A 56,651-nucleotide genomic window follows, 5' to 3' on the forward strand; every position below is an offset into this window, starting at 1 on the left:
CATGGATCACGGCGGCGGCCATATGTAACGGCCGCCATAAGGCAAACAAAAAGCCCGCCCGGAGCGATCCGGGCGGGCTTTCGCATTTTCGGGCCGCTTCGAACGGCTCAGACCGTGAAGACCTCGCGGCGCAGCGTCTCCCAGCTCTCCTTGTCTGTCGCCAGCAGCAGGCCGCCATTGAGATGGGACGGCAGGTAGGGCGAGCCGTCGAAGCGGGCGGCATAGGCGCCGGCTTCCTGCGAAATCAACGTGCCGGCCAGGTGGTCCCAGGGCATCAGCTTCTGGTACATCAGAAAGTGGATGTGGCCGCCGGCAAGCATGCGATATTCATGTGCGGCGCAGCGGTAGCTGGTGGCGATGCGCACCTTCGCCATGTTGGCCATGACTTCGCGGCGTGCTTCCTGCTGGTAGAAACCGGTCGAAGCGCCGCCGACCATGGCCTCGAGCGGCACGCCTGCGGTCACCGACAGGCGCTCCTGCGATCCGTTGGCGCGGCACATCCAGGCGCCCGAGCCCTTCTCGGCGATCACCCAATCGTTGCCGAGCGGATCGTAGATGATGCCGGCAACCGTCTCGCCCTTGGCGACGACACTTGCCATGACGCCGAAGAGCGGCACGCCGGCAGCGAAGTTGAAGGTGCCGTCGATCGGGTCGACGACGACAGCGAGGTCGGCATCGGCGAGCTTTTCGAGCAGCGCCGGGTCGGCGGCAACGGATTCTTCACCGATGAAAAGCGCGCCCGGCGCGACGTCCTCGATGCGCGCCTTGATCAGCCGCTCGGCCGCTTCATCGCCTTCGGTCACGAGGTCGATCGCTTCCGATTTCACCCTGACGTCGCCGGCTTCAAGATTGCGGAACCGCGGCAGGATCTCTTTGACCGCCGCTTCCTGCAGCAGATTGGCAAGGCCGGCAATGTCGACGGGATGGCTCATTCTTTGGGCTCCGGTGTGAGGGACTGGAAATCAAACAGCTTGGGATCGAGTAGGTGCGACGGGTTCACGTGACCGAGCGCGCGCAGCATCGTGTCCTTGCGGCCCGGCATGCGTCGCTCGATATCGGCAAGCATCGCCTTCATCGCATTGCGCTCCAGGCCGTCCTGCGAGCCGCAGAGGTCGCAGGGGATGATCGGAAACTCCATGGCCGCGGCGAACTTGGCGAGATCGTCCTCGGCCGCATAGGCGAGCGGCCGAAGCAGCATCAGGTCGCCTTCGTCGTTCAGGAGCTTTGCCGGCATCGAGGCCAGCCGGCCGCCATGGAAGAAGTTCATGAAAAAGGTTTCGAGGATGTCCTCGCGGTGGTGGCCGAGCACCAGCGCGTCGCAGCCCTCTTCACGCGCGATGCGATAGAGGTTGCCGCGGCGCAGCCGCGAACAGAGCGAACAGTAGGTCGCCCCCGTCGGCACCTTTTCCTTCACGATCGAATAGGTGTCGCGATACTCGATGCGATGCTTGACGCCGATCGATTCCAGGTATTCCGGCAGGATGTGCTTGGGGAAGTTCGGTTGGCCCTGGTCGAGGTTGCAGGCAATGAGCTCCACCGGCAAGAGCCCGCGCCATTGCAGGTCCATGAGCAGCGCCAGCAGGCTGTAGCTGTCCTTGCCGCCGGAAAGGCCGATCAGCCAGCGCTTCGATCCCTTCAGCATGCCGAAATCGTCGAGCGCCTGTCGCGTCTGGCGAAGCAGACGCTTGCGCAGCTTGTTGAACGAGACCGAGGACGGCATGCGCTCGAAAAGCGGGTGTGCGCCGGCGTCGATAGCGGCGTCATCGAACGCGGCTTCAACCGGATCTTGGGGCTGGCTCAATGAAAGGTCCATGGCGGGGATCCTGTGCGGCAGGCGGGCGCAACCGGCGCCCGGCTCATCTTGGCCAGCACTTGCCCGCTCCGGCCGTCAAGATCAAGGGAAATCGGCCTCAAGGCGCAGATCGCCCGCGTCGGAGCGGTTCAAGGGCCGAAGACCGACCAGCCGGTGCGCGCCGCCAGCATTTCGAGCGCCAGAGATCCGAGCAGCGAATTGCCGTTTTCGTTGAGGCCCGGCGACCAGACGGCAACCGAGGCCTTGCCGGGCGCCACCGCCAGAATGCCGCCGCCGACGCCGCTCTTTCCCGGCAAGCCGACACGATAGGCGAAGTCGCCCGAACCGTCATAGTGGCCGCAGGTCAGCATCAGCGCGTTGATGCGCCGCGCCCGCTGGCGCGAGACGACGTTGTGACCGGTCAGCGGGTTGCTGCCGCCGGCGGCCAGGAACAGCCCGGACTTGGCGAGCTGGCTGCAGGTCATCGAAAGCGCGCAGTGGTGGAAATAGACGCCGAGCACGTGGTCGACGGGATGGTCGAGCTTGCCGAAGGAGCGCATGAAATTGGCAAGCGCGAAGTTCCTGTAGCCGGTAGCCGTCTCCGACCGCGCGACCTCATGGTCGATAACGATCTGGTCGTCGTCGGCGAGGTAGCGGACGAACTGCACGATTTCGCCGATCAGTTCCCGCGGCGTGTGGCCGGCGAGGATCAGGTCGCTGATGGTGATCGCGCCGGCATTGATGAAGGGGTTGCGCGGCTTGCCGCCCTCTTGCTCGAGCTGGACGATCGAGTTGAAGGCCGATCCCGACGGCTCGCGGCCGACACGGTGCCAGATGTTCTCGCCGTGCTTGCCGAGCGCCAGCGTCAACGTGAAGACCTTGGAAACGCTCTGGATCGAGAACGGTACCTCGGCATCGCCGACGCGGTAGATCTCGCCGCCTGTGGTCACGACCGCCATGCCGAAATGCTTGGCGTCGATACGCGCGAGCTGCGGAATATAGTCGGCGACCTTGCCTTGGCCGAACCGCGGGCTTAGCTCCCGATGAATGTCGTCGATGATCGCCTGCAGATCCTGCGGCTTCTGCTCTTCGGGCATCGGGCTTCCCTCTTGGTCATCGCCTTTTGATCGAGGCGACGATAAGGCGCTTGTTCGCTGGGGTCCGCGGTTGCGCGGATGCTGATCGGCACTGACAAAAAAGCCGCCCGTTTCCGGGCGGCTTTCGAAACGTCACAAGGCGTGAGCCTCGGATTAACGCGAGTAGAATTCGACGACCAGGTGCGGTTCCATGACGACGGCGTAAGGCACGTCGGAGAGAACCGGAACGCGGACGAAGGTCGCGACCATCTTGTTGTGATCGGCTTCGATGTAGTCCGGAACGTCGCGTTCAGCGAGCGAAACCGATTCGAGAACGGTTACGAGCTGCTTCGACTTTTCCTTCACTTCGATGACGTCGCCCGGCTTGCAACGGTAGGAACCGATGTTGACGCGGACGCCGTTGACCTTGACGTGGCCGTGGTTGACGAACTGACGGGCAGCAAAGACCGTCGGAACGAACTTGGCGCGGTAGACGATCGCGTCGAGGCGCGATTCGAGCAGACCGATCAGGTTTTCCGGGGTGTCACCCTTGCGGCGGTCAGCTTCAGCGAAAATCGCGCGGAACTGCTTCTCGCGGATGTCGCCGTAGTAGCCCTTGAGCTTCTGCTTGGCGCGCAGCTGTACACCGAAGTCCGAAAGCTTGGACTTGCGGCGCTGGCCGTGCTGGCCCGGGCCGTATTCGCGGCGGTTTACCGGGGACTTCGGACGGCCCCAGATGTTTTCGCCCATACGGCGGTCAATTTTGTACTTGGACGATTCGCGCTTGCTCATCGCATTTCCTTTCAAATGGTTACACCGGCCTGTTTCCAAACCGGATCAAGGAAACACGCCCTCCTCTGAACCCATTTTCGGGGTTCTGACAGGTTTCTCACGATCAAGCTGACGGAGAAGCCACGGGACATGTCAAATGAAACACCGGACATTTCTGCCCGGCGTTGGGGCGGCTTTAGTGGGTCCGGCCCCTGTTGTCAAACGAAATCGTGACAAACAGCCGTTGATCACGCCGGATCACCCGACGGCGCTTGCTCCAACGAAATCAGCAGCTTCCTGAGGAGCGCCGCCAGCGCTACGCGGTCTTCCTTGCTCAGCGCGTCGAGGTAGCGCGCTTCGCTCGCCATGTCGGCACGAAAGGCGTTTTCCGCAAGCGCTATTCCCTTTTCCGTCAGCCCGACGACGCTGCTGCGGCCATCGGAGGCCGAGCGTTCGCGCAGGATCAATCCCGCTTTCTGCAGCCGGTCGAGCCGGTGCGTCAGTCCGCCCGACGAAATCATCAGCAGCGTATAGAGATCCGTCGGCGTCAGCCGGTAAGGCGGCCCGGATCGCCGAAGCGTCGAGATCACGTCGAACTCGCCGCGATCGATGCCGAAGGATGCGAATGTCTCTTCGATCGAGGGGCGCACCAGATTGGAAAGCCGGTAGGCGCGACCGAGGATGGTCATCGGCTCCGTGTCGAGGTCCGGCAGTTCGCGGTCCCATTGCGCCCGCAACCGGTCGACGTGATCGCTCTCGGTCTTTTCGTTTTGCATCGCTTGCTCCAGGTCTTCGAAATTATCTTGACGAGAAGATAGCTTCGAATAATATCTTCTCGTGAAGATAGTTCATTGCAACCGACAAGCCAACCCGATGGAGGCCAGCATGTTTCATGTCATTCCGCGCTCAGAGCAAAAACCGAGCCCCAAGCGGACCATCCTGTTTGAAGGTGGGCAATATGGCACGCCGATTTCGCTCTTCCTGATGGATGCTGAGCCAGGCCAAGGGCCGGCGCTGCATGTGCATCCCTATCCCGAGACCTGGCTCATTCATTCCGGCGAGGCGGAGTTCACGGTTGGAGATGAGACGCTGATCGGTAAGACCGGTGACATCATCGTCGTCGAAGCCGGCACGCCCCACCGTTTCGTCAACAATGGTACGGCGCGGCTCGAGATGACCTGCATCCACGCGTCCGACCGCGTCATACAGGAATTTATCTGAGCCATGCCGACACGGTCGGCTACTCGCGCCTTGAGTTCCCGCGAGAAACGAAGGCTTGATCTGTAACCGGACTCACTCCGCCGCAGCGGCGGCCGCGCCCGTCACATCCGGCCCGTTGGCGTCGCCTGGAGCGGTCTCGCTGCCGAGGTCCGGGAAGGCAACGATGCGCTTTCCGGCGAAATCCGCATGGATGACGATCAGCCCATGCTCTTCGAAGTAGCCGAGCAGACGACGAGCCCGCCTTGCGGAATGGGTGCCGTAGGCGCGCGCGATCATCGCGTCGGAGGGGCATGGCAGACCCCGGACGGCCGCCTGCGCCATCATCAGGAACACGGCCTGCAGATCCTCGGTGACGCGATCGGCAAGCTGCAGGGCCTGGGCCCAGGTCTCGCTCGCAGCAGTCTCCGGATCGACGCCTGAGCGCGCGACCGCCATCTTGCGGCGGAACGCGCCAAGTGACAGGGCCGTACCGGACGGCATGCGGCGAATGCGGCAGCGGACCAGGAAGTCCTGAAACAGTTCCGCGTCCGGCCGGAAGGTTGCCTCCGGATTGGCGAGGATTTCCGCAAAGACGCTGTCGAGCAGGGTCTCTTTCTCGTCAGCGGTCATCTCCGGCTGCGTCGGCCTTGCCTCGATCGGCGCGACCGGCTCGGGCCGTGGGCGCGAAAGCTCGGCAAGAATGTCGGTCGTCGGGCGCGGCGGCGCAACGGCGCGGCGCATGATCGGCCGGGTCAACTCGTCCGGATCCGGCGTGAAAATCAGGTCCTCGACGTCCTGTGGCGCCTCCGGCAGCGGCATCAGCTTCGGGCTCGTCGAGCGGGCCGAGGTCTCCACCGTGCCGATCGTTACCTTGAGCGGGCGGCGCGACAGGGCCGGACCGAGTGCGACGAACGAACCGCGCTTCAGGTCGCGGAACATTTCCGCCGTGCGTCGGTCCATGCCGAGCAAATCGGCTGCGCGCAGCATGTCGATGTCGAGGAAGGTGCGCCCCATCAGGAAGTTCGAGGCTTCCGCCGCCACGTTCTTGGCGAGCTTCGCCAGGCGCTGCGTCGCGATGACACCGGCAAGCCCGCGCTTACGGCCGCGGCACATGAGGTTGGTCATGGCGCCGAGCGAAATCTTGCGCACCTCTTCGGTGACGTCGCCTGCAACCGACGGCGCAAACATCTGCGCCTCGTCGACGACGACCAGCACCGGATACCAGAACTCGCGATCCGCATCGAACATGGCGTTCAGGAACACGCCGGCATTGCGCATCTGCTGCTCGATATCGAGCCCTTCGAGCGAGAGCACGCAGGAAACGCGATGCTGGCGAATGCGGTTGGCAATGCCGATCAGTTCGGCGTCGGTACGCTCACCCTCGACGACCACGTGGCCGAACTTGTCGGCGAGCGTGACGAAATCGCCCTCGGGGTCGATGATGCACTGCTGCACCCAGGGCGCGGACTGTTCCAGCAGCCGGCGCAGGAGATGCGACTTGCCCGAGCCGGAATTGCCCTGGACCAGAAGACGGGTGGCCAGAAGCTCCTCGATATCGAGCGAGGCCGATGTCCCTTCGGACGTCGCTCCCATGTCGATGCCGACCTTCATGTCCACCTCTCGCGCGAGAGCGTTCCGCTTGTCGAACCGCTCAATGTGTTGGTTTCATGCAATTCCGCGCGCAGACGGCGGCGCATATTTCCGGAATGCTTTAGATGATTCGCGATCATGCGGAGACCGCCAATCGGGCGACACCTAACACGGATTTTCCGGAAAGCCTGCCATCGCCGAAGAAAACCCACAGGGAATACGCGCCGCAACAGCGACGAACGCTTAAGTCGCACGCAGCCTGTCGCAAGATAAAGTTGAGATTTTTCGGCATGCGGACTTTTGCGAGCGATCGCGCACCCCCATATCGATCGGACACATCAGGCTTTTGCGGGAGCAGCGATGACGCAGAACGAGACGAAAAGCCACTTCGAGATGAACGACCTCGATCAGCGGATGCGTGACGCCTATAAAGACGGTCAACCCGTCATATCAAAGGCGCAGGCGGCCTCCGCCCGCCACAAGACCTTCCTGATTGCCTGCGCGCTGGTCTCCTTGATCGCCATACTGCTGGCGATCCTCACGAGTTGATCGCGTCAGCCTTCTCTGCCCGTTCGTCGGCGTTGGTGTTTGCCGCGACCGTCAAGCCAAACCCCTGCATCAGCCGGCGTGTCGCAAAATCCGGCTTTCCCGACGTGAAGATCGCCGGGTCCTGGCCGTTCAGCGGCTCGAAACCGTTCGGCTGCGGCACCAGCGAGCGTGCCCGCCGGGCGATCGCTTCGGCCGGATCCAGCCAGTCGACCGGCCAGGGCGCGAGCCTGCGAAAGACATTGGCCATGAAGGGATAGTGCGTGCAGGCAAGCACCACGATATCGGTCTTCCGGCCGTCCATTTCGACGAAGCACGGCGCGATCTCGGCCAGAACTTCCGCATCGTCAAGCTTTTCGCCGCGGATATAGGCCTCGGCCATTTTGGCAAGGTTCTCCGAGCCGACGAGGCGCACGTGACACTGCGTGGCGAAGGATTGAATGAGATCGCGCGTATAGGCGCGCTTCACCGTGCCCGGCGTCGCCAGAACCGAAACGAGACCGGAGCGGGTGCGCTCGGCTGCCGGCTTGATGGCCGGCACCGTGCCGACGAAGGTCATCTGAGGAAAGGCCGCGCGAAGATCGGCGCCGACAAGCGTGAAGGCGGTGTTGCAGGCGATGACGCAGATTTCCGGATCATGCTCGGAAAGCAGCCTGCCGAAGAGCGCGATCACCCGCTCTTTCAGCGCCGCTTCTTCCCAGCCGCCATAGGGAAAGCCGGCATCGTCGGCGACATAGATGAAATGCCGCTCGGGCATCAGCACCCTCGCCTCGCGCAGCACGGTCAAACCGCCGATGCCGCTGTCGAAGACGAGAATGGGTTTCAGTTCACTCGCTGTCACCTTTGTCTCGCGCTTTCCTGCTGTGTTCGCCCGGAGCGCCGGAGCCGCGCGGATTTTCCCGCGTGAACCGGTCGAGCGAAGAAATGACGCCGCGCAGCACCTGGATTTCGGATTCGGTAAAGGACGGCCTGGTCAGAACCGCGCGCAGGTTCTCGACCAATTTCGGCTTTTTGTCGGCCGAACGGAAATAGTTCCGCGCCTCGAGCGCTTCCTCGACATGCTCGAACAGACCCTGCAGGTGTTCCTTGGTCGCTGGCCGCTGCTCGATCGCCTGGAACGAGGTCTGGTCCTCAGACTCCATGCCGGTCTTCAGCCACTCATAGGACATCAAAAGCACGGCCTGGGCGAGATTGAGTGAGGCAAAGGCCGGGTTGACCGGAAAGGTCACGATCTCGTCGGCGAGCGCCACTTCCTCGTTGGTAAGGCCGGTGCGCTCACGCCCGAACAGGATGCCCGTCTTCTCACCGCCCTGGAAGCGCTGGCGCAGCGTGCGCGCCGCGACGATCGGCGAGCGAACCGGCTTGTAGCCGTCGCGGTCGCGGGCGGTCGTCGCATAGACGAAGTTGAGATCGGCAATCGCCTCTTCGACCGAACCATAGAGCTTGGCGGCGTCGATCACGTGGTCAGCACGGCTTGCGGCCGATCGTGCCTTTTCGCTCGGCCAGCCGTCGCGCGGATTGACGAGCCGAAGCTCCGCCAGCCCGAAATTGGCCATCGCGCGGGCAACCATGCCGATGTTTTCGCCGAGCTGCGGATAGGCGAGAATGATCGCCGGTCCTTCTGCCAGAAGTTCGCGCTCGCTGTTCGTACCTGCCATTTCCGTCGCCTTTGCCTGTCGTTCGGCGCTTCCCTCGCACAAATGCCGCGAAAATTAAAGTCCGCTACAAATGAAGCCGGTTGAGAGAGACCCCGATCATCTCCAGACCCAGTGCGGCATCGTCCTTCGAGATCGGCAGGTGCCGGTCGACCGGCGCTCCGATCCGGCCGACCTCGTAGAAATAGGCCGATGCCTTCTCCCGCACCGACTGCACGAGCGCGAGATTGGCGTCGATATCCGCTTTGAAATCGCTTCCTTCCAGCTCCGCATCCGTGCCGACACGCCGGGCGAAGACCCGTGCCCAATAGGTGCAGGCCATGAAGATCGCCAGTGCCTGACGCACATGACCGGGACGCGTCACCAGCTGCCAGGGAAGCCCGAGCGGCTTTGCCGCCGCCGCCAGGTCACGATAGGCGCGGTCGAGCGCCTGCGACCGGGCGATCAGCACCAGCCCCGAGGCCCCGTCGCGCGCCGCCTGCAGCAGGCCCTTGAGCTCGTCGCACCAGCTTGCGACGGCGGCATCGAGCGTCGTGCGGGTGCGCGTCGGAAAGACGACGAAGGCAACCGCAGCACCGGCGATCGAACCGATCAGGGTTTCCTCCAGGCGCAGTTGAAGCAGATGCGGGCTCAGCACGCCCATCAGGCTGTAGACCAGCGACAGCACGACGGAGATGAAGAAGGTCATCGTCGCATAGGAAACGGCGAGGAAATAGAACGCCAGAAAGACGCAAAGGGCGCTGAGCGGCAACACCAGGTAGATATTGCCGGCGACCAGCGTGCCGACGACGATGCCGACCACGATGCCAAAGAGCGTACCGGCCGAGCGCTGCAGCGCCTTGACCGCCGTGTCGCCGCGCGAGCGCGTGTTGGTGAAGACGAGAAACGCCGCAAGCACGGCCCAGAACCAGCGCTCGCGCGACAGCATCAGCCCGAAGACCATGGCGATACCCGAAGCGAGCGTGATTTGGATCGCCGCCTTCAAGGCGGGATCGTCCAGCGACGGCTTCCAGCGGGTGGAAACGCCACTCAAGTGCAGCGGCGGTTCTTCCAGATCGGCCGGCGTCAGCTTTGCAAGGCTTCGGGCGAGCCTTTGCCGGACGTTGCGCAGCCACAGCAGCGCCTTGACAGTTTCTTCGCGGCGCGGAGCCGCATCGCCGAGCCGCGCGATCTCCGCGTCGATGCGCCCGCCGTCGCGCGCCACCATCGCCTCGACGAGTGCCGGCGGCGGCATCGACTGGAAGCTGACGACCATCACGCTTTCGGCCGCAAGATGCAGGTCGAAGAGGTTGATGACGAGGTCGGAGGTCGTAAGGCCGGGTTGCGGTTCCGGGCGCCGGTTTTCGGTCGGAATGAAGCTCTCGGCCATCAGCACCGCTTCCTTCAGCCGCTCCTCGGCCGCATGCAGCTGACGACGGTCGGTCGGCGACAGGACGGGCTTGCGGGCGATCTCCGCCAACTGCAGCAACATCTGGTCGACGCGCCGCTGCACGCTTGCCGTTGCGCGCAGGAGGTCGCGATAGCGATCATCCGGCAGCAGCCGCGTGCGGACGAGGTGCGCGACCGTGGCCGAAACGGCCGCCCCGAAGAACAGCGCCGGCAACTGGTCGAGCGTTGGCCTCAGATAGGCACCGGTGAAATAGGACATGAAGGCGAACATGCCGACGGCAAAACCGCGCGGGCCGAAGGAACGGCCATAGACCGCGAGGAAGATGATCAGCAGGAAGACGACGTCGGAAACGTAGCGGTGATTCTCGAGCACCGACGCAAGCCCGACCATCGAAACGCCGACGAGGACGGCGATGATGCGGGTGAGCCGCTGGCCGGCGATGGTGCGATCGCGCACCGCCAGCCCCCCTTCGATCGACAGCGACGCCGCAAGCCCGAAAGCGGCCGGCGGCAACGGTGCGACCAGGTAATGAAACGCCATCAGTAAAAGGATGGAAACGACGATCGTCGCGGTGATGCGCGAGGCCTGCCGCAGGCGGGAGAAGGCCGGATCATTGGCAAGAAGCCAATCGCGCATACGGGAACGAAGTGCCATCGGTCGCCTTTGCCTGTCCCGCGGCCGCCTGTGGACGCGCGCCGCTGTCGCCGGTTCTTCCTGCATAGCGGCAGACGCGATCTTTGCAAGGCCGGCGCGACGAAAGCGGGCGTCGAAAAGCGGTGGCGAAGTGCCGTCCGAGGTCCGTCTCCACCTCCATCCAAAGTTTCAGCCAAGCATGCTTTGCCTTGTCGGTTCTGAGTGCTATAGGGCACAGGATTTTTCAGAGAGGAAGGGACATCGCTCCCGCTGTCCCGCATAAGCTACGAGGCATATTCATGGCAAAGATTAAGGTCGCCAATCCGGTCGTCGAACTCGACGGCGATGAGATGACCCGCATCATCTGGCAGTTCATCAAGGACAAGCTGATCCATCCCTACCTCGACGTCGATCTGGAATATTACGACCTCAGCGTCGAAAACCGCGATGCGACCGAAGACCAGGTAACGATCGACGCCGCCAACGCGATCAAGAAGCACGGCGTCGGCGTCAAGTGCGCCACGATCACGCCGGATGAAGCCCGCGTCGAGGAATTCAAGCTGAAGAAGATGTGGAAGTCGCCGAACGGCACGATCCGCAACATCCTCGGCGGCGTCATCTTCCGCGAGCCGATCATCTGCAAGAACGTTCCGCGCCTGGTTCCGGGCTGGACCAAGCCGATCATCGTCGGCCGTCACGCTTTCGGCGACCAGTACCGCGCCACCGACTTCAAGTTCCCGGGCAAGGGCAAGCTGACGATGAAGTTCGTCGGCGAAGACGGCAAGGAAATCGAATACGACGTGTTCGACGCACCGTCGGCCGGCGTTGCCATGGGCATGTACAACCTCGACGATTCGATCACCGAATTCGCGCGCGCGTCGTTCAACTACGGTATCCAGCGCAAGGTTCCGGTCTACCTGTCGACCAAGAACACCATCCTCAAGGTCTATGACGGCCGCTTCAAGGACATCTTCCAACAGGTCTTCGACGCTGAATTCGCCGACAAGTTCAAGGAACTGAAGATCTGGTACGAACACCGCCTGATCGACGACATGGTCGCTTCGGCTTTGAAGTGGTCCGGCGGCTACGTCTGGGCGTGCAAGAACTATGACGGCGACGTTCAGTCCGACATCGTTGCCCAGGGCTTCGGCTCGCTCGGCCTGATGACCTCGGTTCTGATGACGCCGGATGGCAAGACGGTTGAAGCCGAAGCCGCTCACGGCACGGTGACCCGCCACTACCGCCAGCACCAGAAGGGCGAGGAAACCTCGACCAACTCGATCGCCTCGATCTTCGCCTGGACCCGTGGCCTTGCCCACCGCGCCAAGCTCGACGGCAATGCCGAACTCGCAAAGTTCTCCGAAACCCTCGAGAAGGTTTGCGTCGACACCGTCGAAGCCGGCTTCATGACCAAGGACCTGGCGCTCCTCATCGGTCCCGACCAGCCGTGGCTCTCGACCACCGGCTTCCTCGACAAGATCGACGAGAACCTGCAGAAGGCCATGGCTGCCTGATAGGCTCGACCGAGCTTGAAAACATGATCGCGCCGATTTCCCCGCGCAACGCCCTGACGATCGCTCGCATCGTCAGGGTCAATCACGCCGGGGAATTCGGCGCGATCCGCATTTATGGAGCCCAGATCGCGGTCGCCCGCAGGCTCTATCCGGATTGCCTGCCGATGCTCTCGGAAATGCTTGGTCACGAGATCGAGCACTGCGCGCTGTTTCGCGCGGCGATGCCTGCACGAAAATCCCGACCCTGCCGTATCATGCAGTTCTGGAGCCTGGGCGGGTGGTTGCTTGGGTTCGTGACCGCGCTCTTCGGGCGTCGCGGCATATGGGCCTGCACGGCTGCCGTGGAAGCCGCCGTGCATCACCATCTCGACGATCAACTGCATTTCCTCGCCGACAAGGATCCGGAGCTTCATGCCCTCATCCTGTCGATCCGCGAGGAGGAGCTGGCGCATCTCGATCACGCGGAGGCGCAGCTTTCGAGCGAAGACCGGCTCGCTGACGCCCTGCGCGCCGTCATCTCCCTTGCCACCACCGTCCTGATCTGGCTTTCGACCTGGGGCGATTCCACGCGCATGGCGGCAGCCCTGCGGAAGGCCTCGCCGCAGGCTGCTTCACTTTAGGCGCGATCGCTTCGGCCGAGGTGCTGTCTACGCCTAGAACATATCGCGGCTGCTGCTGCGCGGGTCGTCGCTGACGATATGCTGGTCGTAGATCCCGCCTCTTGCCTGCCGGCGCCAGGGTCGGGCCGGATCGTTGGGGTCGTTGCCGATATCGGCGATCGCCATTGACGCCCCATCTCCCACACATCGCGTTACCCATTGTCCGTCAGGTGCCACGATCCCTGAGGGCGCTGTGAGGCCAGGTTGTGCGAGAACGGCAAAACTTGCCCAATAGCGGTTGCTCGACGCATGCCCCTGTACTTCGGCGGCAAAGGCAAGGTCGTTTGCCAGAGCGCCGCCGGAGGTGGAAAACAGGACGCAATCGACATTCAGCCGCTCGTATTCGAGGAAAATCTCGGGAAAATGGCACTCGATGCCGAGTGCGCAGCCGAAGCGGATGCCATCGACCTCGAATGTCAGCGGGATCGTTCCGGGCGTATACATGAAAGAGATCTTGGTGTTGGACAGCATGCGCTCGTCATAGCGTGTCGCAATCGTTCCCTTGTCCGAGATCACGTAGAGGCTGTTGTGCGGACGATGCGGTTCAGTGAGCTTGTGCACGGAGCCGAGCACCGTCCATAGGCTGAGTTCACGCGCCAGCCTTCGGATGATGCGCCTGCCTCATGAGCTGGCGGATCCCTTCACCGGCACGGCGAAGGGCTGTCGGGTCGCGGGGATCATCCAAATAGGCCGATTGCACCACGGCCAGACACAGCGATTTGGCTTGCCGCAGCGCGCCGGTCGCCTCCGCGTCGCGAATGTGCATGCGTGCGGTCGTGTAGGATTCGCCGGTCTTGGCGGCACGGGCGCGCACGCGGCGTTTGAAATTCCGGTTTTCAGTCATGACGGGCCTTTCGCGTCTCGGGCAAGTTCCCCAGCAACCGGATCCGAAACGGTGGGACCAGGATTGCGACCCGAGACTGAAGTCCCTTTGCCTCCATGAAAGGACCGTGCTGGGGACGATCTTTGGAGGTTCGGCGCAGGCCACGCCGAACCAAAAGGTGACGCCCGGCCGCTGATTCGTCAATTGCGGCGCAGTGCTCAGGTGTCCTTCACTTCAAAGGCAGGTAGATCTCGCTCAGAAGCTCGGTGGGTGCGACCTCCCGCGGATTGTTGAGATATTTCTCGAACATCAGGCTGTCGCGGATCTCGCGGCCGGACTGCGGCAGCCAGGTTCCGTAGAGCCATTGATAGGCTTTCGGCATGTCCGCATAGGGGCCCTTGTGGCGAAGCACCGCATAGTGGCCGCCGTCGAGATGCTGTGGCGTCAAAGGCGCCTCCACCGGCATTGCCTCGCGCGCGCTGACGCAGGCGAAAGATCGCAGCTTTTCGGTCGGCACCAGCTCCGGGTCGTCGAGATAAATGCCGATCATCTCCATGTCCGGCCGGAACAGTTGCCGCGAAAAGAGTGTGCCGTAGAGCGTCTCGAATGCCTTGCCGATCTCCATATAGGAGCCGGTGTGGGCGACGCCGACGACGTCGAAGGCTTCGACCTCCTTAAGGGTGACTTCGTACATGTCTGGAATTCCTTCCGTTGAAGCGGTTTCAAAGGCCACATGGCTTCCCTCCTTGCGGTATCGCGCCGGCGGCAGCCCGTAGGACGCCTTGAACGTGCGGTTGAAGGATTGCAGGTTGGGATAGCCAGAGCGCTGCGCGATCGTTTCGATAGGAAGATCGGTCTGGGCGAGATCGGCGGCGGCCCGCTGCAACCTCAGCCGCTTCACCGTTCCGGCCAGCGTCTCGCCATGGACCGCACGGTAGATGCGGTGCCAATGGTGCGGCGACAGGCAAGCAATCTCCGAGAGACGATCGAGGTCGAGATCGCCGTCGAGATGACCGTAAATATAGTCGCTGACCCGGTGCAGACGCCGTTCGTAGGTCGCCCACGTTACCCGCTCTTCCATGTCCACCCTTTCGCGCTTTGCTCACGGATCGGTAGACCATAGATCAATTTGACAAATCCTGCGGAGTTATCCGGCTGCTTTCGCAGAGGATTTGTGCGCCTCGGCGGGCTCGATAAGACCTGACGCAGCAAACAAAAAAGGGTGCCGCAACGGGCACCCTTTTCCTATTCTGTCGCTGGCAATCAGCCGGCGAGCGCGACGGCCACCGCTTCGATCGCTTCGGCTGCCTTGTCTCCATCCGGGCCGCCGGCTTGGGCCATGTCGGGACGGCCGCCGCCGCCCTTGCCGCCGAGAGCGGCAGACGCGATGCGGACGAGGTCGACGGCGCTGTGCTTCGACGTCAGGTCGTCGGTTACGGCAACGACGGCGCTGGCCTTGCCGTCACCGGAAACGCCGACGAAAGCAACGATGCCGGAGCCGAGGCTCTTCTTGCCGTCGTCGGCAAGGCTCTTCAGGTCCTTGGGCTCGACGCCCGAGACGACCTTGCCGAGGAAGCGGATGCCGGCAATGTCGCGGGCCGCGTCGGCAGAACCGGCCTCGCCGCCGCCACCAAGCGCCAGCTTCTTCTTGGCTTCGGTCAGCTCGCGTTCCAGCTTGCGGCGTTCGTCGAGCAGCGCTTCGACGCGACCGAGCACGTCGCCCGGCTGAACCTTCAGCGTGTTGGCAAGCGTCTTCACGCGCTCGTCCTGCTCGTTGAGGTAGGCGCGGGCCGCTTCGCCGGTCAGCGCTTCGATGCGGCGAACGCCGGCGCCGACGGCGCTTTCCGAGACGACGCGGACGAGGCCGATGTCACCGGTGGCAGACACATGCGTGCCGCCGCAGAGTTCGACCGAATAGGCGCGGTTGGCTTTGGAGCCGTGGATGCCGCGGCCCATCGAGACAACGCGAACCTCATCGCCGTACTTCTCGCCGAAGAGCGCCATCGCACCTTCGGCAATCGCATCATCGACGCTCATCAGGCGCGTGGTCACCGGCGAGTTCTGCACGATGATCTCGTTGGCCATCTCTTCGACGATCTTCAGTTCCTCGGCCGTCATCGGCTTCGGGTGCGAGACGTCAAAGCGCAGGCGCTCGGGCGCCACCAGCGAGCCCTTCTGGGCCACATGGGTGCCGAGCACTTCGCGCAGCGCCTCGTGCAGGAGGTGCGTTGCCGAATGGTTGGCGCGCAGGCGCGAGCGGCGCGCATGATCGACGTCGAGCTGGGCGGCGTCGCCGGTCTTGACCGTGCCTTCGGCGACGGTCGCGAAGTGGACGAAGAGCCCCTCGCCGCGCTTCTGCGTGTCAGTGACGGTGAGCTTGCCGCCTTCGACGGTGATCGTACCGGTATCGCCCATCTGGCCACCCGATTCGCCGTAGAACGGCGTCTGGTTCAGGATGACCTGGACAGTGTCGCCCTTGGCAGCCGAGGCGACGACGGCGCCGTCACGCACGATCGCCTGGATCACGCCTTCGGCGGTCTCGGTGTCGTAGCCGAGGAAGTCGGTTGCGCCGTGCTTTTCCTTAAGCTCGAACCAGATGGTTTCAGTCGCAGCTTCGCCGGAACCGGCCCAGTTGGCGCGGGCTTCAGCCTTCTGGCGTTCCATAGCGGCCGAGAAAGCGTCGGTATCGACGGTGATGCCCTTGGCGCGCAGTGCGTCCTGGGTCAGGTCGAGCGGGAAGCCGTAGGTATCGTAGAGTTTGAAGGCGGTTTCGCCGTTGAACTGGTCGCCTTCCGACAGATCGGCAGAGGCGTCGGACAAGAGGTTGAGGCCGCGCTCCAGCGTCTTGCGGAAGCGGGTTTCCTCGAGCTTCAGCGTCTCGGAGATCAGCGCTTCGGCGCGCACCAGCTCCGGATAGGCGCGGCCCATCTGGCCGACGAGCGCCGGCAGGAGCTTCCACATCAACGGATCCTGGGCGCCGAGCAGCTGCGCATGGCGCATGGCGCGGCGCATGATACGGCGAAGCACGTAGCCGCGGCCTTCGTTCGACGGCAGCACGCCGTCGGCGATCAGGAAGGCGGACGAACGCAGGTGGTCGGCAATGACGCGGTGGCTGGCGCGACGGTCGCCTTCGGCCTTGACGCCGGTTGCTTCTTCAGAAGCGGCGATCAGCGCGCGGAAGAGGTCGATGTCGTAGTTGTCGTGCTCGCCCTGGAGCACGGCGGCGAGACGCTCGAGGCCCATGCCGGTATCGATCGACGGACGCGGCAGGTTGACCCGCTCTTCCTTGGTGATCTGCTCGTACTGCATGAAGACGAGGTTCCAGATCTCGATGAAGCGGTCGCCGTCTTCATCGGCCGAACCCGGAGGTCCGCCCCAGATGTGGTCGCCGTGGTCGTAGAAGATTTCCGAGCACGGGCCGCAAGGGCCAGTATCGCCCATCGCCCAGAAATTGTCGCTGGTCGGAATGCGGATGATGCGGTCGTCGGAGAAGCCGGCGATCTTCTTCCAGAGATCGAAGGCCTCATCGTCGGTGTGGTAGACCGTGACCAGCAGGCGCTTGGCGTCGAGGCCGTATTCCTTGGTGATCAGGTTCCACGCAAGCTCGATGGCGTTTTCCTTGAAGTAATCGCCGAAGGAGAAGTTGCCGAGCATCTCGAAGAAAGTGTGGTGGCGTGCGGTGTAGCCGACATTGTCGAGGTCGTTGTGCTTGCCGCCGGCGCGAACGCACTTCTGCGCCGTCACGGCCGTCGAATAGGGACGCTGCTCCAGGCCGGTGAAGACGTTCTTGAACTGCACCATGCCGGCATTGGTGAACATCAATGTCGGGTCATTGCGCGGCACCAACGGGCTCGACGACACGACCTCGTGACCGTTCCTGCGGAAATAGTCGAGAAAGGTCGACCGGATTTCATTCACGCCGCTCATCTTGCGTCCTATTCTTAAGCACCGATTCCGGCCCGGGTCCGGCCCACGCCGCGCCACTAAGCCATTGTCCCTAAACCCTGCAGCCGCCCATGGTGACCACACCCTCCAACGCGCTGGGTCGCCGGAACCAAAGGCTTTTATCGCTCACATATCCGGCTGTCCAGACGCCAGCAAAAAACCGGCCGCCCATGGGGCGACCGGTTTTCTTGTAACCTCAGTGGACCGAGCGGCTTATGCTTCCGGCGGCTCGTCACCGTCGTCCGCTTCCGGACCGCCATTCTCAAGGAACCGGTCGGCGATCAGGCCGGCGTTCTGGCGCAGCGCCGTTTCGATTTCGCGTGCGAGATCCGGATTGTCGCGCAGGAACGTCTTGGCGTTCTCGCGGCCCTGGCCGAGACGCTGGCTGTTGTAGGAGAACCAGGCGCCCGACTTCTCGACGATGCCGGCCTTGACGCCGAGATCGACCAGTTCACCGGTCTTCGATACGCCTTCGCCATACATGATGTCGAATTCGACCTGCTTGAAGGGAGGCGCCATCTTGTTCTTGACGACCTTGACGCGGGTCTGGTTGCCGACCACCTCTTCGCGTTCCTTGACCGAGCCGATGCGGCGGATGTCGAGGCGAACCGAGGCGTAGAACTTCAGCGCGTTGCCGCCGGTGGTGGTTTCCGGCGAACCGAACATGACGCCGATCTTCATGCGGATCTGGTTGATGAAGATGACCATGCAGTTCGACTTGGAGATCGAAGCGGTCAGCTTGCGCAGCGCCTGGCTCATCAGGCGGGCTTGCATGCCCGGCAGGCTGTCGCCCATTTCGCCTTCGATTTCGGCGCGCGGCACGAGTGCGGCAACCGAGTCGACGACGAGAACGTCGATCGCGCCGGAACGCACGAGCGTGTCGGTGATTTCGAGCGCCTGTTCGCCGGTGTCGGGCTGCGAGATCAGGAGGTTTTCGAGATCGACGCCGAGCTTGCGGGCATAGACCGGATCGAGCGCGTGTTCGGCGTCGACGAAGGCGCAGATGCCGCCCTTCTTCTGAGCTTCCGCAACGGTCTGCAGCGCCAGCGTCGTCTTACCCGAGCTTTCCGGGCCGTAAATTTCAACGATGCGGCCCTTCGGCAGGCCGCCAATGCCGAGCGCGATGTCGAGGCTGAGAGAGCCGGTCGAAACCGTCTCGATCTCAATGATGCTGTCCTTCCCACCGAGCTTCATGATCGATCCCTTGCCGAACGAACGTTCGATCTGGGAAAGTGCCGCTTCAAGTGCCTTGCTTTTATCCACCGATTTGTCCTCTACGAGCCGCAAAGAGTTTTGTGCCATTTGGTCCACCTTTAGGTTATTGAAGCTACCGAGGCAATGAAGCCGCCGCAGGAGTTTTTGTACATGTTTTGTTCCGTATTTGCAAGAGCGCGACAACACATTGAAAAACAACAGCTATCCACCATGCGTTCGATTCTTGTTCACGGAACGAAACCGAAGTTTTCGAATGTTGGTGGCAGCGCTTCGAACATGCCCGGTTAGCCCCTGCCGATTCGTTGGTGCATGACACTTCGGACGGGTCGGGCGCGTGGCGCTTCGCGATGCGGCATTGCAGGATGCCAACAGATATTCGGCCGATCGGCCAAGCAGAGGAACATTCATGACGCAAGCTGAGATCGCCGTTTTCGGTGGTGCGCATATCGACAGGCGCGGCCGCATATCGGGAACGACAGCGCCAGGATCGAGCAATCCGGGAAGCTGGTTCGAAGAAGCGGGCGGCGGTGGTTTCAATGCCGCGCGCAACATGGCGCGCCTCGGCCACAGCGTGCGCATGATCAGCACCCGCGGCGGCGATGCGGCCGGCGAAATGGTGACCGCAGCCGCGGCTGCCGCCGGCGTCATCGACAGCCCCCTCACCTTTCTCGACCGCCAGACGCCGAGCTATACGGCGATCCTTGAAAACGACGGCAATCTGGTGATTGCGCTTGCCGACATGGAGCTCTACCGGCTGTTCTCGCCCCGGCAGTTGCAACGACGGGCGCTGCGCGAGGTCATTGCCACGAGCCAGCTCGTTCTGACCGACGCCAACCTGCCGGAAGAAACCATCGCCGCACTTGCCCAGTCCGCTGCCGGCAACGGCCGCCTTGTCGCCGGCATCGCCGTTTCGCCGGCCAAGGTCATCCGCTACCGGCATTGCCTCTCGCATCTCTCGTTACTGTTCATGAACGAATCCGAGGCCCGGGCACTGACCGGCAAGGATGCAGCCGAGGCGGATGAGTGGCCGTCGTTGCTGAGAAACGTCGGCCTTACGGGTGGCGTCGTCACACGCGGCGGCCGTGCCGTCGTCGCATTCGACGGCGAAAACACCTGCGTTGCCGTTCCGCCAGCCCTTCCCGCCCTTGCCGACGTCACCGGCGCCGGCGACGCGCTCGCCTCCGGATTCCTCTCGGCGCGCCTTGGCGGCCACGCCATCAACGCGTGCCTGCGGCACGGCATCGCAGCCGCCCAAATCACCTTGCGCTCTCCCTTGGCCGCATCCGAAGAGATGTCCGCGGCCAATCTCGAACAGGCGCTGGCCCTTGTGCCCGTGCCCCAAATGCTGTCATGACATTTGCCAGCAGAACTCCCAAGGAAAGACCATGACCAAACCCGCTTCCCCCTTCCTGCCGATGGAATATTCCGACGAGGTCGCAGCCGCCAAGGCGCGTGGCGCGCCGATCGTGGCACTGGAGTCGACCATCATCACCCATGGCATGCCCTATCCGGGCAACCTGAACATGGCCCGCAGCGTTGAAGCGATCATCCGCGAGCAGGGTGCCGTGCCGGCGACCATCGCGGTCATCCATGGCGTACTGCATATCGGCCTTGACGACGCCAAGCTCGAAGAACTGGCGAAGACCCAGGGCGCGATGAAGGTCTCGCGCGCCGACCTCGCCTTCGCGATCGCCGAGCGCCGCACCGGCGCGACGACCGTTGCCGCGACGATGATTGCCGCCGCCCGCGCCGGCATCCGGGTCTTTGCGACCGGCGGCATCGGCGGTGTGCACCGTGGCGCCGAGCTCTCCTTCGACATCTCGGCCGACCTCGACGAACTCGCCCGCACCGGCGTCATCGTCGTCTGCGCCGGCGCCAAGGCGATCCTCGACATCCCTAAGACGCTCGAAGTGCTCGAAACCCGCGGCGTTCCTGTCGTCACCTATGACAGCGAAATCTTCCCGGCCTTCTGGTCGCGCGACAGCGGCCTGAAGAGCCCGCTGATGCTGAACAGCCCGGCGGCCATCGCCAACTTCCAGACCATGCGCGAGCAGCTCGGCGTCGAAGGCGGCATGCTGGTCGCCAATCCGGTTCCGGAAGCTGCCGAGATCCCGCGCGAAGAGATGGAAATCTACATCGCCCGCGCGCTCGACAATGCCGAAAACGACGAGATCACCGGCAAGGCGGTCACGCCTTATCTGCTGAGCAACCTCTTCGAAATGACCGAGGGCCGCAGCCTCGAGACCAACATTGCGCTGGTCGAGAACAATGCCCGGCTTGCCGGCGAGATCGCCGTGGCGCTCAACGCGAAGTAATCTCGGACAGTCTTGGACGAAAAAAAAGCCCGGCGATCATTTCGCCGGGCTTTTTCGTATCCGGAGTTCACCGGGATCGCTCAAAAGAGGTTTAGACCGACCAAGCTTAGGAATCGAGCATTTCGCGCACGGCGACGGCCAGCTGCTTCAGCGAGAACGGCTTCGGCAGGAAGCCGAACTTGGCGTCCGCCGGCAGGTTGCGGGCAAAGGCGTCCTCGGCATAGCCCGAGACGAAGATGAACTTCAGGTCCGGATACTTTTTGCGCAGTTCGGTCAGAAGCGTCGGTCCGTCCATTTCCGGCATCACCACGTCGGAGACGACGATATCGACGGCGCCGTTGAGCTCGTCCATGATGTCGAGCGCCTCGACGCCGGAGCCGGCCTCATAGACGGTGTAGCCGCGCGTTTCCAGCATGCGCTTGCCGCCGCGGCGCACGGCCTCCTCGTCTTCCACCAACAACACCACGGCCGAATCCCCGGTGAGATCGGTCGGCTCTTCCTGCTTTGCAGCGGGTGCTGCAACTGCCTGAGCGGCTGGCGCGGCAACAGCCATCGTATTGGTCGCGGGCGTCGTCCCGGCCTGCGCGGCCTCTTCCGCAGCGACCGGCACCTCGATATGGCGGGGCAGAAGGATACGGAAGGTCGTGCCCTTGCCGACTTCCGATTCTGGATAGATGTAGCCGCCCGACTGCTTGACGATGCCATAAACCATCGACAGGCCGAGACCGGTGCCCTTGCCCACTTCCTTGGTCGTGAAGAACGGCTCGAAGATCTTGTCGAGGATCTCGGGCGCAATACCGGTACCCTGGTCGGAAACTTCGACCATCACGAAGTCTTCGTCCGGCAGTTCGCGCCGTCCGAAGGCCGAGACCTCCTCCGCCGGCAGATTGCGGGTGCGAAGCGTAATGATGCCGCCTTGGGGCATGGCGTCACGCGCATTGACGGCGAGGTTTAGCAGCACCTGTTCGAACTGGCCGAGATCGGTCCGGACCGGCCAGAGATCGCGGCCATAATCGACCTCGACCTTGACGTTGGTTCCGGTCATGCGGTCGACCAGCATGCGCAGGTCGCCGATGACGTCGGTCATGTTGAGCACCGTCGGCCGCATCGTCTGCTTGCGCGAGAAGGCAAGCAGCTGCCGCACGAGAACCGCGGCGCGGTTGGCGTTGCGCTTGATCTCCATCAGGTCGGCAAAGCTCGGGTCGGCCGGCCGGGCGGACAGGAGCAGGTGGTCGGACGACAGCAGGATCGCCGTCAGCACGTTGTTGAAGTCGTGCGCGATGCCGCCGGCAAGCGTGCCCACGGCGTTCATCTTCTGCGTCTGCGCCATCTGGTTTTCGAGCGCTTTCTGCTCGGTAATCTCCAGCGCATAGATGATCGCCGCTTCCTCCGGCGCCTGATCGGTCTGGTCGATCACGGCGTTAACGTAGAAGCGGAAATGGCGCTCGCCATCGGTGGGGTGCAGCGCGTCGATCGGTGCGATGTCGCCCTGCCGGTCCTTGGCGGCCGCAAGCGCATCGTGCAGACGAAGCTTCTCGGTTTCGTGCACCACGGCATCAATCAGCGCGCCGCGCTCGACGTCGTCCTGCGAGACGAGGCCGGAGAACAGCTTCAGGAACGGCGCATTGGTGCGCAGGATCCGGCCGTTGCCGTCGACCGAGGCGATCGCCATCGGCGTGTTGTTGAAGAAGCGGGTGAAGCGCATCGCCGCGCTCGACGCCGACTGGTCGCTATCCTCGCCGCCCTCTCGCGACATGACGATGGTGCGGCTTTCGCCGGGCGCGCCGTCTCGGGTCGAGGAAACGCGGTGGATCATGCGCACGGGCAGGCTCTGGCCATTCATCTTGCGCAGGTCGAGGTCCAGCATCTTGGTCTTCTTCAGACCCGGCTCCGCCTGAACCGCCTGGACGAGCGTCAGCCCCTCGCCGGCCACCAGATCGCCGATGCTGATCGAGCCCGGCTGGAACTTGGTGAGATCGATGCCGAGCCAGTCGGCGAGTGTGGCGTTGATGTAGAAGATCTCGCCCTTGCGGCCGGCGGAGAAGAAGCCGGCGGGCGCGTGGTCGAGATAGTCGATCGCGTTCTGCAATTCCTTGAAGAAGCGTTCCTGGTCGTCGCGCTCGGCGGTGATGTCGGCGATCTGCCAGAGATAGAGCGGGTTGCGCTCGCTGTCTTCGAGCGGCAGCACCCGCGCCTTCAGTCGGAACCAATGGGCGCCGGAGCCGGTGGCCGCACCGGTCGCGAGCGGCTTCAGCAGACGGAATTCCTCATGCCCCTGCTTGCCCTCGTGCAGGCCGTTGGTCAGTCGGTAGATCGCTTCCGTCGCCTCGCGATTGCGCGACAGGATGGTTTCGAGCGACTGGATGCCGGCAGCGTTTCTGGCACCCGTCAACGCGCCATAGGCGGCGTTGGCATAGATGATCCGGCCCTTGCGGTCGGTCACGATCGTGCCGTCCTCATGCGCATCGAGGAAGGCGCGCGCCAGTTCGTCCGGGCGCGACTGCGGCATCACCTCGATGAAGCCGATGACCGAGGATACCAGAAAGAAGATGCCGACCATGGCGAGAACGCCGAGGATGCCGAGCACGATCTCGTTTTCCATCTGGTTCCGGAAGATCACGAAGGCGATGGCGGACACGGTGAGGACGATCGCGAGCAGCACGATCCGCAGCACGGTTCCGGGCCTGACGCCACGGTCAACAACCGGCATCTGGTAGTCGCCTGACTGCCGCAATTTCGTCATCGGGTCCTCTTACGCGGCCGGCGCCGCGCGCGGGCGCGGCCCAGCCCTTCCGGCCGGCATCCGCTCAAACCGCCGGGCAAAATCGGCCATTGCCGACACGCCCTCGATCATTCGGACAAGAATCATCTTTAACAATCAGAGATAACAGCAAAAAGCACCTGTGCGGAAGCATTCGAGCCAATTCACAGGGAATGTCGGCGAAGTGCTTGTCCGAGCCCGAAAAAAGCCGTCAAATACTGCCACTCGAAAGGCAGAAGGAGTTCAGCCTATGATGGAAACGATCATCGCCGACAACGGCAGCCGGTTCGTTGTTGCCGCTGCAGCGGTCGCGATCGGACTTTTGTGCCTCGTGGCCGTACTCTGGATCATGCGCAACCGCCCTTCGTCGCCTTTCATCCGTGGCGGCAAGAACCGCCAGCCGCGACTGGCCGTGCTCGACGCCGCCGCCGTGGATACCCGGCGCCGCCTCGTGCTGGTGCGCCGTGACGATGTCGAGCACCTGATCATGATCGGCGGGCCGACGGATATCGTCATCGAAAGCCGGATCGTCACCGGCGGCGACGAGCGTCCGGCCGAACGCCCCGCTGTCATCGAACGCAAGGCCGCCGAACCGATGGCCGAAAGCCGTCCGGCCGTCAGGGAAACCGTTCAGCAGCCCGCGCCGTCGATGCAGGCCGAACCCGTCGTCGCAACGCCGGTTCGCCCCATCACCCGGTCCGAGGAACAGCCGGTCGCCCGCGTCGAGCCTGTGGCGGCGATGCGCGTTACGGCCGAACAGCGCCCGGTGCCTGCACCTGCCCTTGCGGCAGAGCAGCGCCCTCTTGCCCGCTCCGTCGCTCAGGCGGCACCCGAGATCCCGTCCGTTGCCGCCGTCGTTCCCCCTTCGGTGAACGTCGATGCGCCGATGAACCGTCCGGTCGCCATGGCCCAGACCGTGCAGCCGCAGCCCATTCAGGCGCAGCCACCCCAGCAGCTTCAGCGCCCCGCACCGATCATCCAGTCGCAGCCTCAGCCGCAGCCGGCTCCGGCAGCCGCCCTTTCCGACTTCGAGCGCCTCCTCGACGCTGAGATCACCGGCGACCTGCAGCGCCTCGGCCCGGCGACATCGGTCACTCCGGAAAACCGTGCATCGCTTCAAGCCGGCCGTCAGGAGCCAACCCTCGGCGCGCCTGGCGCCGATGGCGGTCACAAGGAGCCGACGATCGAAGAAGAGATGAACCGCATGCTGGCCGACATCTCCGCCGGGCGTAAGCCCTGATCGCGCATTGGCCCGACGGCGACGTCGGGCATCGCGACAAAGCGGGATACTGTCTGAGGCCAGGTATTGAAGCGAAAATCTGCTTCGTTTCTTTAGAAATTCGGCACAACGGAAAAAGGCGCGGTTTGACCCGCGCCTTTTTTCAGACTGCTACGAAAGCCCGAAAGCTTATTCGTCCCGGTAGACCTTTTCCCGCCGCTCGTGGCGCTCCTGCGCCTCGATCGAGAGGGTTGCGATCGGACGGGCGTCCAGTCGCTTCAGGCCGATCGGCTCGCCTGTTTCTTCACAGTAGCCGTAGGTGCCTTCGTCGAGCCGCTGCAACGCCGCATCGATCTTGGAGATCAGCTTGCGCTGGCGGTCCCTGGCTCTGAGCTCGATTGCCCGGTCAGTTTCGGAAGAAGCCCTGTCTGCGAGATCCGGATGATTGGCGCTCTCCTCTGCCAAGTGATCCAGTGTCTCGCGTGCCTCGCGAAGGATGTCATTTTTCCAAGCGTTCAACTTGGCCCGGAAATACGCCCGGTGGTTGGCATTCATGAATTCTTCGTCCTCGGAAAGGACGAAGGTACTAAGATCGATCTTCTCACTCAACGCGATTCTCCTGAAGAACATCTCATTGCGGCGGTGTATAGACCTATGGAAGCCGTGATTCAAGCCTCGGAACAGACACTCAACCGTATTTTAATATTGCTCGCGGTTCAGGCTAACTGACGAATATTTCATCAAAATTACACGTCGGATCTTGATTTCCGACTTGCGCCCACCGACGACACCGCCTCTGCTCGCTGAAAAGTGACAATGATGTGTTTGCGTCATCTGATCGTCCATTCACGACCGCGGCAAAGCGCAGCACCCGGCAGTCCCCGAAAAAATCACGGCGCCAGCTTGATCTTTACGGTCCGGGCGGGGAAAGGTGACGGTCTGCCGGCCGACACGAAAGCCGACAAAATTCTACCCTGTCGCTGCAACCGGCAGGCAACGCCGGAACCATTTTATGCAAGACAGCGCCCCCAAGGCTCTCCGCCTCTACCTTCTGCGGCACGCCCGTTCCGGCTGGGCGCTTCCGGGCCAGCGCGATTTCGATCGATCGCTCGACGAGGTCGGCTACATCGATGCGGAGCGGCTTGCCCAGACGGCCGCCGACCAGGGCATCCACCCCGACCGCATCCTCTGTTCGACGGCCGTGCGTTGCCGCGAAACGGCTGAGCCGTTCTTCCGCACGGTCAGCGAAGACCTCGATATCCGCTACATCGATGCGCTCTATTCCGGTCCGACGAGCGTCTATCTCGATCTCATCGACGCCCACCGCCATGTAAACGCGCTGATGCTCGTTGGCCACAACCCGATGATCGAACAACTGCTGTGCAGTCTGGTCGGAGACGATGCCGCCCGGGAGGCGCTTCCCGACGGCTATCCGCCGGCTGGGCTGGCCATCCTGGATCTGCCTGCTGTCGGCGACGCCGCCTCCGCCCGCCTGGTGTCGCTGCTGCTGCCGACACCATAACGGCGTAAGAAGAAATGCCGCGTGCGCGTTGCGGCGCCGCAATTAGTGCCTATATCGCGGAGGCAGCCTGCAGCCGATCGCCGTTTCGCAGGCTGGCCGATCCGAACGATCCCGGGAAACACGCCGCAAGAAAGACCAAGACTTGGCGCCTAACCTGACCAGCTTCAAAGACGACGCGCTGATCGCGCTCGACAATCTCACCGACCGCGCCTCCGGCCTCGTCAACCCTTCGATCCGGCTCGGCGTCACGGGCCTTTCCCGTGCGGGAAAGACCGTCTTCATCTCGTCGCTCGTGCACAACCTGCTAAACGGCGGGCGCCTGCCGGTGTTCGAGCCGGTGCGTTCGGGTCGCGTTTCCAAGGTCAGGCTCGAGCCGCAGCCCGACGATGCCGTGCCGCGCTTCCAGTATGAAGACCATATCGCCGCCCTCGTGCGCGATCGCATCTGGCCGGACTCCACGCGCGCCATCTCGCAGCTGCGCATCACGCTTGAATATGAGAGCGCCAGCGGCTGGAACCGGCTGTTCTCGCCGGGTCGGCTGTCGCTCGACATCGTCGACTATCCCGGCGAATGGCTGCTCGACCTGCCCCTGCTCGCGCAGGACTTCCGCGCGTTCAGCAACAATTCCGTGGCGCGCGCCCGTGCACCTGGCCGCGCCAAGTTGTCGGCCGAGTGGTTGACGCTCGCCGCGTCGGCCGGATTTACGGCGACCGCCGACGAGGCCAGCGCCCGTCGGCTTGCCGAGAGCTTCACCGGCTATCTCAGAGCCTGCAAGGCGGACGAACGCTCGCCCTCGACCCTGCCGCCCGGACGTTTCCTGATGCCGGGCGACCTCGAAGGTTCGCCGGCGCTGACTTTTTCGCCGCTTCCGGACCTGCCTGAGGGCCGCGCGCCGAAAGGTTCGCTCTGGGCGATGATGGAGCGGCGCTACGAAGCCTATAAGAAACATGTCGTCAGCCCGTTCTTTCGCGAGCATTTCGCACGCCTCGACCGGCAGATCGTGCTGATCGATGCCCTGCAGGCGATCAACAACGGCCCCGAGGCGCTGCTCGATCTCGAGCAGGCCCTGGCGGACGTGCTTGCCTGCTTCCGTCCGGGGACCAACAGCTGGCTCTCGTCCCTGCTGACGCGTCGGATCGACAAGGTGCTGATCGCCGCAACCAAGGCGGATCACCTGCATCACGAAAGCCACGACCGACTGGAGCGCATCGCTGCGCGCCTGGTCGACCGCGCTGCCGAAAGCATCGGGTTGAGCGGTGCCAGCCTCGAGGTCATGGCGCTCGCATCGGTCAGGGCCACCCGAGAAGCGACCGTCAACCACGATGGCCATGCCCTGCCGGTCATCGTCGGCACGCCGATCGCTGGCGAGAAGATCAACGGCGAAATATTCGATGGCGAAAAGAAAACTGCTATATTTCCCGGTGACTTGCCGGCAGATCCTGAAGTTCTCTTCAAGACGATGGAGACCCGGTCCGGCGCGACCATCTATATCGAGGGCGCTCATCCGCTGCCGGACCTCAGCTTCGTTCGCTTCCGTCCGCCACATCTTGAGGAAACCGGAGGCGGCTTGAAACTGTCGGTGCCGCATATCCGCCTCGACCGGGCCATGCAATTCCTGTTCGGAGACCGGCTCGCATGAGTGACGACAGCAACGGTCGCAGCCGCCGTCCCGGTGCCTTTTCCGTTGGCGAAGACAAGCCCGCCGAGGCAGCGCCGCAGATGCGCGCGCGGCGCGCGCCTGCGAGCTTCGACGACAACGTGGTGCTGACCCCCGATGCGGAAGACCCGTTCCGCGAGACCACGCTTGCGGTCGACGCCCTCGCCTTGCCCGAAGCAAGTCCTCGCAAACGCCGCCTGTCGGTCGGCAAGATCGCAACCGGGGCGCTCGGCATCATCCTCTCGCTTGCGGCAGGCCTCTGGGTCGATCGCCTGCTGCGCGATCTCTTCGCGCGCGCCGATTGGCTCGGCTACACCGCGCTTGCCGTCGTCGCGATCGGGCTGCTGGCGCTGCTGATCGTTGTCGGCCGCGAGCTTTCAGGGCTGATGCAGCTCACGGCGATCCAGAAGCTGAAAGCGGAAACGGAGGCGGCCGCCGCTTCGGCCATTGCGAAACCGGCGCGCGCAGCGCAGGCGAAGCTCGTGCACCTGCTGGCCGGCAATCCGCGAACGGCGCGCGGGCGCACACGATTGAAGGAGAGCGAAGGCGAGATCATCGACGGTCCGCACGTGATCGAACTCACCGAGCGCGAATTGCTGAGCCCACTCGACCGCGAGGCGCGGCGCCTTATTCTCGCGGCCTCCAAGCGCGTGTCGATCGTCACGGCGGTCAGTCCGCGGGCGCTCGTCGACCTCGGTTATGTCCTTTACGAGTCCGCCCGCCTGATCCGCGCCATGGCCGAACTCTACGGCGGCCGTCCCGGCACGCTCGGCCTGTTGCGGCTGATGCGCGATGTCATCGCCCATCTGGCCGTCACCGGTTCGATCGCGGCTGGCGACAGTCTCATCCAGCAGGTGCTCGGCCACGGGCTGGCCTCGAAGCTCTCGGCGCGCCTTGGCGAAGGCGTCATCAACGGCCTGATGACGGCCCGCATCGGCATCGCCGCCATGGATCTCTGCCGTCCCATGCCGTTTCGGGCGTTGAAACGTCCGGGTATCGGTGACTTTCTCTCCGACCTCAGCCCCGGCGCCGGACGCGTCCTCGGCGACAAGTAAGCTTGCTCTGACAATAGCCTGAACGCTTGCAAGCGAATCGCAACCGGGCTCTCCCGGTCGCAATCCTCCTTCGTGCAGCGCCGACAGCTGTTCGATTGCAAGCGCATGCTAAGGCAGGCAATGACCAGGCCGCGAAAGCCTGTGAACAACTGGTTTTCCGGCCGCGATCAGCCCCGATATCCGCCAGACAGAAACCGTCCATTAACCATTTGCGCGCAAATGTGGCATCCAGTTTCGGACGTTGACTCATCAAGGATCGTTTATGTTCTCGCGCCCTTCTTTGATCGCTCGCGGCGCTGCCGCTTTTGCGCTGGCAGCCACCGTCGGCCTTGCGACACCGGCTTTCTCCGGCGCCAAGGACAAGGTCTTCTTCGAGAAGGTCGCCGGCCAGTGGAAAGGCCCGGGCGAGATTGTCGCCGGCAAGTACAAGGGCACCAAGTTCACTTGCGACCTCTCCGGCGAACCGGTCGCGGGCGATGAGACCGGCATCAAGCTCGACGGCTTCTGCCGCGTCGGCGTGTTCAAGCAGCCGATGTCGGCGCTGATCACCCAGAAGGGAAACACCTACACCGGCAAGTTCCTCGATGGCGCCGAGGGCAAAGGCCTGGATATCATTTCCGGCAATGTCGCCAAGGACAAGGTCGTCGTCGGCATCAACCGCAAGAAGCTGAATGGCGCCATGATCGCTCGCCTGCAGGACGACCAGACGATGAACATCACCATTTCGGTCAAGGTCGAAGAGACGATGGTGCCGGTCATCGGCGTCAGCCTCAATCGCCAGATCGACGCAATCGCCGTCGGCTCGATCAAGTAACGTCAAACACCCGACCAAACGACAAAGCCCCGGCATCGACCGGGGCTTTGTCGTTTGTGGTTTGTGTTGCGGTCCTGTTCAGGCGCCGGCGCGCCACCAGCTCATGTGATCATCGGCAACCTCGATGCCGGCGACGTCAGCCTGCTGCAGCCAGTCGCCGACCGACCGGCCGCCAACGGCCATGTCGGCGGCAAAGTCGGCAAGCGGCATCAGCACGAAGCCGCGCTCGGTCATCCTCGGATGCGGCAGCTCCAGCCGCCCGCCCGATTGCGCCACGTCTTCGAAGGTCAGTACATCGATGTCGAGCGTGCGCGGCCCCCAGCGCTCGTCGCGCACCCGCTTCATCGACCGTTCGATATCAAGGCAGGCGTCGAGCAAGGCTTCGGGCGCGAGCGTCGTCTCGACCTTGGCGCAGGCATTGTAGAACCAGGCCTGGTCCGTCTTGCCCCAGGGTGGCGTGCGGTAAAGTCGCGAGACCGCCTCGACCACGCAGTCGTCGCGGGCATCGAGCAACCGAAGCGCTTCGGCCATCGCCTTGGGCGGCTCGCCGAGATTGCCGCCAAGCCCGAGCGTTGCAGCCCGCCACGTCACCTCAGACGACATGCTCGACCGTCACTTCGACATAGTCGAGCACGCCTGGAACCGGCGCATTCGGCTTACGGATCGAAACCTTGGCGCGCTTGATCTGCGGGAAACGCACGCAGAGCGTCTTGGCCACTTCCAGCGCCAGCGCCTCGATCAGGTAGCGGCGGCGGCCGGTGACGATGCGCTCGATTTCCTGGAAGGCGATGCCGTAATGCACGGTGTCTTCGATCGAGTCGTCGACCAGCGCCGTTCCCTGCTCGACTTCAAGCTCGGCGTCGACGAAGAAGCGCTGACCGAGAAGCTCCTCCTCGTCGAAGACGCCGTGGCGCGCGAAGAAGGCGCAGTTCTTGAGGGTGATGATATAGGTCGCGCTCATGCTTCTCAGTCCCATCGGCTTTCTTGGATCGCGATGATTGCGCGGTCGAGCCGTTCCGCAGTCATGCGCGTGATTGGCAGTCACAGGTTCAGGCGGAATGCGGGCGAGTAAGCCTCACCTCGCTCTGGCGTGCAGCATAGCATCCGCCATTGCCAGTGCATCCTTGCTGTTTGCGACATCGTGTACGCGGAAAATCGCGGCGCCGGCAACGCGCAAGAGCGCCGTCGTTGCAGCCGTCGCCATGTCGCGATCGGCCGCGTCGCGGCCGCTGACCGCACCGACGAAGCGCTTGCGCGAAGTTCCGACCAGGAACGGCAGTTCAAAACGGTGCAACTCTGCAAAGCGCGCCATCAGTTCCAGGTTCTCGTCCGTGTCCTTGGCGAAGCCGAAGCCCGGATCGAGGATAATGCGATCCCGCTCCACGCCGGCCGCAGCCGCGATATCGAGCGACCGGTCGAGAAACTCAAACTGGTCGGCGATCACGTCAGCGAGTTTTTCACGGCCGCGGCCGGTATGCATGATGCAGATGCCGGCGCCGGTCCTGGCGGCGACCGTGGCAATGTCGGGTTCGCGCTGAAGGCCGTGCACGTCGTTGACGATATGCGCGCCCGCGTCGACCGCAAGCTGGGCGGTCGAGGCTCTGTAAGTGTCGACGGAAATCAGCGCATCGGTATCGCGGGCAAGAGCAGCGATCACCGGCAGGATCCGCGCCTGTTCCTCCTCGGCGCTGACGGCCGCCGCATCGGGCCGCGTGGATTCACCGCCGATATCGAGGATCAAGGCGCCCTCCTCCAGGCAGCGCACCCCTTGTGCCACCGCCGCAACGGCATCGATGAAACGGCCGCCATCGGAAAAAGAATCCGGGGTAACATTCACGATCGCCATCAAAACGCCACGCGGCCCCAGTTCGAGGCTGCGTCCGTGCGCCAGCTTCCAGCTAAATTTCTGAAATGGATTGTAAGTCATTTTCCCTCACCATCCGCATACGGCCGGAAGCCATCGTTTTGCTGTTGCGCCGGCGCTGGCTATGCCCCAAGCTTGATTGAAGTTCAACCGAAGAGAACCACGCATTGATGTCCCGAGTACGCGTCCCGTTCAAAGTCGCCCTTCTTGCTCTCCTGGTTGCCGCCCCGTTTGGCACGGCCTCGGGCGAAACCGTGGTGAACAAGAGCTTCTCCTATTTTTCGATCGGCGGCCGGACTGCGGAAGAACTGGACAAGGCACTCTCGGCGAGCGGCCCGATGATGAAGTCGACCGGCGCCCGGCATCCCGGCGCCACCCGCATCAAGTTCGGTGGCTCGATCACCTATGTCAGCCGCAACGGACGTTGCGCCGTCGGCTCGGCCCGCGTCACGCTCAACACGCGCATCATTCTGCCCAAATGGAAATACCGCCGCCAGGCAGGACGTGACCTCGCCCTCGTGTGGGACACGCTGTCGAGCGACATCAAGCGCCACGAGGAGCGCCACGCGGAAATCGCCCGCAATCATGCGCGGCGGATGGAAAAGATGTTCCTGGCGCTGAAGCCGCAGGACACGTGTGAAGAGATGCAGGAAAGCGTTGCCCGCGCCAGCGCGACCGCGATCGAGGCGCATGACAAGGATCAGGCCCGCTTCGACCGCACCGAAGCCGCCAACTTCGACAAGCGCATGATCCGTCTCCTGCAATACAGGCTGGAAACGCTGAAGAAAGCGCAACAGTAGATAGCAAAGCCGGAACCCCGAAGAAGAGCCTGACTATAGTCGCGGCTCGGGCCATTTCAGCGGCAATACCCACAGTATTTTATTGGTGAAATATAACGATGGCTGCCGGCCGGCGACTCATCTATATTCAAACCATGGAGAGAGGGGCCGGGACAAAGACTAGCCCCACAAATTGAATAGGTTATGCGCGACGCACTTGCGGCGCGAAAAGCTTAGATGTTGCCTTTACTTTGACTTGCGCAACGTTGTTCACTTGAAAAGAAAAAGAAGAAATCGAACAGCGGAGCCGGAACGGGTTCTCCTGGCGTGTCTTGGTGCAGCAGATGTTCCCTCCCTCATCTGTATGCGATGCGCCCTCCTCGCCTCGCTTGTCCAACGACCGGCGAGGCGCTTTTTTTGTGCGGAGGTCTGAAAGACGGGGCGTGAAACGCAGGCCTTAGGCCTGGCGCTCCGGCACGTGCACGACGAGACCGTCAAGCGCATCGCTCATCTTGATCTGACAGGAAAGCCGCGAGGTCGGGCGGACGTCGTAGGCGAAGTCCAGCATGTCTTCTTCCATCGCTTCCGGAGCGCCGACGACCTGGGCCCAGGCATCGTCGACATAGACATGACAGGTCGCACAGGCGCAGGCTCCGCCGCATTCGGCCTCGATGCCGGGAACCGAATTGCGAACGGCGTTTTCCATGACCGTCGAGCCGTTTTCGACATCAAGTTCATGGCGCGCGCCATCAAAGGCAACGATGTTAAGTTTTGTCATGTCTCTTTCCGGAATGAACTGTTGGATTGGCCGGGCGCAGGCCTGTTGAGAAGGAACGCCGCGGGCGCAAATTCAGGGGAAGTTCTTCCAACAAATCGGCCGGCCAGTCAACAACGGCCGTCATTGCGTGCATCGCCGCAGATCGCGCCGGTGGCAATTGCCGCCGGCGCGAGGCCTCGAAGCGAGGCGCGGCCATCGTGCGGCAGACAGGGGCCGGGTGGCCCAAGTCCGCCCGGGAGCCGCTAACGGCAGAGCTTCAGAATGAAGAGTTCGGCTTCGAGCACGGCCGCTGCAAGCTGGTCGCAGAGCGGGGCTTCGGCCGGATTGTGCTCGATCGCGCCGGCAACGCTTGCAACGTCGACGGCACCAACAGCCAAGGCTGCGCCCTTCAGCCGGTGGGCTGCCTGGGCGCGGGGCGTGCCCTCGCCCTCTACAATTTCCTTCAAGACCTGGCGCGCCTGGCGCGCAAAGAGTTGCAGCACTTCGATTTCGAGCGCCTTGTCACCCATCGTCTGCACGGCGAGGTGCGCAAAGTCGATCGGCTTTTTGCCTGACGCAGAAGAGTTTCCCGGACTATCCGGGGCTTCAAAGGCAATCCTGAGGGCCGCCATGAGCCAATTTCCCTATTGTTTGTTTGATGTTGGCATGTTTCCGGCATCGCTTCATCGCGAGCGGTGTCGCTGCCCGCACGATCGAGACTTCCATCTTCGGCGGGCTCCGGCACCTATTGGCTCAAATCCGGGCGCAATATAGGCAGTATTTTGGGAAAATGGTTAATGTCCGTTAAACTCTCTGATTTCCTTATCTTTTCCGGCTTTTAAGTCCGCATCGCATTAAGATTTCATTAGGATTTTAATCAACCCCAAGCGCTCTTAATTGTAAGAACCCAGCTAATGTGTCACTACGATACGCTTAGGAACGGACCCGCGTACGAAAATGGCAACCGTTCCGGTGGATAAGCTCGACGCGTGGTCCCATTCGGCCACAAATGCGACTATCCGTCGAGGCAATGCAGTGGGTGATCAGTAGGGTATTGCGTAGATCTGATGCGCGTATCTTGCCGTCACCGCCCATGAGGAAGAGACCCTGCCCGACAACGGGCCAGAGGCGCTTTCCGTTCTGGGCAAAAGGTAATGAGGCGTATCCCTATGGCGACGAAAAAGAGCAATGAGTCGATCGACGAAAAGGCGTTCCAGGCTCTGGAAGCTGCCCTGAAGATTGATTTCGACGAGCTTGCATCGAGCCCGAATGACAAGACTTCCTTGGATGATCCGGAGGAAAATGTGTCTCAGCCCACCAATCAGGCGGCAACGCCCGATCAGAATAAGAAAGCACGGCCTCAGCCGGAACAGTCCCGCGGGGCACGTGCTGCAGAAGCGGCCAAGACGCTCGCTCCCGAACCTGCGCCCAAGTCCCCGTCCCTTTCCGCCGCCAACGACGATGGTCGCCGTTCGCCGGCAGCGATGCTGCGTGCGCTCGACGTTCGCTCCAATCGCGCCGCGATCCGCGTTGCCGCGCTGGTGTCCGTCATCTGGGCGGTTGCCGGCCTTGGTGTCGCCAACCTTCTTTACGGGCCGCAGATCTGGCAGATCCGTTCGCTGAGCGACCTCTCGGCCACGCCTGGCGCCGTCGGCGTTGCGATCGGCATCGTGCTGCCGATCATGCTCTTCTTCTCCTTTGCCATCATGATCGCCCGCGCGCAGGAACTGCGCAACGCCGCGCGCTCGATGGCCGAAGTCGCCCTTCGTCTTGCCGAGCCGGAAACGGCGGCCGCCGATCGCGTCATGACCGTCGGCCAGGCCGTCCGCCGCGAAGTCTCGGCGATGAACGAGGGCATCGAACGTACGATTGCCCGTGCCACCGAGCTCGAAACGCTTGTTCATTCCGAGGTCAACGCGCTCGAACGCAGCTACAGCGAAAACGAACTGCGCGTGCGCACCCTGGTGCAGGAACTCGGCCTTGAACGCGAAGCCATCATCGGCCATTCCGAGCGTATCCGTTCGGCGATCTCCGGTGCCCATGGCAAGCTGAAGGACGACCTGGAACAGGCGAGCGAAGACATTGCTTCGCGCATCGCGATCTCTGGCGAAGCCTTTGCCTCGCTGATCGATACCCGTGCGGCCGCCCTCAGCGAGAAGTCCGACACCGCCCTGCAGTCGATCGGCAGCATGCTGACGACCCGTACCGATGCGCTGCTTTCGGGCCTCACGGCTGCCGGCCTCGGCCTCAGCACCGAATTCGACACCCGGCTTGACCAGCTCAGCGACACGCTGACGAAGCGCGGCGAAGATCTGCTCAGCCAGTTCGAAACGCGCGCCTCCTCGCTTGACGCCAGCACCGAGAAGCTGAATGCGGCGCTCAACGAACGCGCCCGCCAGCTCAACGAAACGCTGATCGCCCGCACCCGCGACCTCAACGAAAGCCTGAGCGTCGGCCAGCACGCCATCACCGGCGGCCTCGACCACGTACTCGCCTCGCTCAACGCCACGCTCGACGAAAAGGGCGCGAGCTTCCGTCAGAGCCTGCGCTCCAGCACCGACGACGCGATCATGGACCTCGACCTGCGCGGCGGCTTCTTCGAAGAAAAGCTGCAGACGACCGTCGGCCAGCTTGCCACCGCCTTCGACGAGCGCTTCCACGAGTTTGCCTCCGCCTTCGACAAGCGCGCGAGCCTGCTCGACACCAAGCTCATGGAAAGCCTGCACCGCATCAACGAGACCGTTTCCGGCGGTTCGGAAGCGATCGGCGGCGCGCTCGACAGCAGCATCGAGAAGATCGGTTCGGCCCTTTCCGACCAGTCGCTGACGCTTGCAACCACGCTCGGCGCGACCCAGGACTTCATCGAAGAGACGATTGCCAGCCGCACCACGGAACTCGGCAACATGATCGGCGATGCGCACACCCGCATCGACAGCGTGCTCTCCGAAAAGACCAGTGGCCTGATGGGCGCCCTCACCCAGGCCCAGGACCGCATCGAAAACGGCTTCGGCCAGCGTGCGGACGCACTTTCGAGCGCACTGACGACGAGCGAGCAGCGCCTGACCGAAGGTCTGGACAGCCGCACGGCCGCCTTCGTCGACGGCCTGCACGCCGCGCACGCCCGCATCGAGCAGACCCTGCACGGCTCGACCGACGAGATCACCAGCGCGATCGCTGCCAGCCAGCACCGCCTCGACAACACCCTGTCGGAACGCACCCTCGCCCTTTCGACGATCCTCTCCATGGGCGCGGATTCGATCGATACCGCCGTAAGCGGCACGGCCGACCGGCTGGAGCGCGTTCTTTCCGAACGCGGCGAAGCGATCTCCGACGCTCTCACCAACCAGACGACGGCGCTCGACGGCGTCCTCGCCGAGCGCGCCGCCGCGATCACGTCGACGATGTCGTCGCGCGCCAACGAGATGGCCAACACCCTGAGCCGTCACGCCGAAGACGTGGCCGACAGCCTGACCTTCCGGGCAACGGCTGTCGCCGAAACCATGACCGACCGCGTCGGCGACATCGAGCAGAAGCTCTCCGAGAGCGTCAACACGATCGCCGAAAACCTCGGCGGCCGCGTCAGCCTGATCTCCGATACGCTCACCCAGACGAGCGCCCGCATTGCCGAGGATCTGAGCGGACGTGTCAGCAAGATCTCCGACACGCTGACCGAGACCAGCGCGCACATCGCCGACGCCCTCACGGCACGCACCACCGAAGCGACCGCCTCGCTCGCCGGCAAGGCAGCGGAAATCGAGGAGACGCTGAGCGGCCGCGCCGAGCACCTGCGCGATACGCTCTCGTCCACGCACGAGCAGATCCGCGCAACGCTCGACGACCGCATCAACGCCATCAACCTCGCCGTCGGCCAGGGCCGCGACCAGCTCGAAGGCATGCTTGCCGATCAGTCGACCTCGATCGCCACGACGCTTGCCACCAGCGCCAGCATGCTGGAAATGTCGCTCGAAGAGCGCCAGGCGGCACTCGCCGGAGCCATCGACCGCAGCGGCGAAGCACTCGACAGCCGCATGCGCTCGACCACCGGCCATATTGCCGAGCGCCTGGCCGAAACCGCCAACCAGATCAGCCTCGCGGCCGACAGCCTCACCAACCGCGTCGACCTGTCGATCAACGGCCTCAACGACCGCCTCGACGACACCGGCATGCGCGTCGAAACCAGCCTCGGCGCCCTCGAAGAGCGCATGCGCGAGAGCGCCGGCAACATCAGCTCGATCGTCGACGAAACCGGCATGCATCTCGAGACCCGCGTCGGCGTGCTCGAAGACCGCATTCGTGGCACCGTCGGCAATGTCGGCGCCGTGGTCGACGACACCGGCGCGCGGATCGAGAGCAATCTCGGCGCGCTGGAAAACCGCATTCGCGGCAGCGTCACCAATGTCGGCTCGGTCGTCGATGATGCGGCGGCCCGCGTCGAAGGTGGCCTCAGCGCGCTTGAAGACCGTATCCGCGGCAGCGTCAGCGGCGTCAACGCCGTCGTCGGCGAGACCGGTGTACTGATCGAAAACAGCCTCGGCGCCCTTCAGGACCGCATTCGCGGCAGTGTCAACGACGTCAACACCCTGGTCGACGATACCGGCCTGCGCCTGGAAGTCAGCCTCAGCTCGCTCGAAGACCGGGTTCGCGACAGCGTCGGCAGCGTCAACCAGATCGTCGACGGCGCCGGACAGCGTATCGCCGACAGTCTCGGTGACCGCGCTGGCGACATCGACCGCATGAGTGAAATGGCGGCAACCCGGATCACCGGCGCCATCGAGTCCGGTGCGGAGCGCATCGCCGAACGCCTCGGCACCATGGATCGCGCCCTCAACATCGGCCTTGAGAACGTCAACCGCACGATCGAGGGCAAGGCGGCCGTTCTGGTCACCAGCCTGCGCGGCGCCGTTCACGAGGCAACGCAGGATATCGACGCCGAAGCCAACCGCCTGGAAAGCAAGACGTCCGACATCGTCGCCAATCTGCGCAGCGCCGTCGGCGGCGTGGCTGAGGACTTCGATGCCGAAGCCGTACGCCTGGAAGACAAGGCAGCCGGGCTCGCAAACACGCTCCGTAGCGCCGTTGGCGATGTCGCGCAGGAACTCGACGCAGAAACGCTGCGCATGGAAGACAAGGCTGCCGGCCTCGTCAACACGCTGCGCAGTGCCGTTGGCGACGTCGCCCAGGAGCTCGATGCGGAGACGCTGCGCATGGAAGACAAGGCCGCTGGCCTTGTGAACAGCCTGCGCGGCGCCATCAGCGATGCGGCCCAGGAAATCGACGCGGAAGCCGTCCGCTCGGCCGGGCTCCTGTCGAAGGCCGGCGAAGATTTCGCCTCAGCACTTGCCGCGCGCCAGGCGGACTTCGCCAATACGATCGACCAGACGGCAGCCTCCACGGCCGCGCGCCATGCCGAGCTTGCCAACTCGATCGAGCAGAAGGCGGCAGCCACCGCAGCGCGTCATGCCGAACTCGCTCGCTCGATCGCCGATGCGGCCGACAGCGCAACCGCACGGCTGGCCGCAACGCACAGCCAGATCGCCAACCACGCCGACAACATCCACCAGGGCCTCACCAACACGGAGAAGGCGCTGGAAGCCCGTGGCGAGGCGATCCGCAACACGCTCGACGACCGCACCCGCGAACTCAACTCGATGCTCGCCGGCCGCTCGATGGAGCTGTCGCGCCTGATCGACGAGCAGGCGCGCCCGGTCATCGACCAATATGCCGCAACCGGCCGCGAGGCCGCCGAGCGCATCGCCGCCGTGACCCAGGAAAGCGCCGACCGTCTGCGTGCCGAAAACGCCGCCCTGGTCAACGCCATCGCCGAGCGCACTGGCGAGACGCTGAACGCGATCTCCTACCGCGCCGAAGAGACGGCAAAGGCGATGAAGATGGTCGAAAACCGTCTGCAGTCGACCGCGCTTGGCCTGATCGACCAGCTCGCCAACAACAACGCCGCCATCGCCACGGTTATCGACCAGGCGAGCAACAACCTCGGCGAAATGGACCAGCGTCTGGAATCGACGATCGCCCGCGTGTCGGAATCGACCCGCCAAGCCTCCGACATGCTGTCGACCTCCACCCGCCTCATCGAAGGCAAGGTCGACAAGCTCTCCGATATCTCGGCCTCCACCCTGTCGCAGATCGGCGGCATCGTCGGGCGGTTCGAAGACCACTCGCGCGTTCTCGGCCAGGCCTCCGACCTGCTCGGCGCCGCCCAGTCGAACCTCGTCAGCACGCTCGAGGAACGCCAGGATGCGCTTCGCACCCTGTCGGTTGGCCTCGTCCAGCGCTCGGAAGAGATCGAACGCACGATGCGGGCGCTCGAGGGCTTCGTCGACGGCGCCTTCCAGCGCGCCGAAGAGCGCTCGGGCCTCGTTGCCGGCAACCTTCGCAGCGGCATCCAGCAGTCCTTCTCCGATGTCGGTCGTCTGCTGACCAGCGCCGAACAGCGCGCAGCCGAAGCTGCTGAAGCGATGCGCAACACGCTGGCCCAGGCCGGCGATGAAGCCGGCGCCTCGGTCGAGCAGGTGTTCAGCCGCGCCGAAGAGCGTTCGCGCCAGATCGCAAACACGCTTCGCTCCGGCGTCGAGACCTCGTTTGCCGACGTCAACAAGACGCTCTCCTCGGTCGAGGGCCGTGCGCTCGGCGCGTCGGAAGCCCTTCGCCAGGCGATCGCCAAGGTCGGCGAAGATGCCGGTGCCTCGATCGAAGGCGCCTTTGCCAATGCCGAGGAACGCTCCAAGGAAGTCGCCTCGCGTCTGCGCGGCAGCGTTGCAGCCTCCGTGTCCGACATCGAGCGCATGCTTGCCGAGAGCGGCAAGAAGTCCGATGGCGTCGCAGGCCAGTTGCGTGACGCCGTTCGCGTCGCGATCGACGAGGCGATCGGCCGCTTCAGTGGTGCGACCGACGAAATCCGTCGCTCTGCCGGCGAGATCCGCAAGGAACTCGACATGACCCGCGAAGAGCTGAAGCGCGGCGCCTTCGACCTGCCGGAAGAAGCCAAGGAAAACGCGGCCGTCATGCGCCGCGCCGTCAGCGAGCAGATCAAGGCACTGCAGGAACTGTCCGATATCATCGGCAAGTCCTCGACGCAGCTCGAAGTGGCCCAGCCGCTGCGCCAGCAGCCGGCCGCCGCTCCGTTCGCCCGTCCGGTGCAGCAACAGGCAGCCCCGCAGCCGCAACCGGTCGCACAGCCGCAGCCCCAGCCAGTGGCCCAGCAGGTGGTTCAGCAGCCCGTAGCGCAGCAGCCCGTCGTCGAGCAGCCGCGCCGTCAGGAACCGGCACCTGCGCTTCGCGGCAACCTCGGCATCGAACAGCCCGCCGTTCGCCAGCCGGCGCCGTCGCAGGCCGTCAGCAACGAGGTCGCCGAAGGTGGTGGCTGGATGCGCGACCTGCTCCGTGCGGCGTCCCGCGAAGAGGCACCCTCGCCCGCGCCGCAGCGCCCGGCCGAGGCCCAGCCGACGGCACGGACCGGCGACAGCCGCAACCCGCGCCACGTGGTTGAATCGCTGAACTCGCTTTCGGTCGATATCGCCCGCGCCATCGATCACGATGCGTCGGTCGATCTGTGGCGCCGCTACCAGCGCGGCGAACGCGACGTCTTCACCCGTCGCCTCTACACGCTGAAGGGCCAGCAGACCTTCGACGAGATCAAGCGGAAGTACGACCGCGAGCCGGAGTTCCGCACCGCCGTCGACCGCTACATCGCCGATTTCGAAAAGCTGCTCGCCGACGTCGCCCGCAACGACCCGGACAAGCGCATCACGCAGACCTACCTGACGTCGGATACCGGCAAGGTCTATACGATGCTCGCCCACGCCGCCGGCCGCTTCAGCTAAGCAAGCCCGGATAGAGAACAAGGAAAACGGCCCCGTCTCGCGACGGGGCCGTTTTCGTATGCAGGGATATCAGAGAAGAAAAGCGCCTGATCGCTTCCGCTCGGATGTGGCAAGCCCTTTAGACGCGGTGTGCCTTTCAGACGCTCCACGCGCTCGTGCGCCGCGCTATCGAGCTTCTCGCTGCTTCAGGACCACCACCCGCAAGCGGAGCCGGACAAGCGGGATTTGGGTTCGTCGGCGGACGTCGTGAACAACGCGTTGTCGACGCCCTCCACAGCCACGCTGGGCGAAGCGACGGGATCCGACCAGTCAGCGCAGCGGCGAGCAGCCGCCGACATCGGCGGGCTTGACCCGGCCCGCCTGCAGATCCTTCAAGTAAGGCTTGTTCGGGTCCGGTAGGCCGAGCGCGCCGTCATAGGTCGCACGGTCGATCTTGAGCATGCGGCCGCTTGCGGTGAAGCTCACCATCTCCTTCTTGTTGACATAGGCCGAGGCGACGTTGAGCCGGCAAAAGAACGTCCTCTCGCCATTGCCGACAACCCAGCCCCAGGCGCCGGATTTGCCTCTGGCGAGCTTTCCGGTGGTGTAGCCCTGCTTGGTGAGCGCCGAATAGCTTTCCGCCTGCGCGATGCCGGGAACGAAGGCCAGGCCGCTCACGGCGGCGGCCGCCAGGCGTTTCAACGAAATATGCATTGGGTTTCAACCTCTTAAGCAAAAGTGATAAATCCGAATACGACGCCGCATCCGGATGATGCAACCCTAGAACGCAGACGTGATTAACGCGCCCACGAGGCGCGCAGGCACTCGGAAGCAAGGGCCGGCCACCCCTCGACCTGCCGAAGGGTTCGCGGTTGGTGCTGCAAGCCGATGACGTCACGCCAGTCGGACGAAGGCGAGAATTCGGCTATATGCAATCGTTTGCAGATCGCAATCGTTTGCATGCGGTGACGACATCTATCGACAGCTGCTGGCGGACAGTCTCGTTAGACCACGTTTCCACGCCCCCGATAATCCGCCTGGAAGAAGATTGCAGAAGCCGCGAGAGAGCTGAGACTTGCCTTGCTGGCTGGACGACGAGGCACCTCATGCGCCGACGCCTGAGGCAGGATAGTGTTTCCGCCGATGTTCAAAGGCGGAGGATGCACGGCTGCGTATGTGCCGCTTGGCCTCGATCATGAGCCAAGGCATACAGGGCTTCGCTGACCCGGCGTTGCCGTCCTCACCGCCTCTGCGTGAGGCCCCAAAACGCAAAAAAAGCCCCGGACGAACCGGGGCTTTTCGTTGGGTCTTGATCGAACCGGCTTAAGCCGAAAACCGATCAATGTTCCTTGTTGGCGTAGACCGACTTCTTGGTGAGGTACACCAGGCCGGTGAAGATCAGCAGGAACACCATGACCATGAAGCCGGTGCGCTTGCGCTCTTCGAGGTGCGGCTCGGCGGCCCACATCAGGAACGCCGAAACGTCCTTGGCGTACTGGTCGACCGTCTGCGGCGTGCCATCGTCATAGGTGACCTGGTCGGCGGAGATCGGCTGAGCCATCGCCAGCGCGGCAGCGTTGGCGAAGTACGGGTTGTAGTGCGTGCCTTCAGCCACTTCGACGCCCTGCGGCGGATCCTGGTAGCCGGTCAGCAGCGCGTGGATGTAGTCCGGGCCGCCTTCCTGGTAGGGCCAGAACATGTCGAAGATGAACTGCGGGAAGCCGCGCTCGATGCCGCGTGCCTTGGCGATCAGCGAGAAGTCCGGCGGAGCTGCACCGTTGTTCGATGCGGCAGCCGCTTCCTTGTTCGCGTAAGGCGACGGGAAGTGGTCGGAGGCGACAGCCTTGCGGGTGTACATCTCGCCGTCGGCGTTCGGGCCGTCCTGGACTTCGTAGTTCGCCGCGAAAGCCTTTACCTGTGCATCCGAGTAGCCCAGGCCTTCCAGCGTGCGGAAGGCAACCAGGTTCATCGAGTGGCAGGCAGAACAGACTTCGGTGTAGACCTTCAGGCCGCGCTGCAGCTGGCCCTTGTCGTAGTGACCGAAGGGACCGGCAAAGCTCCAGTCCTGCTGTTCCGGCTTGTGGATCGGATAGTGGGGCGTACCGCCGCCATGCTCCTCGCCGCCCTTCGCCTCTTCGGCAACAGCCGCACCGAGACCGAGACCAGCGACGACAGCGAGTGACAGAATGCCTGTAACAAGCTTTTTCATTGTTGTGGGTTCCTTATCAATCGCTGTTCTGATCAGGCGCGCGCGGCGGCCGGCTGCGCCTTGGCATTCTGCTTTTCCAGCACCGCTTCGGTGATGGAGTTCGGAATGCGCTTCGGCGTTTCGATCAGGCCGAGGACCGGCATGATGACGAGGAAGAAGCCGAAGTAGTACAGCGTGCCGATCTGCGACATCACGACGTACAGGCCTTCTGCCGGACGCGAGCCGAGCCAGCCGAGCAGGATGGCGTTGACCACGAAGACCCAGAAGAACAGCTTGTACCACGGACGGTATACGGCCGAGCGGACCTTCGACGTGTCGAGCCAGGGCAGGAAGAACAGGATGATGATCGAGCCGAACATCACCAGAACGCCGCCGAGCTTGGAGTCGATCGGGCCGACATTGAAGGTGATGGCGCGCAGCATCGCGTAGAACGGCAGGTAGTACCATTCCGGAACGATGTGAGCAGGCGTCTTCAGCGCGTCAGCCGGAATGTAGTTGTCCGGATGGCCGAGGAAGTTCGGCTGGTAGAAGACGAACCAGGCATAGATGATCAGGAAGACGGAAACGCCGAGTGCATCCTTCAGCGTCGCATAGGGCGTGAAGGGGACGGTGTCGGTCTTGGACTTGACTTCAACGCCGGTAGGGTTGGTCTGACCCGTTACGTGCAGGGCCCAGATGTGCAGGACGACGACGCCGGCGATCATGAAGGGCAGCAGGTAGTGCAGCGAGAAGAAGCGGTTCAGCGTCGGCTGATCAACGGCGAAGCCGCCGAGCAGGAACTGCTGGATCCACTCACCCACCAGCGGGAAGGCGGTGAAGAAGCCGGTGATAACGGTCGCGCCCCAGAAGGACATCTGACCCCAGGGCAGAACGTAACCCATGAAGCCGGTCGCCATCATCAGGAGGTAGATGACCACGCCGAGGATCCAGAGGATTTCGCGCGGAGCCTTGTACGAGCCGTAGTAGAGACCACGGGCGATGTGCAGGTAGACGGCGATGAAGAAGAAGGATGCGCCGTTAGCGTGCATGTAGCGCAGCAGCCAGCCGTGGTTGACGTCGCGCATGATCTTTTCGACCGAATTGAAGGCGACGGTCGTTTCAGCGGCGTAGTGCATGGCCAGAACGATACCGGTCAGGATCTGGACGATCAGCATGACCGAGAGCATGGCACCGAAGGTGTAGGCGTAGTTCAGGTTCCGGGGAACCGGATAGCTGATGAAGCTATCGTGGATCAGACGCGGCAACGGCAGACGGGAATCAACCCATTTCTCAATGCCAGTCGTCGGCGTGTAGGTTGAATGTTCAGCACTCATTATCAGTAGTCCCCTCAACCGATCTTGATAACTGTGTCGGATACGAACGAGAAGGTCGGCACGTGAAGGTTCTCCGGCGCCGGACCCTTACGGATGCGGCCGGCCGTATCGTAGTGCGAACCGTGGCAGGGACAGAACCAGCCACCGAAATCACCGGCCTGGCCAAGCGGCACGCAGCCCAGATGGGTGCAGGAACCGATCATGACGATCCAGTTTTCCTTGCCTTCGCCGGCGGAACGATCGAGGTCGCTCGCGGTCGCATCGGCCGGAAGGTTGGCGTTGCGCGCAACCTGGTCCTTAAGCTCGTCGAGCTGGACGGCCTTTGCCTCCTCGACTTCCTTCTCCGTACGGTTGCGGATGAAGATCGGCTTGCCGCGCCATTTCGCGGTCAGCGACATACCGGGCTGCAGGCTCGATACGTCAACCTCGATCGAGGCGAGCGCGAGCGTTGATGCATCCGGACGCATCTGGTCGATGAACGGCCAGGCGACGGCGCCAGCGCCAACGACGCCTGCCATACCGGTAGCCAGATAAAGGAAGTCGCGGCGAGTGGGCTCGCCCAAGGCCTCGCTTGAAGTGTCGTGTTCGCTCACGGCTAAACCATCCTCTCACGCAATATTGCGGAAACCGCATCCGCCCCCGGCGAAATTCCTGCCCCTTGCGGTTTGATCCAGGTCAAGGAACCACGCCCTATTCATAGTGCTGTCGCCCCGTCGCCCTGCAGTTGCAAATGCGACATCGGCACAGAATCCGAAAAGAATCGGCGCGCACACGGCACGCAGAATCCCCGTCAATCCGGCGCGTTCTATGCTTGATCGCAAATTATGTCCAGCCTTGACAAGGGGATGTGGGCAGATTGTCGCGGGGAAAAGCGCGGCCAATTGGCACAAGGACTTGACGGCCATCAGTTAGGCGGAATTTGCACCCCCCGGATGGGCCTGGAGGCGCCCGAAGAGCGCCCTACTCCGCCGCCTCTTCCCGGGCGAGAAATCCGCCGGACTGGCGCGACCAGAGGCCGGCATAAAGCCCGCCGCGGGCCACAAGTTCGGCGTGCGTTCCCTGTTCGACGATCCGTCCCTTGTCCATCACCACCAGCCGGTCGAGTGCCGCGATCGTCGACAGCCGGTGGGCGATTGCGAGCACCGTCTTGCCCTGCATCAGGCGGTCGAGATTGGACTGGATCGCCGCTTCGACTTCGGAATCGAGCGCCGAGGTCGCCTCGTCGAGCACGAGGATCGGCGCATCCTTCAGCATCACCCGGGCGATCGCGATGCGCTGGCGCTGGCCGCCCGAAAGCTTGACGCCGCGCTCGCCGACATGGGCGTCGAGCCCCTTGTGGCCGCGCTGGTCCTGAAGGTCGGCGATGAAGTCATAGGCTTCGGCTTTCTGTGCCGCGGCGATCAGTTGCTCCTCGCTCGCATCGGGGCGGCCGAAGAGGACGTTGTCGCGGATCGAGCGGTGCAGCAGCGAGGTATCCTGGCTGACCATGCCAACCTGGGCGCGCAGCGATTCCTGCCTTACGGTCGCGATATCCTGTCCGTCGATCAGGATGCGCCCGCTTTCAAGGTCGTAGAAGCGCAACAGCAGATTGACGAGCGTCGACTTGCCGGCGCCGGATCGGCCAACGATGCCCACCTTCTCGCCCGGACGGACGACGAGGGAAAAGTCGTCGATGACGCGCTCGCCCTTGCCGTAGTGGAAGCGCACGTGTTCGAAGCGGATTTCCGGCTTGCTCACGGCAAGCTCCGTCGCGTCCGGCCGATCGACGAGACCGATCGACTGCGAGACCAGTTCGGCCGAGTTCTGGATCGTGCCGATGTTGCGCATGATCGAGTTGAACTGCGTCATCATGCGGCCGAGCAGCATGTTGAGCCGCAGCACCAGCGCCAGGGTGAAGGCGACCGCGCCGGAGCTGATCGAGCCCGCGAGCCAGAGATGGATGGCATAGACAGCGATCGCCGTGATCATCAAGCCGGAAAGCAGCGCCAGCGAAGCGCGCACCGCCGTCAGCAGCCGCGTGAACGGGATCACCGCGCGCTGGAACCGGTCGAAGCCGCCGCGGATGTAGCGGTCGTTCTCCTCGTCGCGGCCGAAGAGCTTCAAGGTCTGGATGTTGGAATAGGCATCGACCATGCGGCCGTTCAGCATCGACGCCATTTCGGCGGTATCGCGGGCGTGCTTGCGGATGCGTGGAACGAAGAAGCGCGCCAGCACCAGGAAGACGACGATCCAGAAGCCGACCATCGCCGCCAGACGCCAGTCGAGCTGCGCCACCAGCGCCATGGTCGACGCGGTGTAGATGACGATGAACCAGACGACCTGCAACAGGGAGACGAGCAGGTCGCTCGTTGCTTGCGCCCCGGCCCAGACCTTGGTGACGATGCGGCCGGAAAAGTCGTTCTGGAAGAAGGTGAGCGACTGCCGGGCGACATGCACATAGGATTGCCAGCGCACCAGGTTCAAAAAGCCTGTCGTGATCGCCTGTTCTTCAACGAGCGCCGCCAGTGACACCGCGACGAAGCGGAAGACCATGACCGTCAGCAGCATGAACAGGAGTTCCGGCCCATTGGCGGCGATCAAACCGCTCCAGCCGGCTTCCGGCTTCACGGTGTCGAGCAGATCGACGAGCCGGCCGACGAAATAGAAGAGCCCCGCCTCCAGCATGGCAACGAGGCCGCCGAGCACCGCCATTGCGATGAACGGTCCTTTGGCCTGGCTGGCATAGAACCAGGCAAAACCCCAGAGCGATTTCGGCGGCTGCAGGCGCTCGCGCGGTGCGAAGGGTTTGATCCAGTTCTCGAAGAGGCTGACGATGGCGCTGAGCATGGTTCCGATATAGGCGGTTCGGCGACAACAGCAATCGGTTTCGACACAATTGCAGATTACAAATGCGTAACATCTAACGAAAGAGGCCCGCCGCTCATTCGAACGGCGGGCCTCTGGTTGCTTACTCCGCTGCCTCTTCCTTCTCGACGTCGTCGGCGATGAAGCCGCCCGACTGGCGAGACCACAGATCGGCGTAGAGACCGCCATGGGCCACGAGCTCGGCATGCGAGCCGGTCTCGACGATGCGGCCCGCCTCGAGGATCACCAGCCGGTCCATCTCCGTCAGCGTCGACAGCCGGTGGGCGATCGCGATCACCGTCTTGCCCGCCATCAGAGCGAACAGGTTCTCCTGGATGGCCTGCTCGACTTCGGAATCGAGCGCCGAGGTCGCCTCGTCGAGGATCAGGATCGGCGCGTCCTTCAGGAACACGCGCGCGATCGCGATGCGCTGACGCTGGCCGCCGGAGAGCTTGACGCCGCGTTCGCCGACCTGGGCATCCAGGCCCTTGCGGCCCTGGTTGTCCTCAAGCCCCTGAACGAAGTCCCAGGCATTCGCCTTCTTGGCCGCAGCGATGATCGCTTCGTCGTCCGCTTCCGGATGGCCATAGGCGATGTTGTCGCGAATGGACCGGTGCAGGAGCGAAGTGTCCTGCGTCACGACGCCGATCTGCGAGCGCAGACTGTCCTGCGTGACGGTGGCGATATCCTTGCCGTCGATCCGGATCGCGCCATCCTCCAGGTCGTAGAAGCGCAACAGCAGGTTCATCAGCGTCGTCTTGCCGGCGCCCGAGCGACCGACGAGGCCGATCTTCTCGCCCGGCTTGATGTCGAGCGAGAGGTGATCGATGACGCCTTTGGCCTTGCCGTAGTGGAAGCGGATGTTGTCGAAGGCGATTGCCCCCTTGTCCGCTGTCAGCGCCTTGGCGTCCGGCTCGTCGACGATGTCGTGCCCCTTGGTCATCATGCCGATGCCGTCATAGACCGTGCCGATATTCTCGAACAGCGCCGAGACTTCCCACATGATCCACTGCGACATGCCGTTGATGCGCATCGCAAGGCCGACGGCGATCGCGATCGCGCCGACGGAGATCGCACTCGTCAGCCAGAGATGGATGCCAAGCGCTGCGATCGCAAAGAGGGCGATGCTGTTATTGGCATAGACCAGCACGTGGAACAGCGTCACCTTGCGCATCTGGCGATGCACCGTGTCGAGGAAGCCGTCCATGCCGTCGCGGGCATAACCTTCCTCGCGGCCGGCATGCGAGAACAGCTTGACCGTGCCGATATTGGTGTAGCTGTCGACGATCCGCCCGGTCATCATCGAGCGTGCATCCGCCTGCTCCTTGGAGATCTTCTGCAACCGCGGCACGAAATAGCTGACGATGCAGATATAGATCGCCAGCCAGATGGCGAGTGGGATCACCAGCCGCCAATCGGCGGTGGCGACGACGGCGAGCATCGTGACGAAGTAGCTGACGACATAAACGAAGACGTCGAGGATCTTCATCACGGTTTCGCGCACGGCCAGCGACGTCTGCATCACCTTCGTTGCAACGCGTCCGGCGAACTCGTTGGCAAAGAAGGTCATGCTTTGGCGCAGCAGGTAGCGGTGCATCTGCCAGCGGGCGATCATCGGGTAATTGCCGAGCAGCACCTGGTGCATGATCAAGGAATCGATCGCCACCAGGCCCGGCAGGCCGATGAGGACGAGCGCACCCATCCAGAACAGCCGTCCGCCTTCGGCGGCAAGGAAGCTCTCGCGGTCGGCGCTCGACAGCCAGTCCACCATGTTGCCGAGGAACTGGAACAGCGCCACCTCGCCAATGGCGATCAGCGCCGTGCAGACGGACATGATGACGAGCCAGGGTGCCGCCGGCTTGGAATAGTGCCAGCAGAAGCCGAACAGGGTCTTCGGCGGAACCGTCGGTTCCTCCGCAGGGTAAGGATTGAGGCGGGATTCAAACCAGCCAAACATAACATTGCTCCTTCAGAGTATTTTGAAGGAAAGCGGGATTTCGCCCCGCATTCTTATGATGAAAAAGTCAGTCCGGAAATGCAGCCCGCAAAGGGCTTCGTCTTCCGGAGTCCCGGAAGCGCGTCGATCTCGGTTAAAAGATAGGTCGCGGAACCGGTCAGGCCAAACGGTGGCCCACTACTCCAGGAAGGCGTGTCAACATCGATACATTCATGTTTGCCTCCGTCGGTTCGCGTTGAAGAGGTCCGATCTCTACCCTTATTCGCGCTCGCATGCCAGATTGTCGCAGGCACTTTTTTGCCCAATTTTTCATCGCTCCGACTGCTGTTGCCGTTTCGGCACAGATTAGCGCGGGCAAAATGAGTGACCTGCAATTGAAGGCCACGCCGCTCGATCGAGGGTGGATCGCTCATGCATTCGGTGCGATAGGAGCCGCCATCGACATTCGTTCCGCCCCTATCTCCCGGAGCAGCCACGACCCCATGAGCAATCTGCGCATCGCCCTCTACCAGCCCGACATTCCCGGCAACACCGGCACGATCCTGCGTATGGCGGCCTGCCTCGGGCTTGGCGTCGACGTGATCGAGCCCGCCGGCTTCGACCTTTCCGACCGCAACCTGAAGCGCGCCGGCATGGACTATATCGCGTCGGTGGCGCTGACCCGTCACGTCAACTGGGAGCGCTTCGAGGAGTGGCGTGCTGCGAGTGGCCGCCGCCTGGTGCTCGCCTCCACCAAGGCTGCCCTGCCCTATACCCGCTACGATTTCCGCCAGGACGACATCCTGCTCTTCGGGCGGGAAAGCGCCGGGGTGCCCGACCACGTGCACGAGCGCGCCGACGGCCGCATTCTCATTCCGATGGCCGTCGGCCAACGCTCGCTGAACATCGCCATCTCCGCCGCGATGATCGCCGGCGAAGCGATCCGGCAGGTTTCGCCGCTCTGATACCGTCTCCATAGCCGTCTCCATGGCGGCGGGCCGTGCCTCTGAGATCCCGCCGCCCTTCACACGCGGCGCATCAAGCCGCGACTTCGTTGTAAGGCTTGGTCTTGCGCGCCTGCTTCAACACCCGCGCCCACCAGGTCAGGCGATCCGTCATCAAAAACAGCGGCGCGCGCAGCTCCTCCGGCTTGTAGAGATTGCCGGCAGCGTCGAACTTCGACCACGCCTTCGGGAAGGTCACTCCGTCGCGCAGCGTCACCGCATGCAACTCTCCAAACACCTGGCGCAATTGCTCGACTGCGCGGATGCCGCCCGAGGCGCCACCATAGGAGACGAAGGCGACCGGCTTTGCATGCCAGGGCTCGTAGACCGAGTCGATCAGCTCCTTCAGCGCCGCCGGGTAGCCGTGATTGTATTCGGGGGTGACGACGATGAAGGCGTCTGCCTCGGCGATCTTGCGCTCCAGCCATTCGCCGGGATTGACCGCCGCGCCAAGGCCCCGGGACGTCCTGAGCCTGGCCGGATCGATGATCGTCAGCGTGAACGTATCGGAAGCCGAAAGTTCCCGGATCAGCCAGTTGGCGACCGTGTCGCAGAAGCGACCCTGGCGCGCGCTGCCATAGATCACGGCAAGGGTCATTTTCTCAGTCATGGGGATCAAGCTCCTGTTGTCTCAGTCATGGAGCCAATGCTATAAAACCTCAATATTAGTTGAGGTCAATAGCCGTCATGACGATTGTGAAGCAAAGCGAATTGCGCCGTGAACTCACCGTGGGCGAAGTGGCGGAGCGCAGCGGCGTCGCCGTCTCCACTCTGCATTTCTACGAGGCCAAGGGCCTGATCCGCAGCAACCGCACCCGCGGCAACCAGCGCCGCTATCCGCGCGGCGTGCTCAGGCGCGTCGCCGTCATCAAGGTGGCGCAGCGCACCGGCATTCCCCTGTCGGAAATCCAGGACGCTTTGTCGGTGCTGCCGGACGATCGTCCGCTGACGGTCGAGGATTGGGGCAGATTGTCCGAAAGCTGGCGCGAACAGCTGAACGAACGCATCGCCAACCTCATGGCTTTGCGTGACCACCTGACAGGCTGTATCGGCTGCGGCTGCCTGTCGCTGCGCGAATGTCCTTTACGCAATCCGCACGACGTGTTGTCGATGGAAGGCGCTGGCCCAAGGCTCATGGATGAAGACAACCACCCTTAAGGATTTTCCTTTAAAGTGCACGCGTCGCGGCAGGGGAAACGCATGAAGGCCGAACTAAGAAAGAGAATTACGATCATCCTGCTTCTCGTCGCGGCAATTCTGACCCCATGGATACATTTCATTTACAGAGATGAAGGTTTCAGCGTCGCCACGTTCTTGTTCCTCGCGTTTATGACCGCCGTTCTTGTTCTCTTCGCTGCAATAAATATACTAATTCTTCTCGGGAAAACGCTGATATATTTTCAGGAGCGCAATGAGCGTTAGAGGTCTTCCTGAACCTTGCGGCGACGATCAGTCTTTGGCGCGGGGAAAGCCGCTTCCGAGCAAATGGCGGGATCTAATCAATCCGCGGTCGGCAGGCGGCGCATCGTGAACTCGATCTCGTCGCCCTCGAGCTGTCGCCAGCTTTCCACTTCGGTCCAGTAGGCGGCCTTCGGCCAGGTGTCGAACCATTCCCGGGCCTTCGCGCGGGCAGCACTGCGATCGAGCCGAAAGGTTTCCCGCACGAAAAGGCCGTCGCCTCGTGTCGGATTGTCCCGGCGATGCCGGGCGATCTGCCGCCGCAATCCATCGAGCGGCGGGCCTGCAGGTATTCTCGCCATGGGCTATACCTCTGGATTGTAAGATAGTGAGGCAAGCCAGCCTTTGCCAGAGCTTTGTGCGGCGGTTTCGCTGGGCCAAGGACGCGCCGCGACAGAGTGGCCGAAGCGGCTGGACCGCCGTTGCCATCAGCGCCAAAGTGTGAACTGTGACGACTTCACTCGAATCGGCGGTATTTCATCGGGATATCCCGCCAACAGGACGTAATTTCATGGAACGACCGCAGCTACCCCAGGGGCTCCCCGCAGACATCGAAGACAAGAAGGCGGAGGCGCGTGCATGGTTCGAGGGGCTGCGCGACACCATCTGCGCCGCCTTCGAGGCGGTTGAAGACGAGCTGACGGGGCCGCTGTCCGATCGCGCCCCCGGCCGCTTCGTCACCAAGGACTGGAGCCGTGAGGATGGCAAGGGCGGCGGTGGCCGCATGTCGATGATGGAAGGCCGCGTCTTCGAAAAGGTCGGCGTGCACACCTCGACCGTCTACGGCGAATTCTCGCCCGAATTCCGCAGCCAGATCCCGGGTGCTGCCGAAGATCCCCGTTTCTGGGCCTCGGGCATTTCGCTGATCGCCCATCCGGTCAATCCCAACGTGCCGGCGGTTCACATGAACACCCGCATGGTCGTGACGACCAGCAACTGGTTCGGCGGAGGCGCCGACCTCACCCCGGTGCTCGATCGCCGTCGCGTCATGACGGATCCCGATACCCAGCTCTTCCACCGCGCGATGGAGATCACCTGCGGCCGCCATGCCGTTGCTGATCATGCCAAGTTCAAGAAGTGGTGCGACGATTACTTCTTCCTGCCGCATCGCAACGAGGCGCGCGGAACCGGCGGCATCTTCTATGACTGGCTGCACTCCCCGGAAGAGCAAGGCGGCTGGAACGCCGACTTCGCCTTCACCCGTGATGTCGGCAAGGCGTTCGCCATCGTCTATCCGAAGATCGTCCGCACCAACTTCAATACGCCCTGGACCGAGGACGACCGCGACGAACAGCTGGTGCGCCGCGGCCGCTATGTCGAGTTCAACCTGCTCTACGATCGCGGCACCATCTTCGGCCTGAAGACCGGCGGAAATGTCGAGTCCATCCTGTCGTCGCTGCCCCCGGTCGTGCGCTGGCCGTAAGGCGCAACGACATCAAACAAAATGGGAGTAGCGCTCGCGCCGCGCGGGCGCGCTTCTCTCCGGGATCACGCCAGAGTGCGCCCCAGCCGAAACGGCTCCCTGAACCGTTCCGGGCTTATTCAACATCACTTGCAGATCCGCACCTTCTTCCAGAACAGCTTGCCGTCGGTGCCATAGGCCCGTTCGGTCTTGAGGACGCAGCTCGGCTTGCAGCCGTAGCTGTAGTTCGCCGCCTTCGCCGGTATGGCCAAGGCAAATGCCATCGTCGTCGCCAGAGCCATGGCGAAGCAAAAACCGCGCATTCTGTATATCCCCGTGTGACTTAACCGCGACGGAGCCGCCCGTCGCCTGAAGCGAGCCATCGCACGGATCGGGCTCATCCCGCTGTTTCGAATGAAACAGGCGAACAAAGCGCGTCGTCTGGCGTTTCACTTTCGTCGAGCGAGGTGAAAACGATGATCTTCAAGAAGCGCACATTTTACGGCGACGAACCGGAGCGGCAGACGGCCGATCACCCTGCGGAACTGGAACGCCGCGTCGCCCATCTCCTGGCGGTCACGCCCGGCCTCGACGCCGCCGATGTCACGGTGACCGGCAAGGGCAATACGATCCTGCTCGCCGGCTTCGTGGCAACAGCAGCCGAAGTTGCGCGCGCCGAAGAGGCGGCCAGGCACGTGGAAGGCGTCGCGGAAGTGATCAACCGGATCGAGACAGTCGTCGCACGATAGAGAGCGCCCCCGGCGTCCCTAGATGGAGCCGAGCGTCCAGCTGACGATTTCTGCGGAAACCGTGGCGAACGCCTGATCCATGGCGTTGATGAAGGCGGTATTGCCCGTGCCCCTCACCGCAGCCGAGGCGCGAAACGCCTTCGCCGCCCGCACCGTGCCGTTGCGGTCATTGAGAATCTTGGCGAAGATTTCGACATTGGCCACGTCGGTGCCTTCGGTCGAGATCTCGAAGGCGCGGATTTCGGTGATGACCTGGTAATCGATTGCCAGGCCCTGGCCCGGCTTGCCGACGCCGCCGACCTTGCCCGTGTCCTCGAAGGCCTGGACGAGCTTCGACTGCACTAGCTTCGGCAGGCGATCGCTCCACTGCGCCTTGGCGAGATATTGCAGCTCGGCCCCGGATAGGCGGATGACGACCTGATCGCTGTCGAGCGCCTTCAGAGCCGTCGGCTCCGGCACGAGGATCTGCTTGCCCGTGGCCGCGCGACCTTCGACGGCCGGCCTTGCCGAAAGACTATAGGTGTCGTTGACCGCTTTGGTACCGCAGCCGGCAAGGCCTGCTGCCAGCATGAAAATCAGGGCGGAGCGCCACGCTCCCGTCACTCGCACGCCCACCAGCCCTGGAAAACTCATACTGCCGTTACCTTTGTCCCACACAACTTCGGCGCATTCCGGATCGAAACACACCACCCGGCCCCACGCCGGCTGTGCCCACCGACTCAGCGTCGGGTGCGGCCATCATATTGCTTTACCGTCTCGCCGCCAAAGAGAAGACGCTGCGGATCCTTGTCGAACGTGGAGATCGTGTTCTCCAGGCTCTGCACCGTGCGGCGCGTGTCGGTGACGAGCGCCTCGACGTCACGAAGGCCCGAGCCCGAGAAGCGACGAAGGTTGTCGGCAATCGGTCCGATCTGCGCGTTCAGATTGTCTGCCATCTTGCGGAAGGACTCGAGCGTCGCGCGGGCATCGGCCGAAAGCGAAGGCGCGTCGGCGTCGCCGAGGAACCCGTCGACCTTGACGAGAATGCTGTCGACCCGGTTGGCCGAAGCGTTCAGCTTGCTCGCGAGCTGCGTCACGTCGGTGATCGTGCGGTCGATGTCCTGCTGCCGCGCCGTGATCTTGGCGGCGAACTGCGAGATGTTGGCGACGGTCTTGCGGGCGTCGGCGGTCGCCGCGGTGATGTCGTTGACGACGAGCTCCACCTTCTGCTTGTCGACCGAAGCGACCAGCGTATCGACCCGCTCCAGCGTCTTCTGAGCGTTCTTTCCGAACTGCTCGTAGGTTTCGACGGTCTGCCGGAAAGCCGCGATGGTCTCGGAAACGCCGCCCGAAGCCTGCTTCAGGTCGTTACTGATCTGCTCGACGTTCGAGACGATGCGGTCGATCTTCTTGGGATCCACCGACTTCACGAGCGTCTCGGCCGTTTCGAGGGTCGAGTCGAGCTTTTTGGATGCCGCGCTGACCGAGCCGGAGAGTTCCGTCACGCTTTTGAGGAAATCGTCGATAGCGCCGGAATTGTTCGCAAGCGCGTCGGAAAACTTCTCGGCATTGCCGATCGTCTTGGTGAGCGGACCGCGCACGTCGGTCACGAAGCCCTGGATGTCGGTAATGGCGCTGTTGGCGCGATCCATGATCTGGTCAGCGGTGGCGAGCAGGCTGGTGACGCTCGACTGGTCCGCAAGGATCCGGGCCTGGGTACCCTTTTCAATCGCGGTCTTCAGGATGTTTTCGTCGCCCTTGTGACCGCCGCTAAGCTCGATATAGGCAGCACCCGTCAGGCCCTGCACTTCGAGCGTCGCCTTGGTCGACTTCAGCACCGGCGCATCGACCGAAACCTCGGTCAGTGCAATCGAATAGCGCGGGTCGTTGGCATCGATCGCGAGGTTGCGAACCGTGCCGACGGGAATGCCGTTGAAGCGCACCGGAGAGCCGACCGAAAGGCCGTTGGCCGACCCCGGAATATTGACCACTAGCTCGATCATCTCGCCGCTTCGGCCATACTGCGACATCCAGTAGACGAAGCCGAATGCGGCCGCGACCACGAACACCGTGAAGAAACCGACAATGGCGTAGTTCGCTTTCGTTTCCATTCGTACCGACTACCTTCGTGGCCGCTTCACCGGCTCTTCCTTCGATCTCGACACCTGAGCGTCAAAACCGCACCTAGCGGAGCGCCATGCGTCCAACGAACGTATCGCGCAAGGCTCCTACATTTGTTTCCGGATCATACCCGCTTCAGGCCGTTCGCCTGACGCCGGATGCTCCGGTCATTGATCGTGGCGAACGATCGATCGTGCCCGCTTGCCACGGAAATAGGACTGCACCCACGGATCGTCGCAGGCGAGCATGTCTTCAACCGTGCCTTCG

The 56,651-nt window shown here is 63.2% G+C and carries 50 protein-coding genes and 1 pseudogene (2 of these 51 running past the window's edge); 19 read left to right on the top strand and 32 right to left on the bottom strand.

Features of this window, described 5'->3' with window-relative positions; translation table 11 throughout:
- Positions 1-28: the final stretch of a multidrug effflux MFS transporter gene (locus ACIQUG_RS03870; protein ID WP_402317574.1), read on the top strand. The gene continues 1,265 nt to the left of window position 1, outside the view; only the last 28 of its 1,293 coding nucleotides appear in the window; its start codon lies off the left edge, out of view; it ends in the stop codon at positions 26-28.
- 79 nt (positions 29-107) lie between these two features.
- On the opposite strand, the gene ACIQUG_RS03875 is transcribed toward ACIQUG_RS03870, so the two are convergent.
- The 5 genes from ACIQUG_RS03875 to ACIQUG_RS03895 form a co-directional block, all read right to left on the bottom strand.
- Positions 108-932 carry an inositol monophosphatase family protein gene (locus ACIQUG_RS03875; protein ID WP_402317577.1) on the bottom strand — a complete coding sequence of 275 codons (825 nt, stop codon included), beginning with the start codon at positions 930-932 and terminating at the stop codon, positions 108-110.
- On the bottom strand, positions 929-1,813 hold the full coding sequence (ttcA, locus tag ACIQUG_RS03880) for a tRNA 2-thiocytidine(32) synthetase TtcA (protein WP_402317580.1): 885 nt from the start codon (positions 1,811-1,813) through the stop codon (positions 929-931). The genes ACIQUG_RS03875 and ttcA overlap by 4 nt, the downstream gene beginning before the upstream one ends.
- Before the next feature lie 128 nt (positions 1,814-1,941).
- Entirely contained in the window at positions 1,942-2,889 is a 948-nt protein-coding gene (locus ACIQUG_RS03885) for a glutaminase (protein ID WP_402317583.1), read from the bottom strand.
- Between the two features lie 153 nt (positions 2,890-3,042).
- A complete protein-coding gene (rpsD, locus tag ACIQUG_RS03890; protein ID WP_034794529.1) occupies positions 3,043-3,660 on the bottom strand; it encodes a 30S ribosomal protein S4 in 618 nt (205 codons plus the stop codon).
- A gap of 227 nt (positions 3,661-3,887) precedes the next feature.
- Positions 3,888-4,415, bottom strand: a complete 528-nt coding sequence (locus ACIQUG_RS03895) for a MarR family winged helix-turn-helix transcriptional regulator (RefSeq protein WP_402317587.1) — start codon at positions 4,413-4,415, stop codon at positions 3,888-3,890.
- A 109-nt stretch (positions 4,416-4,524) separates the two neighbouring features.
- Between ACIQUG_RS03895 and ACIQUG_RS03900 the strand changes: the two genes are divergently transcribed.
- Entirely contained in the window at positions 4,525-4,860 is a 336-nt protein-coding gene (locus tag ACIQUG_RS03900; RefSeq protein WP_192447155.1) for a cupin domain-containing protein, read from the top strand.
- Positions 4,861-4,932: 72 nt separating this feature from the next.
- On the opposite strand, the gene ACIQUG_RS03905 is transcribed toward ACIQUG_RS03900, so the two are convergent.
- A complete protein-coding gene (locus ACIQUG_RS03905) occupies positions 4,933-6,450 on the bottom strand; it encodes a helicase HerA domain-containing protein (protein ID WP_402317590.1) in 1,518 nt (505 codons plus the stop codon).
- A gap of 339 nt (positions 6,451-6,789) precedes the next feature.
- Here ACIQUG_RS03905 and ACIQUG_RS03910 point away from each other — a divergent pair, with 339 nt between their 5' ends.
- Complete coding sequence (locus tag ACIQUG_RS03910; RefSeq protein ID WP_402317592.1) at positions 6,790-6,978, top strand: hypothetical protein; 189 nt, start codon at positions 6,790-6,792, stop codon at positions 6,976-6,978.
- On the opposite strand, the gene murI is transcribed toward ACIQUG_RS03910, so the two are convergent.
- From murI to ACIQUG_RS03925, 3 genes are all read right to left on the bottom strand, one after another.
- On the bottom strand, positions 6,968-7,816 hold the full coding sequence (murI, locus tag ACIQUG_RS03915) for a glutamate racemase (protein WP_402317595.1): 849 nt from the start codon (positions 7,814-7,816) through the stop codon (positions 6,968-6,970). The two genes, ACIQUG_RS03910 and murI, sit on opposite strands and share 11 nt — an antisense overlap.
- Positions 7,803-8,633 carry an RNA methyltransferase gene (locus ACIQUG_RS03920; protein ID WP_043614559.1) on the bottom strand — a complete coding sequence of 277 codons (831 nt, stop codon included), beginning with the start codon at positions 8,631-8,633 and terminating at the stop codon, positions 7,803-7,805. The genes murI and ACIQUG_RS03920 overlap by 14 nt, the downstream gene beginning before the upstream one ends.
- A 64-nt stretch (positions 8,634-8,697) precedes the next feature.
- Positions 8,698-10,674 (bottom strand): FUSC family protein, encoded by a 1,977-nt coding sequence (locus ACIQUG_RS03925; protein ID WP_402317599.1) that lies wholly within the window; start codon positions 10,672-10,674, stop codon positions 8,698-8,700.
- Between the two features lie 278 nt (positions 10,675-10,952).
- On the opposite strand from ACIQUG_RS03925, the gene ACIQUG_RS03930 reads away from it, so the two are divergent.
- Both ACIQUG_RS03930 and ACIQUG_RS03935 read left to right on the top strand, forming a co-directional pair.
- A complete protein-coding gene (locus tag ACIQUG_RS03930; RefSeq protein ID WP_043614565.1) occupies positions 10,953-12,167 on the top strand; it encodes an NADP-dependent isocitrate dehydrogenase in 1,215 nt (404 codons plus the stop codon).
- A gap of 23 nt (positions 12,168-12,190) precedes the next feature.
- Positions 12,191-12,787 (top strand): demethoxyubiquinone hydroxylase family protein, encoded by a 597-nt coding sequence (locus ACIQUG_RS03935; protein WP_402317602.1) that lies wholly within the window; start codon positions 12,191-12,193, stop codon positions 12,785-12,787.
- 33 nt (positions 12,788-12,820) lie between these two features.
- Here the strand turns inward: ACIQUG_RS03935 and ACIQUG_RS03940 are convergent.
- The 4 genes and pseudogenes from ACIQUG_RS03940 to recA form a co-directional block, all read right to left on the bottom strand.
- Positions 12,821-13,670, bottom strand: a pseudogene (locus ACIQUG_RS03940) (carbon-nitrogen hydrolase family protein).
- Positions 13,671-13,878: 208 nt separating this feature from the next.
- Positions 13,879-14,730, bottom strand: a complete 852-nt coding sequence (locus ACIQUG_RS03945) for a GyrI-like domain-containing protein (protein WP_402317605.1) — start codon at positions 14,728-14,730, stop codon at positions 13,879-13,881.
- A 182-nt stretch (positions 14,731-14,912) separates the two neighbouring features.
- On the bottom strand, positions 14,913-17,576 hold the full coding sequence (gene alaS, locus ACIQUG_RS03950) for an alanine--tRNA ligase (RefSeq protein WP_402317608.1): 2,664 nt from the start codon (positions 17,574-17,576) through the stop codon (positions 14,913-14,915).
- A 231-nt stretch (positions 17,577-17,807) separates the two neighbouring features.
- Positions 17,808-18,896 (bottom strand): recombinase RecA, encoded by a 1,089-nt coding sequence (gene recA, locus ACIQUG_RS03955; RefSeq protein ID WP_043614579.1) that lies wholly within the window; start codon positions 18,894-18,896, stop codon positions 17,808-17,810.
- A gap of 319 nt (positions 18,897-19,215) precedes the next feature.
- On the opposite strand from recA, the gene ACIQUG_RS03960 reads away from it, so the two are divergent.
- Together ACIQUG_RS03960 and ACIQUG_RS03965 are read left to right on the top strand one after the other, a co-directional pair.
- The gene (locus ACIQUG_RS03960) at positions 19,216-20,163 is read left to right on the top strand and encodes a carbohydrate kinase family protein (protein ID WP_402317611.1); all 948 of its coding nucleotides are present in this window, start codon (positions 19,216-19,218) and stop codon (positions 20,161-20,163) included.
- Between the two features lie 31 nt (positions 20,164-20,194).
- Positions 20,195-21,124 (top strand): pseudouridine-5'-phosphate glycosidase, encoded by a 930-nt coding sequence (locus tag ACIQUG_RS03965; protein WP_043614584.1) that lies wholly within the window; start codon positions 20,195-20,197, stop codon positions 21,122-21,124.
- A 106-nt stretch (positions 21,125-21,230) separates the two neighbouring features.
- Here ACIQUG_RS03965 and cckA read toward each other — a convergent pair whose 3' ends face one another.
- Positions 21,231-23,867, bottom strand: coding sequence for a cell cycle histidine kinase CckA (gene cckA / locus ACIQUG_RS03970; protein WP_402317614.1), 2,637 nt, complete (start codon positions 23,865-23,867; stop codon positions 21,231-21,233).
- 268 nt (positions 23,868-24,135) lie between these two features.
- On the opposite strand from cckA, the gene ACIQUG_RS03975 reads away from it, so the two are divergent.
- On the top strand, positions 24,136-25,125 hold the full coding sequence (locus tag ACIQUG_RS03975) for a histidine kinase (protein ID WP_402317617.1): 990 nt from the start codon (positions 24,136-24,138) through the stop codon (positions 25,123-25,125).
- A 168-nt stretch (positions 25,126-25,293) separates the two neighbouring features.
- On the opposite strand, the gene dksA is transcribed toward ACIQUG_RS03975, so the two are convergent.
- Positions 25,294-25,713, bottom strand: coding sequence for an RNA polymerase-binding protein DksA (gene dksA, locus ACIQUG_RS03980; protein WP_043614592.1), 420 nt, complete (start codon positions 25,711-25,713; stop codon positions 25,294-25,296).
- A gap of 403 nt (positions 25,714-26,116) precedes the next feature.
- Between dksA and ACIQUG_RS03985 the strand changes: the two genes are divergently transcribed.
- The 4 genes from ACIQUG_RS03985 (at position 26,117) to ACIQUG_RS04000 (ending at position 30,152) form a co-directional block, all read left to right on the top strand.
- A complete protein-coding gene (locus tag ACIQUG_RS03985) occupies positions 26,117-26,626 on the top strand; it encodes a SixA phosphatase family protein (RefSeq protein ID WP_402317620.1) in 510 nt (169 codons plus the stop codon).
- 142 nt (positions 26,627-26,768) lie between these two features.
- Entirely contained in the window at positions 26,769-28,265 is a 1,497-nt protein-coding gene (locus ACIQUG_RS03990) for a YcjX family protein (protein WP_402317623.1), read from the top strand.
- Positions 28,262-29,338, top strand: a complete 1,077-nt coding sequence (locus ACIQUG_RS03995) for a YcjF family protein (RefSeq protein ID WP_402317626.1) — start codon at positions 28,262-28,264, stop codon at positions 29,336-29,338. The genes ACIQUG_RS03990 and ACIQUG_RS03995 overlap by 4 nt, the downstream gene beginning before the upstream one ends.
- Before the next feature lie 262 nt (positions 29,339-29,600).
- On the top strand, positions 29,601-30,152 hold the full coding sequence (locus tag ACIQUG_RS04000; RefSeq protein ID WP_043624541.1) for a hypothetical protein: 552 nt from the start codon (positions 29,601-29,603) through the stop codon (positions 30,150-30,152).
- Positions 30,153-30,230: 78 nt separating this feature from the next.
- Here ACIQUG_RS04000 and folK read toward each other — a convergent pair whose 3' ends face one another.
- From folK to folP, 3 genes are all read right to left on the bottom strand, one after another.
- Positions 30,231-30,755 carry a 2-amino-4-hydroxy-6-hydroxymethyldihydropteridine diphosphokinase gene (gene folK, locus ACIQUG_RS04005; protein WP_402317629.1) on the bottom strand — a complete coding sequence of 175 codons (525 nt, stop codon included), beginning with the start codon at positions 30,753-30,755 and terminating at the stop codon, positions 30,231-30,233.
- A complete protein-coding gene (folB, locus tag ACIQUG_RS04010) occupies positions 30,745-31,113 on the bottom strand; it encodes a dihydroneopterin aldolase (protein ID WP_034794609.1) in 369 nt (122 codons plus the stop codon). Before folB ends, folK begins: the two co-directional genes overlap by 11 nt.
- Before the next feature lie 114 nt (positions 31,114-31,227).
- Entirely contained in the window at positions 31,228-32,079 is an 852-nt protein-coding gene (gene folP / locus ACIQUG_RS04015; protein ID WP_402317632.1) for a dihydropteroate synthase, read from the bottom strand.
- Between the two features lie 107 nt (positions 32,080-32,186).
- Here folP and ACIQUG_RS04020 point away from each other — a divergent pair, with 107 nt between their 5' ends.
- Positions 32,187-32,816 (top strand): DUF922 domain-containing Zn-dependent protease, encoded by a 630-nt coding sequence (locus ACIQUG_RS04020; protein ID WP_043624550.1) that lies wholly within the window; start codon positions 32,187-32,189, stop codon positions 32,814-32,816.
- Positions 32,817-33,252: 436 nt separating this feature from the next.
- Here the strand turns inward: ACIQUG_RS04020 and ACIQUG_RS04025 are convergent, their stop codons facing one another.
- On the bottom strand, positions 33,253-33,573 hold the full coding sequence (locus ACIQUG_RS04025) for a 2Fe-2S iron-sulfur cluster-binding protein (protein WP_043624554.1): 321 nt from the start codon (positions 33,571-33,573) through the stop codon (positions 33,253-33,255).
- A 242-nt stretch (positions 33,574-33,815) separates the two neighbouring features.
- The gene (locus tag ACIQUG_RS04030) at positions 33,816-34,184 is read right to left on the bottom strand and encodes an Hpt domain-containing protein (RefSeq protein ID WP_043624557.1); all 369 of its coding nucleotides are present in this window, start codon (positions 34,182-34,184) and stop codon (positions 33,816-33,818) included.
- Between the two features lie 537 nt (positions 34,185-34,721).
- Here ACIQUG_RS04030 and ACIQUG_RS04035 point away from each other — a divergent pair.
- Entirely contained in the window at positions 34,722-41,390 is a 6,669-nt protein-coding gene (locus ACIQUG_RS04035) for a kinesin (RefSeq protein WP_402317637.1), read from the top strand.
- A 309-nt stretch (positions 41,391-41,699) separates the two neighbouring features.
- On the opposite strand, the gene ACIQUG_RS04040 is transcribed toward ACIQUG_RS04035, so the two are convergent.
- The 6 genes from ACIQUG_RS04040 to ACIQUG_RS04065 form a co-directional block, all read right to left on the bottom strand.
- Positions 41,700-42,083 (bottom strand): hypothetical protein, encoded by a 384-nt coding sequence (locus ACIQUG_RS04040; RefSeq protein ID WP_402317639.1) that lies wholly within the window; start codon positions 42,081-42,083, stop codon positions 41,700-41,702.
- A 625-nt stretch (positions 42,084-42,708) separates the two neighbouring features.
- Positions 42,709-43,578 carry a cytochrome c1 gene (locus ACIQUG_RS04045; protein ID WP_043626068.1) on the bottom strand — a complete coding sequence of 290 codons (870 nt, stop codon included), beginning with the start codon at positions 43,576-43,578 and terminating at the stop codon, positions 42,709-42,711.
- 32 nt (positions 43,579-43,610) lie between these two features.
- A complete protein-coding gene (locus ACIQUG_RS04050; protein WP_402317643.1) occupies positions 43,611-44,891 on the bottom strand; it encodes a cytochrome bc complex cytochrome b subunit in 1,281 nt (426 codons plus the stop codon).
- Positions 44,892-44,905: 14 nt separating this feature from the next.
- Positions 44,906-45,484 (bottom strand): ubiquinol-cytochrome c reductase iron-sulfur subunit, encoded by a 579-nt coding sequence (gene petA, locus ACIQUG_RS04055; protein WP_192446244.1) that lies wholly within the window; start codon positions 45,482-45,484, stop codon positions 44,906-44,908.
- 367 nt (positions 45,485-45,851) lie between these two features.
- Positions 45,852-47,717: an ABC transporter ATP-binding protein gene (locus tag ACIQUG_RS04060; protein ID WP_402317646.1), complete on the bottom strand. Its 1,866-nt coding sequence runs from the start codon at positions 47,715-47,717 to the stop codon at positions 45,852-45,854.
- 121 nt (positions 47,718-47,838) lie between these two features.
- The gene (locus tag ACIQUG_RS04065; protein WP_402317650.1) at positions 47,839-49,692 is read right to left on the bottom strand and encodes an ABC transporter ATP-binding protein; all 1,854 of its coding nucleotides are present in this window, start codon (positions 49,690-49,692) and stop codon (positions 47,839-47,841) included.
- 482 nt (positions 49,693-50,174) lie between these two features.
- Here ACIQUG_RS04065 and ACIQUG_RS04070 point away from each other — a divergent pair, with 482 nt between their 5' ends.
- Positions 50,175-50,636, top strand: coding sequence for a tRNA (cytidine(34)-2'-O)-methyltransferase (locus ACIQUG_RS04070; RefSeq protein ID WP_402317652.1), 462 nt, complete (start codon positions 50,175-50,177; stop codon positions 50,634-50,636).
- Between the two features lie 73 nt (positions 50,637-50,709).
- Here the strand turns inward: ACIQUG_RS04070 and ACIQUG_RS04075 are convergent, their stop codons facing one another.
- Positions 50,710-51,285, bottom strand: coding sequence for an NADPH-dependent FMN reductase (locus tag ACIQUG_RS04075; protein WP_402317655.1), 576 nt, complete (start codon positions 51,283-51,285; stop codon positions 50,710-50,712).
- A 77-nt stretch (positions 51,286-51,362) separates the two neighbouring features.
- On the opposite strand from ACIQUG_RS04075, the gene soxR reads away from it, so the two are divergent.
- Together soxR and ACIQUG_RS04085 are read left to right on the top strand one after the other, a co-directional pair.
- A complete protein-coding gene (gene soxR, locus ACIQUG_RS04080; protein WP_402317658.1) occupies positions 51,363-51,833 on the top strand; it encodes a redox-sensitive transcriptional activator SoxR in 471 nt (156 codons plus the stop codon).
- A 42-nt stretch (positions 51,834-51,875) separates the two neighbouring features.
- Positions 51,876-52,097 carry a hypothetical protein gene (locus tag ACIQUG_RS04085; RefSeq protein ID WP_402317661.1) on the top strand — a complete coding sequence of 74 codons (222 nt, stop codon included), beginning with the start codon at positions 51,876-51,878 and terminating at the stop codon, positions 52,095-52,097.
- Between the two features lie 77 nt (positions 52,098-52,174).
- Here the strand turns inward: ACIQUG_RS04085 and ACIQUG_RS04090 are convergent, their stop codons facing one another.
- The gene (locus tag ACIQUG_RS04090; protein ID WP_060585034.1) at positions 52,175-52,435 is read right to left on the bottom strand and encodes a hypothetical protein; all 261 of its coding nucleotides are present in this window, start codon (positions 52,433-52,435) and stop codon (positions 52,175-52,177) included.
- A 209-nt stretch (positions 52,436-52,644) separates the two neighbouring features.
- On the opposite strand from ACIQUG_RS04090, the gene hemF reads away from it, so the two are divergent.
- Positions 52,645-53,556 (top strand): oxygen-dependent coproporphyrinogen oxidase, encoded by a 912-nt coding sequence (gene hemF, locus ACIQUG_RS04095; protein WP_402317664.1) that lies wholly within the window; start codon positions 52,645-52,647, stop codon positions 53,554-53,556.
- A 125-nt stretch (positions 53,557-53,681) separates the two neighbouring features.
- Here hemF and ACIQUG_RS04100 read toward each other — a convergent pair whose 3' ends face one another.
- Complete coding sequence (locus tag ACIQUG_RS04100) at positions 53,682-53,858, bottom strand: hypothetical protein (RefSeq protein ID WP_402317666.1); 177 nt, start codon at positions 53,856-53,858, stop codon at positions 53,682-53,684.
- Positions 53,859-54,011: 153 nt separating this feature from the next.
- On the opposite strand from ACIQUG_RS04100, the gene ACIQUG_RS04105 reads away from it, so the two are divergent.
- On the top strand, positions 54,012-54,284 hold the full coding sequence (locus tag ACIQUG_RS04105) for a BON domain-containing protein (protein ID WP_402317669.1): 273 nt from the start codon (positions 54,012-54,014) through the stop codon (positions 54,282-54,284).
- 18 nt (positions 54,285-54,302) lie between these two features.
- Here the strand turns inward: ACIQUG_RS04105 and ACIQUG_RS04110 are convergent, their stop codons facing one another.
- The 3 genes from ACIQUG_RS04110 to ACIQUG_RS04120 all read right to left on the bottom strand — a co-directional run.
- Positions 54,303-54,917, bottom strand: coding sequence for an ABC-type transport auxiliary lipoprotein family protein (locus ACIQUG_RS04110; RefSeq protein WP_192446251.1), 615 nt, complete (start codon positions 54,915-54,917; stop codon positions 54,303-54,305).
- Positions 54,918-55,003: 86 nt separating this feature from the next.
- Positions 55,004-56,374: an MlaD family protein gene (locus tag ACIQUG_RS04115; protein WP_043623847.1), complete on the bottom strand. Its 1,371-nt coding sequence runs from the start codon at positions 56,372-56,374 to the stop codon at positions 55,004-55,006.
- Between the two features lie 177 nt (positions 56,375-56,551).
- Positions 56,552-56,651, bottom strand: the final stretch of a protein-coding gene (locus ACIQUG_RS04120; RefSeq protein WP_402317674.1) for an ABC transporter ATP-binding protein. The gene runs 719 nt beyond the window's last position; only the last 100 of its 819 coding nucleotides appear in the window; the start codon falls outside the window, past its right edge; its stop codon occupies positions 56,552-56,554.

Source organism: Ensifer sp. NPDC090286, assembly GCF_044769565.1.
In the GTDB taxonomy this organism is placed as follows: Bacteria; Pseudomonadota; Alphaproteobacteria; order Rhizobiales; family Rhizobiaceae; genus Ensifer.

Excerpts from the sequence above, each read along its gene's own strand:
- ACIQUG_RS03875 (WP_402317577.1), bottom strand. The coding sequence starts at position 932 with ATGAGCCATCCCGTCGACATTGCCGGCCTTGCCAATCTGCTGCAGGAA.
- ttcA (WP_402317580.1), bottom strand. The coding sequence starts at position 1,813 with ATGGACCTTTCATTGAGCCAGCCCCAAGATCCGGTTGAAGCCGCGTTC.
- ACIQUG_RS03885 (WP_402317583.1), bottom strand. The coding sequence starts at position 2,889 with ATGCCCGAAGAGCAGAAGCCGCAGGATCTGCAGGCGATCATCGACGAC.
- rpsD (WP_034794529.1), bottom strand. The coding sequence starts at position 3,660 with ATGAGCAAGCGCGAATCGTCCAAGTACAAAATTGACCGCCGTATGGGC.
- ACIQUG_RS03895 (WP_402317587.1), bottom strand. The coding sequence starts at position 4,415 with ATGCAAAACGAAAAGACCGAGAGCGATCACGTCGACCGGTTGCGGGCG.
- ACIQUG_RS03900 (WP_192447155.1), top strand. The coding sequence starts at position 4,525 with ATGTTTCATGTCATTCCGCGCTCAGAGCAAAAACCGAGCCCCAAGCGG.
- ACIQUG_RS03905 (WP_402317590.1), bottom strand. The coding sequence starts at position 6,450 with ATGAAGGTCGGCATCGACATGGGAGCGACGTCCGAAGGGACATCGGCC.
- ACIQUG_RS03910 (WP_402317592.1), top strand. The coding sequence starts at position 6,790 with ATGACGCAGAACGAGACGAAAAGCCACTTCGAGATGAACGACCTCGAT.
- ACIQUG_RS03920 (WP_043614559.1), bottom strand. The coding sequence starts at position 8,633 with ATGGCAGGTACGAACAGCGAGCGCGAACTTCTGGCAGAAGGACCGGCG.
- ACIQUG_RS03925 (WP_402317599.1), bottom strand. The coding sequence starts at position 10,674 with ATGGCACTTCGTTCCCGTATGCGCGATTGGCTTCTTGCCAATGATCCG.
- ACIQUG_RS03930 (WP_043614565.1), top strand. The coding sequence starts at position 10,953 with ATGGCAAAGATTAAGGTCGCCAATCCGGTCGTCGAACTCGACGGCGAT.
- ACIQUG_RS03935 (WP_402317602.1), top strand. The coding sequence starts at position 12,191 with ATGATCGCGCCGATTTCCCCGCGCAACGCCCTGACGATCGCTCGCATC.
- ACIQUG_RS03945 (WP_402317605.1), bottom strand. The coding sequence starts at position 14,730 with ATGGAAGAGCGGGTAACGTGGGCGACCTACGAACGGCGTCTGCACCGG.
- alaS (WP_402317608.1), bottom strand. The coding sequence starts at position 17,576 with ATGAGCGGCGTGAATGAAATCCGGTCGACCTTTCTCGACTATTTCCGC.
- recA (WP_043614579.1), bottom strand. The coding sequence starts at position 18,896 with ATGGCACAAAACTCTTTGCGGCTCGTAGAGGACAAATCGGTGGATAAA.
- ACIQUG_RS03960 (WP_402317611.1), top strand. The coding sequence starts at position 19,216 with ATGACGCAAGCTGAGATCGCCGTTTTCGGTGGTGCGCATATCGACAGG.
- ACIQUG_RS03965 (WP_043614584.1), top strand. The coding sequence starts at position 20,195 with ATGACCAAACCCGCTTCCCCCTTCCTGCCGATGGAATATTCCGACGAG.
- cckA (WP_402317614.1), bottom strand. The coding sequence starts at position 23,867 with ATGACGAAATTGCGGCAGTCAGGCGACTACCAGATGCCGGTTGTTGAC.
- ACIQUG_RS03975 (WP_402317617.1), top strand. The coding sequence starts at position 24,136 with ATGATGGAAACGATCATCGCCGACAACGGCAGCCGGTTCGTTGTTGCC.
- ACIQUG_RS03985 (WP_402317620.1), top strand. The coding sequence starts at position 26,117 with ATGCAAGACAGCGCCCCCAAGGCTCTCCGCCTCTACCTTCTGCGGCAC.
- ACIQUG_RS03995 (WP_402317626.1), top strand. The coding sequence starts at position 28,262 with ATGAGTGACGACAGCAACGGTCGCAGCCGCCGTCCCGGTGCCTTTTCC.
- ACIQUG_RS04000 (WP_043624541.1), top strand. The coding sequence starts at position 29,601 with ATGTTCTCGCGCCCTTCTTTGATCGCTCGCGGCGCTGCCGCTTTTGCG.
- folK (WP_402317629.1), bottom strand. The coding sequence starts at position 30,755 with ATGTCGTCTGAGGTGACGTGGCGGGCTGCAACGCTCGGGCTTGGCGGC.
- folB (WP_034794609.1), bottom strand. The coding sequence starts at position 31,113 with ATGAGCGCGACCTATATCATCACCCTCAAGAACTGCGCCTTCTTCGCG.
- folP (WP_402317632.1), bottom strand. The coding sequence starts at position 32,079 with ATGACTTACAATCCATTTCAGAAATTTAGCTGGAAGCTGGCGCACGGA.
- ACIQUG_RS04020 (WP_043624550.1), top strand. The coding sequence starts at position 32,187 with ATGTCCCGAGTACGCGTCCCGTTCAAAGTCGCCCTTCTTGCTCTCCTG.
- ACIQUG_RS04025 (WP_043624554.1), bottom strand. The coding sequence starts at position 33,573 with ATGACAAAACTTAACATCGTTGCCTTTGATGGCGCGCGCCATGAACTT.
- ACIQUG_RS04030 (WP_043624557.1), bottom strand. The coding sequence starts at position 34,184 with ATGGCGGCCCTCAGGATTGCCTTTGAAGCCCCGGATAGTCCGGGAAAC.
- ACIQUG_RS04035 (WP_402317637.1), top strand. The coding sequence starts at position 34,722 with ATGGCGACGAAAAAGAGCAATGAGTCGATCGACGAAAAGGCGTTCCAG.
- ACIQUG_RS04040 (WP_402317639.1), bottom strand. The coding sequence starts at position 42,083 with ATGCATATTTCGTTGAAACGCCTGGCGGCCGCCGCCGTGAGCGGCCTG.
- ACIQUG_RS04045 (WP_043626068.1), bottom strand. The coding sequence starts at position 43,578 with ATGAAAAAGCTTGTTACAGGCATTCTGTCACTCGCTGTCGTCGCTGGT.
- ACIQUG_RS04050 (WP_402317643.1), bottom strand. The coding sequence starts at position 44,891 with ATGAGTGCTGAACATTCAACCTACACGCCGACGACTGGCATTGAGAAA.
- ACIQUG_RS04060 (WP_402317646.1), bottom strand. The coding sequence starts at position 47,717 with ATGCTCAGCGCCATCGTCAGCCTCTTCGAGAACTGGATCAAACCCTTC.
- ACIQUG_RS04065 (WP_402317650.1), bottom strand. The coding sequence starts at position 49,692 with ATGTTTGGCTGGTTTGAATCCCGCCTCAATCCTTACCCTGCGGAGGAA.
- ACIQUG_RS04070 (WP_402317652.1), top strand. The coding sequence starts at position 50,175 with ATGAGCAATCTGCGCATCGCCCTCTACCAGCCCGACATTCCCGGCAAC.
- ACIQUG_RS04075 (WP_402317655.1), bottom strand. The coding sequence starts at position 51,285 with ATGACTGAGAAAATGACCCTTGCCGTGATCTATGGCAGCGCGCGCCAG.
- soxR (WP_402317658.1), top strand. The coding sequence starts at position 51,363 with ATGACGATTGTGAAGCAAAGCGAATTGCGCCGTGAACTCACCGTGGGC.
- ACIQUG_RS04085 (WP_402317661.1), top strand. The coding sequence starts at position 51,876 with ATGAAGGCCGAACTAAGAAAGAGAATTACGATCATCCTGCTTCTCGTC.
- ACIQUG_RS04090 (WP_060585034.1), bottom strand. The coding sequence starts at position 52,435 with ATGGCGAGAATACCTGCAGGCCCGCCGCTCGATGGATTGCGGCGGCAG.
- hemF (WP_402317664.1), top strand. The coding sequence starts at position 52,645 with ATGGAACGACCGCAGCTACCCCAGGGGCTCCCCGCAGACATCGAAGAC.
- ACIQUG_RS04100 (WP_402317666.1), bottom strand. The coding sequence starts at position 53,858 with ATGCGCGGTTTTTGCTTCGCCATGGCTCTGGCGACGACGATGGCATTT.
- ACIQUG_RS04105 (WP_402317669.1), top strand. The coding sequence starts at position 54,012 with ATGATCTTCAAGAAGCGCACATTTTACGGCGACGAACCGGAGCGGCAG.
- ACIQUG_RS04110 (WP_192446251.1), bottom strand. The coding sequence starts at position 54,917 with ATGAGTTTTCCAGGGCTGGTGGGCGTGCGAGTGACGGGAGCGTGGCGC.
- ACIQUG_RS04115 (WP_043623847.1), bottom strand. The coding sequence starts at position 56,374 with ATGGAAACGAAAGCGAACTACGCCATTGTCGGTTTCTTCACGGTGTTC.